We start from the raw sequence: 41,842 nt of genomic DNA, 5'->3' as shown, positions 1-41,842 counted from the left end.
ACCAGCGGAAACTCTCGACGAATTTCTCCGAGTGAGCCATACATGAAGTGTTGCGACGACCGGTTGAATCCGCCCAGTATTCCAGCGGCGCTCGCGCTCGACCGAGAGGCCGCGGCGTACTGGATGCCCCGCTTGAAGCGGGGCATGACAGGGGTGGTTGAGTCACGCCGCTATCGAATTGCGCGCCGCGTCGTAACGGCGCTGCGCGTTCAACACCTCCTTCAGGTTCTGCTCCGCCCACTCCCGCAACGGATCGACCGCGCCGGCGAGCGTCGTGCCGAGCGGCGTGATCGAATACTCCACCGTGACAGGGACGGTTGCGATCACGCGTCGCCGGATCAGCCCGTCGCGTTCAAGCGATTTGAGAACCTGGCTCAGCATCTTCTGCGAGATGCCTTCAATGGTGCGCCGTAACGCATTGAAACGCATCGGCTCGTCGCGCACGAGAAGCAGGATTAACACCGCCCATTTGTCGCCGACGCGATCGAGGATCTGGCGCGTCGGACAATCGGCCGAATAGGCGTTCGGGGTTTTTGAATTGGCGGCTTTCACGGCGGTTACTCCGGCGTAATCAGGTGACCCAAAAGTGCTCTCTTCACACTTACAACCTTTTCGCTATCTAGTCACTATTGGATACCACATTCGCGTATCGCAAGGGAGCCCTCCATGAAAATCGCCGTTATCGGCGCGTCCGGCAACGCCGGTTCGCGCATCACAGCCGAACTCGCCCGCCGCGGCCACAGCGTGACCGCCATCGCCCGCCATCCCGAAAAGATCGCCTCGCAAGCCAATGTCACGCCGACCAAGGGTGACGTCATGGACCAGGCCGGCCTTGCCCGGCTGCTCGCCGGCCACGACGCCGCGATCAGCTCGGTTCATTTTCTGGCCAGCGACCCGGTCAAGCTGATCGGGGCCGCCAAGGAATCGAAGGTGGGTCGCTACCTTGTCGTCGGCGGCGCCGGCAGCCTCGAAGTGGCCCCGGGCGTCCGGCTGGTCACCACCCCGGGCTTTCCCGTGGCATACAAGGCGGAAGCCGAGAAGGGCGCCGCCTTCCTCGACCTGCTCCGGGCCGAGAAGGAACTCAACTGGACCTTCCTGTCCCCCTCGGCCCTGTTTGTGGCAGGGGAGCGAACCGGCAAGTTCCGCCTCGGGACCGACCAGCTTTTGACCGCTGCCGACGGCAAAAGCACGATTTCCTTCGAGGACTTCGCAGTTGCACTCGCCGACGAGATCGAACGCCCGGCCCATATCCGCCAGCGCTTCACGGTCGGTTACTAAAGGACAGGCCGCCCCGATAGTTTTGCCTGTGCAAGGTCTTGGGGGCGGCCCCCCCAAGGGGGCAGTCTATATTGTCTGTCACAACCCGCCGCTATATAAGGCGCGCGCGGACGGACAATTTTCCGCCCCGCCTTGCACGTGAAGATGGGCTGACCTTGGAAAAGTTGAAGAATTATCGACCCTCCGAAAAAGAGCCTTTCATGAACGACCGCCAGCGCGACTATTTTCGCGCCAAGCTGCTGGCGTGGAAGGACGAGATCCTGAGGGAATCGAAGATCACCCTGCAGACGCTCCAGGAAGAGAACGTCAATCATCCGGATCTCGCTGATCGCGCCTCTTCCGAAACCGATCGCGCCATCGAACTGCGCGCCCGCGACCGCCAGCGCAAATTGATCTCCAAGATCGACGCCGCGCTGCAACGCATCGAGGACAACACCTACGGCTATTGCGAGGAGACCGGCGAGCCGATCTCGCTCAAGCGGCTGGAGGCCCGTCCGATTGCAACGCTGTCGGTGGAAGCGCAGGAACGTCACGAGAAGCGCGAGAAGGTTTATCGCGACGAGTAGGGCAATGCCTGATGTGTGACCGCGTGCGGTCAGCGCTGCAGGCTGCAAACGAGAAGGCCGCCGCTGATGGACAACATTCTCGCGGCCGCACAGACCATCGCTACTGCCCGCCGCAACCGCACGCCGCTGGCCTCGCTTCCCGTTGAGCTCGCGCCAGGCGATGAGGCGGAAGGCTATCGCATTCAACGCGCGGTCCACGACCTGCTGCTGCCGCAAACAGGCAGCCTGGTCGGCTACAAGATCGGCTGCACCAGCGCGGTGATGCAGCAATATCTCGACATCCCCCATCCCTGCGCCGGCGGCGTGTTTGCCAAGGGGGTCCACGACAGCGGCGCCAGGCTGCGCTTCGGCGACTATGTCCGTGTCGGCGTCGAATGCGAGATCGCGGTGCGGCTGGCGCGCAATCTTGCGCCGTCGGAAGCCCCGTTCACCGCAGAGTGGATGATGGAGGCGATCGAGGCCTATCACCCCGCGATCGAGATCGTCGACGACCGTTACGTCAAATGGGAGACGATGGGCGCACCGACGCTCGTTGCCGATGATTTCTTCGCCGCCGGCTGCGTGCTCGGCAAGGCGGTGGCGCGCACCAAGGCGCCGGACCTGCTCACGGTCAAGGGCCGCGCCATCGTCAACGGCAAGGAAGCCGGCAACGGCACCGGCGCCGACGTGCTCGGCCATCCCCACAACGCGCTGGCCTGGCTCGCCAATCATCTCGCCGAAGAGGGCAAGGGACTGCATGCCGGGCAGATCGTGCTCACGGGCAGTCTCGTAAAAACCGTGTGGCTCAATGCGGGTGATGCCGTGAAGATGGAGCTGGATGGGTTGGGGACGGTGGCGGCGACGTTCGCTTAAATTATAGGGTGGATTAGCCTTGTAGCCCGGATGAGCGAAGCGACATCCGGGCTCAGTGTCGAGTTCGTTCCCGGATATCGCTTCGCTCATCCGGGCTACGGTGCTGGATCCCGGGAAGAGTTCATGCAAGGCCAGGAGAGCGTTCCGTCGGTTCTCGAATCCGAAGCGAGAGGTGAAATCGCCGACATATATGCCGACATTCGAAAAGTTCTTGGCACCAGCGTGGTCAACCTGATCTGGCGCAACCTCGCAACCATGCCGGGCGCGCTGGAATGGACGTGGTCCACTGTCCGTCCGCTCTATCTCGGCGACGCCCCATTGCATGCCGAAGCCGTAAGGCAAACGATTGTGCTGCCGGATTGGCCCGGCTTCTCCACCGACACCTTGCTTGCCGCCGGCGTGGACGAGACCGAACGCGCGCTCATTCGTGAGGTGCTCGACAGCTATCAATATACCAACGCGCTGGCGCTCGTCGTGTTGTCCGCGCTCCTCGCGCATTACGAATCGCGGTCGGCGGATGCGGTGAAGCCTGCCGGCACCGCGCCAAAGCCGTCCGGCGCCAAAATTCCGGAGTTGCCCCCGATGGATGCGTTGGACCCGGAGGTGGCTGCGCTGGTTGAGGAATTGAACGCGTTCGGCGAAGACACCGAGCCGCAGTTGATCGCGAGCATGTACCGGCACCTGGCGTATTGGCCGGCATACCTGGCGCTGGTCCGAACCATGCTGGCACCGCTGCAGCGGGAAGGCCGGCTGAATGCGCTGACGCTTTCGAATCGCGCGCTTGGGTATGCCCATGGCGCTGTTCTCGCGTCGCAACTGAAACCTGCCACACCGCCGGATACGCTGAAGGGCGCGCTCGCTTCCTGCCGGCTGTTCGTCGAACATCCGATCGCGCGCATGACGGGGCTCTGCGCCCTGATCCGGCGCGCGACACCGGAGTGAGGCATCAGCCGTCGGAGCACTTCAGATCGGATTTATCCCAGAATGCCTTGATGGCATTGAAGGGCACGGTGAGTCGTTCCCGATTCCCCATGAGTCGCAGCAAGACCTCGAAGCGGTCGTCCTTGATGTTCAACTGCTCGAAGTCATGCTGCAGAATGATGGTCATATCGTCGGGATATTTCGATTTGAGGCCAAGGGACAGTTTCACGCCATCGGCGTGGGTGCGGAAGGTGATATTGACCGGCCGCTGCTCCGAGGCGAGCGGGAGCGTCTCGGCAATCTTGGAGCGTGCTGCCGGCTTGTTGCACGGCTCGGCGAACGCAGGCGAGAGCGGGATGAGGATCGCGAGGAGGAGTAGCATTGCCGCATAAGAGATGGTCATACCCCGCACTTGCGGGGTATCCAGTACGCCGCGACCTGTCGTGTCCATCACTGCTGTCTCTGGAATACTCGATCGCCTGCCTGCGCGGACGAATGACAACTGGCTGCTCACGTTGCCGCGGCCCGCTTCACCCAGGTTATGCTAACCGGTTCCCTCAAAAAAGAAAGAGGGCGCCAGGAAGGCCGGCCGCCGGGCACTCGCAGCCCGTGTCCATTGGTAGCAGGCACACGCCAGTCACCACGGGTACTCGGGATCACCCGACGCTCCCCCGTGCGGTGATTTTTACGGCTTAAGTCGTGCTCTCGTCGCCGACGAATTCGCCTTGCCATGGTTAATCGAAAACCTGGTCGGGCTCGAAGAGGTTTCGCCTGCGTGGCGCCAGTAACGGATACCAGGACGCCCTGATCTTGCAGCCCGCAGCTTCATTAACCAATCGTATCGGGCGGGCATGTGCAGCCGACCCGAGTCCTTGACCCAAGTCCTGCACCCAAGTCTCCTGCACCCAAATCTCCTGGACCCAAGTCTTGGCGAAGGCGTTTGAGCGCCGTTCGGGCGCTCGGCGAATACCGCCTGCGACAAACTGCACAGCCTACGCTGCCGCGCCCACCGCATCGTCCGTGACGATCGCAGCATGTCTCTCTTGCAGGGACCGGGCGCGGCACGTTTGCGTGCGTTCGCGCACCCGGCTTACGAGGGAGGCGGGAACGGCGGGGCCAGGAAGAAGTGGCCTCCGGGAAGGAACGATTCTTAATCGGGAAAATTATGCAATCGTGTCGCTAGACACGCGATAACCTTGTCAGGCTTCGGCGCAATCTTCCCCCCGAGAGGCGCTGAAGCCTGACTTCTTCAGCGGCCTTGGTGAGGAGACGCGAAAGCAGCGCTTCGCTTCTCTCGCGGCGGCAACGGTGGCTGCGTCCTCGATGCTCGCGCGCTGCGCGTTCCTCGTCAAAGTGAGGTTTGGAGACCGATAGTCCGTGCCGACGCGATTGAGCGCGCGACACAGGCAAATGACCAACGTGCCGGTGGCCCGGTTCCGCGACCGGCGCTTTTGGTCAAGCTATTGGCAGTCGCATCGCCGTCACAGGCTGATGACATACGCGCCCGTCGCCAGCAGAACGGCGACGCTTATGGCGATAATGATCAAGAAGAATTTTCCCATTGTTCCGTCTCCCGCAGACCCCAACGCAATGCAGCAGGAATAGTTCTCTGCCGATAGGCGAGCGCACCCGCGTTCGCAGAAGGCCCGCCATCGAGGCGGGCCCTTCGCAAGTCAAGGTATGACCGCGATCAGATCGCGACGCCGTAATAGTCGTTGACGGCGCGGGCCCTGGTTGGGTCGCTCCAGTTCCAGGTGTTGTCGTTGCGGTAATGCGGTGCGCCCTGGAGCTGCGCTTCCGTCACGCCGGTGACGTAGCCGCCGAGCGAGGTATCGTATTTCAGCGATTGCCAGGGCAGCGGATAATGGTCGTCGCCGATGCCGAGAAAGCCGCCGAAAGAGAGCACGGCGTAAGACACCCTGCCGCTCTTCTTGTCGATCATGACGCGCTCGATCGAGCCGATCTTGTTGTGATCGGCGCCGTAGACCGCCGTTCCCTCGACCTTGTCGCTGCCGATCAGGTTGCCGGTTTCGTTTGCTTCCAAAGACATCGGTGTTTCCTCCAATCAGAATTGAAGGACGGAAAACAAAGGGCGAGAGGAAACGTTCCTGCGGGGGAGAGCTGCGCATCGCCGCAATGAGCGGATCTAGTCGCGCCAACAGCGAAGTTCCTGTGTTACGTTTTGAACGAGCAAGAAGTTGCCGATCGCGGCGTAACGGCAACGGCCGGCGAAGAAAGCGCGACGCGGCTTCACGCGCGGATACATCGCTCGATCACCTAACAGTGACCCCCGCGATGTGAAATGCCTCACGCGACGCTTCGGAGATTGGGTGCAACGCATGTCGAACCAGCGTAGGAGGGAAACATGCGTATGCGTAAAGTATTTCTTGCCTTCGTGACATCGGCAATTGTCTTCTTCACCGGCCTTAACGCGGCCTCTGCGAAGGATTACCTTTATTGCATTCAGGGCGACGACTTTGCCGGCGGGTCGGGCGAGTGTATCTTCACGACCAACGCGCAGTGCCGGGCCGCGGCTTCGGGCCGGACGGCTTATTGCACGGAGAATCGCAACTTCAGCGCCAATGCCCAGCTCATCGACAAGAGCCGTGCGCGTCGTCGTTCGAACTGAAATCGGACGGCGCCAGTCGCATTCGTTGCTTTCGTGATGTGCCCTTCAAAAACGACCACGGCCTCCGCCAGGGGAGCTGACGGAGGCCGCGTAGAACATCTCCGTCGCGCCTAGGTTCGCAACGAGATGTGGGAGCTCGGATGAAACTCAGAACGGCAGCAGCACGTCCATCACCTGCTGGCCGTAGCGGGGTTGCTGCACGTCGGTGATCTGGCCGCGGCCGCCATACGCGATGCGGGCCTGCGCGATCTTCGAGGAATCGATGGTGTTGTCGCTCTGGATGTCCTCGGGACGGACGATGCCGGCGACGATCAGTTCGCGGATTTCGAAGTTGACGCGAATTTCCTGCTTGCCTTCGACCACGAGATTGCCGTTCGGCAGCACCTGCGTCACGACGGCGGCGACGTTGGTCTGCAACGCTTCCTGGCGGGTGACCGAACCCTTGCCATCGCTCGAGGAGGTCGAGTCCGTGGTCAGGATGCGGCCGGGCAGGATCTTGTTGGCTTGCGTGATCGTCTTGGACCCGATGAAGTCGGTAACGCCGGAATCTTCCTTGCTGGTGCGGCTGCGCTGGGTCTCGTTGGCGATATTGGCCTTGTCGGTGATGTTGACGGTCACCGTCAGGAGATCGCCGATCCGCGCCGCGCGCTGATCCTTGAAGAAGGCGCGAGAGCCGTTCCGCCACAGCGAGTTGGCATTGTAGGAAGCCTGCTCCGGCTTCGGCATCGGCATCTGCACCGGCTTGTAGCCGGGCTGCGTGGTCGGGTTTTCGATCTCCGTCAGCTTCGGCTTTTCACCGATCTGCGACAGACGGTCGATCGAGGAACAACCGCTGGCCAAGGCGGCCAGCGACAGCATGGCGCCCGTGAGAATGATGCGGTTGAGACGGATGACTGACATTTACATTACTCGGCTTTTGGAGCGACTGGCGAACTGACGGTAGCTACGGCAATGGGCGCGGGTTGTGTCGCGCCGCGCGAGGAGGTGGCATCGCTGGTCTGCGGCGGGCGGGACGTCGCCGGCGGGATCGAGACGGGACTAATCGAGACTTGGCCGCGGCCGATCACGGTGCCGGACAGCGTGCGCTTCGATTGCACGTTCATGACGTTGACGACGTCGCCTTCGGTTCCGTTGTCCAGCGCCTTGCCGCGCATGGTGAGGTGGATTCCGGGCGCCTCGTAGACCAACAAGACGTTCTGGTCGCGCTGTACCAGATCGGGCTTGACGAGATCGGCGGTGCGGATCGCCAGGCCGGCGCGGAGCTGGCGGCGGGCCTGCATGCCCACCGAGCGGTCGCGCGTGGCGGCATCAGCGCCGACTTCCGCTTTCGGACGGCGCTCGACCATCACGTCGGATGATTTCAGGATCTCATTGCGCTCGACATTGCGTGCCAGCACCGCGGCTTCGACGGTCTCGATCGCCGTGCCGGTGAAACGCAGCTTGGCCGCGGCGGCGCCGTTCTCGTTGCCGATTTCAAAGGTGACGTCGAAGCGGCCGTTGCGGTTGTCGTAGCGCACGATGGCCGCCTGTATGGCGCCGGTGAAGCCGGCGTCCAGCCTGACGTCGCTGGGGTCGCGGTCGAAGGTCAGCGACAGATTGGCGGCATCGCCGAGACCGTTGCGGCGCTCCAGCGCGCGGGCGATCTGAAGCTCGATATCCTTGCCCTCGAGCGCGCGGGCCAGACGCGTAACCGAAATTTCCTTGAGGTCGCGGGTATCGACGCCGATCACTTGATGGGCGCGAAGGGTGTTGAGTACCTGCGCGACCGGCAGCGAGCCCGTGGTGCCCAAATCCGGCGCGCGGTAGATCGCGATCTGCGCGGCGCTGCCGGCATTGTCGATGACGTCGCCGATCCGCACCAGATCGCCCGACACCTGCACGTTGGCGCGCAGCACGGGCGCTGCGATCACGTTGCGGTTCGCGAAGGTTTCCCGGGTCTGCGCGACGGCGGCCGCGCTCGATGCGGCAATCAGGGCGGCGGCCAGGAGGAGGGCGCGGGCGATCATGACCAGTCCTTTAGCGGAACATGTTGGAGGTGGATTGCAGCATCTGGTCGGCCGCGCTGACGACCTTGGCGTTCATCTCATAGGCGCGCTGGGCGGCGATCAGGTCGGAGATTTCGGTCACCACCTCGACATTGGCCTGTTCGAGATTGCCCTGCTGCATGTCGCCAAAACCATCGGTGTTGGCGATGCCATCCTGCGGCGTGCCGGAGGCCGGCGTGTCCGTGAACAGATTGTCGCCGATCGGGTTGAGGCCGGCCTTGTTGATGAAGCGCGTCAGGCCGATCTGGCCGACCAGAGTCGGTGTGGTCGAGCCCGGCAGCATTACCGTGAGCTGGCCCTGCGCGTTGATGGTGATCTGCGAGGAATTTTGCGGGATCGTGATCGTCGGCTGCACCGGATTGCCCTGCGCGGTGACGACGCGGCCCTGCGCGTCCATCATGAACGAGCCGTCGCGGGTATAGGCATAGGTGCCGTCGGGCACCTGGATCTTGAAGAAGCCTTCGCCGCGGATCGCGACGTCCAGATCGTTGCCGGTCGGCGACAGCGTGCCCTGGCTCATCAGGCGCGGCGTGCCGACGGTCTTGACGCCGCCGCCGATGTCGACGCCGACGGGCAGGATGGTGCCCTGGTCGGAAGCCTGCGCGCCGACGCGGCGCACGTGGTCGTAGATCAGGTCCTGAAACGCCGCGCGCTGTTTCTTGTAGCCGGTGGTGCGCATGTTGGCGATGTTGTTGGAGATCACCTGAACGTTGAGTTCCTGTGCCGCCATGCCGGTCGCTGCTGTGTAGAGGGCGCGCATCGATCTATTCCTTAAGCGTTATGCCGGAACGTCGGCGAGTTTCTCGACTGCGGTTCGGTGCAGGTCGTGCTGCTGCTGCAGCATCGCCGAGATTTGCGTGTAGGTGCGCGTGATCTCGATCATCCGGCTCATTTCGTGGACGGAATTGACGTTCGACTTCTCGATAAATCCCTGGCGGACCCGCGAGGTGGTGTCGGGCTGGGCGGCGACGCCCTGACCCGCGGAGTAGAGGTTGCCGCCTTCCTTCACCAGCTTCTGCGCGTCGGCAAAATTGACCAGCCGCAGCTTGCCGCGGACCGAGTCAGTGCGGCCGGTGCCCTCGAGGACAGTGATATTGCCGTCGGCTGCGATGTTGATCGCCTTGTCGGTCGGCTGGAACACGATCGGGCCGGAGTTACCCAGCACCGGATCGCCGCTCGCGGTCACGAGCTGGCCCTGATTGTTGATCTGCAGGCCGCCGTCGCGGGTGTAGCGTTCGCCGGCGGCCGTCTGCACCACCAGGAAGGCGTTGCCGTCGATCGCGACGTCGAGCGGGTTCTTGGTCTGCTCGGAGGGGCCGGGTGCGAAATCGTGGAAGGTGGCGCGGTCGTGCACGAAGGAGACGCGGCGGTCGGCGCGCACGAAATTGTCTTCATGCGCCGGCGAGCGCAGATATTCCTCGAACAGCGACCGGTCGGCCTTGAAGCCGGTCGTGTTGATGTTGGCGACGTTGTTGGCGACGACATCCAACTGCCGTTCCAGCGTCATCTGCCGCGAAAGTCCGACGAGAAGCATATTCTCCATCGGTGGTTCTCCCCTTGATCGATCCGAAGCAGGCTCTCCCAAGCCCGCGGTCCGGATCTGTCGTAAACCTTTGGGCTCTCCCAAGCCGGCAGGTCACGCCAGTTACTCAGCGAAAGCCGTGCCAAGTCGGGAAGTGCCGATTGTTTAAGGGGTTAGGCGTTTTTCGGGGCGCGGCGCAGGCGGCAGAAAGGTCTTGTTGACCATGTTTGCCCGGCAGATTTTTCCTACTTGGGCGCCAATGGAAAGGTTCCGTTAACCATTATTACCCTAGCGTTGCACCTGTAGAGAGCGCGCGTGCGCTGGCGGCTTTTGTTTCGCGTTGTGGGGGCATCGTTTACCCAGGCTGGTGGCAACCGCGTTCGTTTTCGGAATCGAAGCGGGCGGGGCAATGGCTGACAACGAGCAGGCGGAAGGCGCGGACGGCGCAGAAGCCGCGTCGTCGAAAAAGGGCAAGCTCAAGCTGATCATTGCGGTCGCCGGGTTCGTTGCCATCCTCGGCGCCGGCGCGGGCTGGTTCTTCCTGATGCGCGGCCATGGCGAGGAGAAGCACGCCGAAGCGCCGCCGAAGCCGCCGTCCTTTGTCGAAGTACCCGATATGATGGTCAACCTGGTCGGGGCTCCCGGCGAGCGGGTGCAATATCTCCGCGTCAAGGTCGTGCTCGAGATCAAGGACGAGAAGCAGGTCGAGGCGATCAAGCCGAACCTGCCGCGCGTTACCGACCTGTTCCAGACCTACCTGCGCGAATTGCGTCCCTCCGACATCAACGGTTCGGCCGGGCTGTTTCGCCTCAAGGAAGAGCTGACCAAGCGGGTCAACAACGCAGTGGCGCCGCAACAGGTGAGCGCCGTGCTGTTCAAAGAAATCGTCGTGCAGTGATGGGACGGATCTAGCATCATGGCCGGCAACCAAGACCAGATGGACCAGGACGCCATTGCCGCGCAATGGGAAGCCTCCCTGGATTCCGAGGATCCCGCGGCGGCGGCGGAAGAAGCTGCAGCCAATGAACTCTCCGAGAGCATGGCACTGCAATGGGCGGCCATGGTCGAGGATGGCGGCCGCGAGTTCGGCAACAAGAATTCCGGCGAACGGGTTCTGTCGCAGGAAGAAATCGACAATCTGCTCGGCTTCACCGTCGGCGACGTCAATCTCGACGACCATTCCGGCATTCGCGCCATCATCGATTCCGCGATGGTGTCCTACGAGCGTCTGCCGATGCTCGAAATCGTGTTCGACCGCCTGGTGCGGCTGATGACCACGAGCTTGCGCAACTTCACCTCGGACAACGTCGAAGTTTCGCTCGACCGCATCACCTCGGTTCGCTTCGGCGACTACATGAATTCAATTCCCTTGCCGGCAGTGCTCAGCGTGTTCAAGGCCGAGGAGTGGGAAAATTTCGGCCTTGCGACGGTCGATTCCAGCCTGATCTATTCGATCATCGACGTGCTGCTCGGCGGCCGGCGCGGCCAGACCTCGCTGCGCATCGAGGGCCGGCCCTATACCACGATCGAAACCAACCTGGTCAAGCGGCTGGTCGAGGTGGTGCTATCAGACGCCGAGCAGGCGTTCCGGCCGCTGTCGCCGGTGACGTTCTCGATCGACCGGCTGGAAACCAATCCGCGCTTCGCCGCGATCTCCAGGCCCGCCAACGCCGCGATCCTGGTGCGGCTGCGCATCGACATGGAGGACCGCGGCGGCAATATCGAATTGCTGCTGCCTTACGCGACCATCGAGCCGATCCGCCCGGTTCTGCTCCAGATGTTCATGGGCGAAAAGTTCGGCCGCGATCCGATCTGGGAAGGGCATTTCGCGACCGAAGTGGCGCAGGCCGAGATATCTGTCGATGCCGTGCTGTACGAAGCCGACATTCCGCTCAAGCAGCTGATGAAGCTCAAGGTCGGCGATACCTTGCCGCTGGAAATGCGCCCTGAAGCGCTGGTGCAGGTCCGCTGCGGCAACGTGCTGCTGACCGAAGGGCGCATGGGCCGGGTCGGTGACCGCGTCGCCATTCGCGTCACCAAGCAGTTGCGCAAGCCCAATACCACCTTCGCGATGTTCGAGAAGGCCGACGAACAAACCAAGTTGATGGAGGCACAATGAGTCATTCCCTTGGCGTTGTAATCGAGAGTCTGGTGGCGGTGCTGCTGATGCTCACGATCGGCTACTGCATGCTGCTCAACAAGCGGCTGCAGCGGCTGAAGGCGGACGAGCACTCGCTGAAGGCCACGATCGCGGAATTGATCACCGCGACCGAAATCGCCGAGCGGGCGATCGGCGGCCTCAAGCACACCGTGCGCGACGTCAACGAGAATCTCGGCAGCCAGCTTACGGCGGCGACGCAGATGGCGGGGCACCTGAAGAACATGCTCGCCGAAGGCGACGGCGTCATTCGCCGGCTGTCCAAGATCGCGATCGCGGCGCGGCCCTCGCAGGAAGTCGAACCCGCAGCGCCCAAGGTTTCTTCCGCCAAGGCGGTTGCCGCGGCGGCTGAAGCATTCTCCGAACGCAGAAGGGCCAGTGGCCTCGCCGCATGAAGTCGTTTCGCGACATCCGCGTCATTCCGGTCGTGCTGGTCGCGATCTTCGGCCTTGCAGTGCTGAAGATCGCGGGCCTCGTGATCGATGGCGGATACGTGTTCGACTATCAGGTCAGCCAGCCGGCCAAGCGCTCGTGGGCGCAGGACAATCTGGGTTATCCGAGCAGCGCCAAACCCGATCCTGTCGACATCACCGGTTCGGTCAAGAAGGAAGAGAAAAAGGAAGAGGCGCCGAAGCCGGCGGCTCCCGCCACCGACGCGCCGAAGCCCGACGGCGTCGTGGTGTTTCCCGACCAGAACCCGCAATCGGTTTCGGCGTCGGAGCGCGCCATTCTGGAGCGGCTGCAGGCGCGGCGCCAGGAACTGGAGCAGCGCGCGCGTGAAATCGAAATTCGCGAAAGCCTTTTGAAATCTGCCGAGAAGCGCATCGAGGGCCGCGTCGAGGAAATGAAGGCCACCGAGGCAAAGATCTCCACCGCGACGGGGCAAAAGGCGGAGCAGGACGCCGCCCGCTTCAAGGGCATCATCACGATGTACGAGGGCATGAAGCCGAAGGACGCCGCCAAGGTGTTCGACCGGCTGGAAATGTCCGTACTCTACGACATCGCCTCCCAGATCGCGCCGCGCAAGATGTCGGACATTCTGGGCCTGATGCAGCCGGAAGCAGCCGAGCGGCTGACAGTCGAACTGGCCCGCCGCGCCGGCACCGATAAATCCACGTCCACGGCCGAGCTGCCGAAGATCGAAGGCAAGATCCTGCAGCAAAAGCCCAATTGACGCAGGTTGCCAGCGCCCCCGGTAAAGGGGCGTTGGCGCCATCCGGTCAGAACCTGCGCGACCCCGACGAAACGAACGAGCGATGGGCTACGGCGAGCGCGCCGCGCTCGTTGGTTTCAAGGGCGATCTTCTGCGCCAGCATGACATCGCCCGCAACGAGGTCGCCATCCGGAACGAAGCACCATTTGCAGACGTGGTGGCCCGTGCTGCTGAGTTCCTCGATGTTCGTCTGGGTGCCATGATGTATCCGATAGCGCGTCCCGGTGTCGCTGCCGACGACGTCGAAATACCGGAATCGCTCGTAGCAGGCGCGCTGCTTCGGCGAGAGCCAGCCCTTCAACAGGGTCAGCGCTCGCGCCTCGGTTTCGAAGCGGAACGATCTGCTGCAGGAACCGGATCGCGCCACGACCAGCGAAAGTGCCGAAAGCAGCAACGTGCCAAGCAAAGCCAGGGCGAACGAGCATATCGCCAGGACGATCTGCTGGGTCACCGCCGTCAGCCACCAACGAGACGTGGATAAAACAGCGTTTCCTCCGCCGTCGGATCGAAGGAGCGGATAACCCGTTGCTCGCCGGGCCCCGATCGGACCGCTGCCGTAAATCCTGCGCCGGTCAAATCCCTGAAACGCCGCTCGGCCTTTTCGACCTCTGCGCGATCATGGATGTCGAATGTATGGCGGGTGTCACCGGTACGATCCATCACGATCTGGGTTGCCATTTTACACACTCCGAATTTGGCTGCCTGAGGCAGGTTTGGCAGGCCCGGGAGCTGGTTGATCGATTGCCGGCCCGCATCCCGGGTCCATGCTTCTCCTAAAACGGGACGGCTGATGTTGGTTCCATCCATTTTGCGATAATGTTCCGATCAGGCGCGGGCGGCAATATCGCACCTGTTGCAGCCGCGAGCCCACGGCGTCTTGCGGGACGAGGGCGCATTCCGGTCCACCCTGGCGCGGCAGCATGGGCCCGCGGACCCCCTCCAACGAAATCAATGAGTTGACGTTAACAAAACCTTAAGTCAGCCGATCCAAGATTCAAACCGGCAGGCGAGCGCGCTTCGCCGCAGAACTCATTGAGGCCGCGAGATTTCCTGGATGGGGCAAAGGGCTGCCGCTGGAACTGGGTCGCAGGGCCGCGCTTTGGCGCGGGCGGCCCGGCTGTGCCTCGGCCGGCCGCTTGCCCTTGTCCTGCTGCTGGCCGGCCTCGTTATTTCGCAGCCTTGCCGCGCCGACGATCCGGTCCGGGGGGAGGCGACTTTCACGTCCGGCGGCGGTTTCGCCCGGCTGGTGCTGAAGCTGGCCGAGGACGTCGAATCCGACGTTTCGACCGCGGGTTCGATCATCATCATTCACTTCAAGCGCCCGGTGGATATTCCTGTCGACAAATTGTCGGACGCCGTGCCCGATTATGTCGGCTCGGCGCGGCGCGATCCCGACGGCACGGCGATCCGGCTGTCGTTGTCGCGGCGGGCAACCGTCAACACCATGACGGCAGGGGAGCGGATCTTCGTCGACTTCCTGCCCGATAGCTGGACCGGTCCGCCGCCCGCGCTTCCCGCGGCGGTCGTGCGCGAACTGGCGGAGCGGGCACGGGCCGCCGAGCGGGCGCTGCGCGCGCAGATGGCGGTGGCCGCCGCGAAGAAGAAACCGCCGGTGCGTGTCCGCGCCTCGGTGCAGCCGACCTTCGTCCGCTTCGTGTTCGAGATGCCCGACGGCGTCAACGTGTCGTCGGTGCTGAACGATCAGAAGCTGACGCTGCAGTTCAACAGCGTGCTCAATTTCGACCTGGCGGATGCGAAGGTGGCGGCGCCGCCAAACATCGCCTCGATCAACCAGCGGGCCGACGTCGATTCTTGCGCAGTCGACATCGTGCTGATCGGCGAGGTCGACGTGCATTCCTTCCGCGAGGAAAAGAACTATGTGATCGACGTCGCCTTCCAGCAGGCGGAAAAGCCCGCGCTGGCCGCGCCGCATGCCGAGGCCAGGCCGGCCGCACCGGCAAAGCCCGGGCCGGCCTCGCGGATTTCGCGCGACAAGAAGGAAGCGCCGCCGCAGCAGCCGGCGGAAATCCCACCTGTTACCTCGGAGATGATTGCCGAACAGGCCAGGATCGAGATCAAGCCCGCCCAGGTGACCGAAGCGCCGGCCGTGGCCGAGGCCGCAACGCCCGCCGTCGAAAAGGCGACGCCGGCCAATGACAATGCGGCTCCCGCAGCCGAGAAGGTGGCGGCCGTACCGGAAAAAATATCGCTGCCGGCGGAAGCCGCGAAAGTGGCGCAGCCTGCCGAACAGGTCCCGGCCGCCGCCGCGGAAGCGCCGAAGGCCGTGGCACCCAGGCAGGCTCCACCTCTCGCGGAGCCGTCGAAGGAGACAGCGCCGGCGGTATCCAGTCCGCCGCCGGTAAGCGGTGCCCAAGACAAGACCCCCACCGTCGAGGCGAGGCGTGACAGCGACGGCCTGCGCGTGACGTTCTCCTTTGCTGCGCCGACTCCGGCTGCGCTGTTCCGCCGCGCCGACACGGTGTGGCTGGTGTTCGACCATGCCAAACCGATCGATATCGAACCGATCCGCGCCAAGGGCGGCGCCATCATCGGCAATGTCAGCCAGCTGCCGCTGGAAAAGGGCCAGGCCATCCGGATCCGCCTCAACCGGCCGCAGATCCCTTCGCTCGAAAGCGAAGGCCGCGCCAACGGCGCCGAGTGGACGCTGACCTTCGCCGACCGCGGCCAGACGCCACCGCTGCCGCTGATGGTGCTGCGGAATATTACCGATCCCGCGCTCGCCAATGTCGCCGTGCCGCTGGCCAATCCCGGTGCGATGCATCGGCTGGTCGATCCCGACGCCGGTGATACGCTGTTGGTCGTCACCGCGCCGCCGCCGACCCGCGGCCTCATCAAGCGGCAGGATTTCGTCGAACTATCGCTGCTGGAATCCGTTCACGGCGTGGTCGTGCACCCGAACTCCGACGATATCAGCGCCGAGGTCGGCGCCGACAAGGTGATGCTTGGACGCCCCGGCGGATTGACGCTGTCCTCCGCCGACGTCGCGGCCGAACGCGCCACCGCGGCAGTGAGGCCGCTGTTCGACGCCGACGAATGGCGCAAGAACCGGGAAGAGAAATTTCTCGCCAAACTGGATGCGTTGACCAAGGCCGCGGCCACCGCGAGGCCTGAGCAAAAGACGGAAGCCCGCCTCGATCTTGCCAATTTCTACATGTCGCGGGGGATGTATCAGGAAGCGAGGGGGGTGACCAACCTCATCCTCTCCGACACCAACCAGGGGAACGAAGATGCCGCCGTGCTGATGGTGCATGCCGTCGCCAGCATCCTGATCGGCCATCCCGAGCGGGCGCTGAAGGATCTTGCAAGTCCTGCGATCGGCAACGGCTACGATTCCCAATTGTGGAAAGGGTTCGCGTTCGCCCGTCAGGAAAAATGGGCGGACGCGCGCGAAAAGTTCAAGAACGCCGAATTCTCGATCGCCGCGCTGCCGCTGGAGCTGCAGCGCATCGTCACCACGGATGCGATGCGGGCCTCGCTCGAGGTCAAGGATTATGCCGGGGCCTCTCGGCGGCGCAGCGAACTCGAGGTGATCGGCATTCCCAACGAGATGAAGCCCGAAATCGCGGTGCTGCGCGGGCGGCTCGCCGAGGCGCTGGGGCACGACAAGGACGCGCTCGACTCCTACCGCTACGCGGCGCAGTCCCGCGACCGGCAGGCGTCGGCCGAGGCGAGGCTGCTGCAGGCCCTGCTGCGGCACAGGCGCGGCGAACTCGGCCAGGCCGAGTTGCTGCGCGAACTGGAGGCGTTGTCGGTCATCTGGCGCGGCGACACGATCGAGCTGAGGACGTTGAGCAAGCTGGCCCAGATCTACGCCGAAAGCGGGCGTTATGCCGACTCGCTCGGAGCCGCCAAGACCGCGACGAAGCTGCAGCCCAATTCCGAACTGTCGCGACAGGGCCAGGATGCGGCGTCCGCCTTGTTCACGGAGCTCTATCTCGGCTCGAAGGGCGACGACATGAAGCCGGTCGACGCCCTCGCCATGTTCTATGAGTTTCGCGAATTGACGCCGATCGGCCGGCGCGGCGACGAGATGATCCGGCGCCTCGCGGACCGGCTGGCTGCGGTCGACCTGCTCGACCAGGCCGCCGAATTGCTGCAGTATCAGGTCGACAAGCGGCTGGAGGGAGCCGCGCGCGCGCAGGTGGCCGCGCGCCTTGCCATGGTCTACCTGACCAACCGCAAGCCGGACCGGGCGATCGCGGCGCTGCGCTTGACCCGGATCGCCGATCTCTCCGGCGAACTGCGGCAGCAGCGGCTGCTCCTTGAGGCACGGGCCCAGAGCGACATCGGTCGCCATGACCTCGCGCTCGATATCATCTCCAACATTACCGGCCGCGAAGCGATCCGGCTGCGCTCCGACATCTATTGGGCGTCGCGGCAGTGGCGGGAGGCTTCCGAACAGATCGAACTGTACTACGCCGACCGCTGGCGGGATTTCAAACCGCTGGACGCCGCCGAGAAGAGCGACGTGATCCGCGCCGTGGTCGGCTATGCGCTGGCCGGGGACGCCATCGGCCTGGCCCGTTTCCGTGAGAAATACGCGCCCCTGATGACCGGCGAGGCCGACCGGTTCGCGTTCGAGACCGCGAGCAAGCCGGCCGCCTCCAACAGCGCCGAATTCGCCCTGATCGCCAAGATGGCCGCCACCGTCGACACGCTCGACGGCTTCATCCGCGAAATGAAGATCCGCTTCCCGGATGCTACCGCCCGCGCGCCGCTGTCGCCGGAAACATCCGGGAGCGAGCCCGTCCATACCGGCGCCTTGCCCGCGATATCAGGCATCCGGCGGATCGAAATGAAGAAGCAGGCCAGGTAGCGGATTTGGCCGCAGGTTCGGCCAATTTTTGACCAGTTGACGCACTACGGAGGATGTCAGCGTCTCCTTGGCGCTGCCTGTTATCGTCTCTAGCTAGCCGCCCAAAACTGGCCGTCCGATGCCGCTGACCCGGGACCGAATTATTGGACATGACAACGAACGCCTGGCGTTCAGGTTCACCATGCTGAACGACGCCGATACGGTCGAGTGCCAGATCAGCGATGCCGCGATGGACGAACTGGCCGGCACCAAAGGAACAGAAAGCATGGCCAGGCAGGCGCAATTCCTGGCGTTGCGGGATGCCGTCGAAGGCATTGCATCCGATATGTTCGACAAGGTGCCCGTCGTCAGAGGCCGCGTCATCAGGATATTCACCAAGCACATTCAGAAATCGCCGCCATCGCTGGCCGACCCGATCGCGACCGGCTCGGAGCCGGACACGGACAACCCCGTTTCGCTGCGGGTTATTGCCGAAACGAGGCCGGCAAGCGCGGCGCAATAACGCGCTGCGCTGCGATTGCCGTGAGAGCCGCCGCACAGTGGCAAACGCGTTCGGCGGAATGGGGCCATCGAGCGCGACGGGATGGGGCGTCGTTCCGTCACCCCTCGACAGATGCACGTCAAAGCGGCAACCTGCACGCAACCAGCCTGCCGGAGGATGCCGTCACAATGAGCAAGCCCGCCAAAACCGAAGCCGAACTCATTGCGATGGCGCGAGCCGAGTTGAAGGTCCATGTCGATTGTCCCGACGGCATCGTCATCTCGGTGATCCCTGACGGCGATAGCTGGGAATTCCGCGCCAAGGCCGATGACGCCACGATCGCCAAACCGGGCTATCCCGAATGCGTCGCCATGCTGGTCCAGATCGGCGACCACCTCTGCAAGCAGTATAATTTCAAGGAGTGAGGGGCAGTTGCGGGCGTCCGGCCCGGCTTGACCGCCCGAAACGTCTTCACACCGTAAAAATTCGTCCCGGGTTCAGGATGTTCTTCGGGTCGAGCGCACGCTTGAGCGTGCGCATGGTTTCGATTTCCTCTTCGGTGCGGCTCATTCTCAGATAAGGCCGCTTGAGGATGCCGATGCCGTGTTCGGCCGAGACCGAGCCGCCGAATTCGCCGGTGATGTCGTAGACGAGCTTCTCGAATTCGTCGTGCTTGTCGGGCGTATGCTCGTGATGCACGTTGACGTGCAAATTGCCGTCGCCGGCATGGCCGAACACGATGGCGAAGGCGTGCGGGTCAACGGCCCTGATGCGTGAGCCGATCGTGTCGGCATATTCCTCCATCCGGTCGATGGCGAGGCTGACATCGAAACCAACGCGGGCGGCGTAAGGGAAGGTACGGCCCAGTTCGACGCTGGAATCGCGGATGCGCCAGATCGCAGCCGCAGATGCATTCGAGGTCGAGAGCGTGGCGTCGAGGATCAGATCGTCGCCCATTGCCGTCTCGAGCAGTTTCTCGAGGTCGGCATGGATACGCTCGGGGTCGCTGCCGGAAGCCTCCAGCAGAACGTAGAACGGATGGTGGGTCGGCAGCGGCCCGGCCACGCCCTTCACGCGCTCGACGGTGAGACGGTAGTAGGCATTCCACATCACCTCGAATGCGGTCAATTCGCCGCCGAGACGTTCCCGCGCCATCCTCAGGAAAGCCGTGACCTGCCCGAACGAGGGCAGGGCGCACAGCGCCACCTGCCGCTCGGCCGGTGCGGGAAAGACGCGCAGCGCGGCGCGCGTCACGACGCCGAGGATGCCTTCGCTGCCGATGAAAAGCTGCTTGAGGTCGATGCCGGTATTGTTCTTGATGTATTTGCGCAGGCCCTTGAGCACGGTGCCGTCGGCCGTGACGACTTCGAGGCCGAGGATCAGATCGCGCGTCATGCCGTAACGGATGACGCGGTTGCCGCCGGCATTGGTCGAGATGTTGCCGCCGATGGTGCAGCTGCCGCGCGCACCGAGGTCGAGCGGAAACATCAGGCCGTCCTGCTCGACCCGCTCCTGGAGCTTCTGCAGCGGCGTGCCGGCCTGCACGATGGCGACGCCGGCGGACGCATCGACCTCTTCGACGCTGTTCATGCGCTCCATCGACAGCACGATTTCATTCGCATTCGGCAGCGCGCCGCGTACCAGCCCGGTCATGCCGCCCTGCGTCGTAACGGGGACGCCTTCGCGATGACAGAGCCGCAGCAACGCGGAGACATCCTCCGTCGTTCTCGGGCGGACGACTGCGCGCGGTTTCGGCACCGGATTGCCGGCGAGATCGTGGTGATAGCGCGCGTCGATGTCGCCGCCTGATAGCACCGTGCCCTTGTCGAGCGCGTTGCGCAGTTCGTCAATGAAGCCCTCGGACATGCCCCTGCCTCTTCTTTTTGAGAAGTTTGGCGAAGCTTTACATGCGGCATTCCCAAGATGAAACCCGGTCGAGCCGCAATCGCGACGTTTTCCGAACTGGAGAAACGCAGTCCGAAGCCGCCATCCCTCGGCCGGTGCTGTGACCGGCGATCAGTGCGGCTGTCACCGGGAGATCTTGTGCGGGGCCTTCTTGATGCGCGACTTTGGCATCGGCGGAGTGACAGTGGGGCTGATGGTGGGGCTATCCTGCCGATCGGGCTCGATCGAAGTGATCTTGTTGCAGGCGTCGCACTTGTAAACGTAGATGAGGGGGCGCAGTCCGATCCGGGGCAGCTTTCCGATCTGGGCCGTACCTACGCCGCAGATCTCACAGCGCGGCGGCAGACAGGTTTCTGAAGGCTGGGCGGGCATATCGAACTATCGCTGAAGCAACAAACGACTCAATCCGGCAATGGTGGCTGCCGATTGCATCCTAATCGTGGACAGAAAGTCCGTAAGACTACGAGGTCGTGCCGCTCATTCGCCGCAAGCATCCATTTTTCGCCACTAAATCGACCCTGCCCGGGCATGCAAGCAACACACTGCACGCTGCAAACTCACAACGCCAGCGCGTGACCACACGGAAATTCCACCGGATCGAATCCGAACGGATTCCAATTTGTAAGGCGTGCAGAAATGTCCTCCACCGACGGTCACGACACATCGATGCAAGCGGCGCTGGCGGTCGCGGAGGCTGCGGCGTCCCGTCCATCGCCCGCCGACAGATTCAATATTGATCGGGAAGGGCCAGCCAAGCGCGCCGTGAAACTTAGGGCGTTGCAGCAACGATTCCAGAAACTGAATGAGTATTGCGACGAAGCAGCCGCTGAAATTCGCGCTTCGCTCGAGCGGGCACCGCCGCGCTAGCCGTAAGAAACCGGTGCCGGGTTTCCGGGAATAAAATTTGCGGCAGATCAAAGCAGGCCGGTCGGGTAACCCTACAGTGCACTTCGTACCGAGCGGCTCTATCCGGAAAGGGCAGTTCCGGTTACGAGGCCCGGACTCCTAGGCACTCCGGGCCTCGCTGTTCTCCGGTCGAAGCGAGACATCATCAGGTTGGATGTCGCTTCGGCAACGTCCTACTTCTTGTCGATCTTCGTGATGGTCTTGGTCCCCGCCGTTTCGCTCACGGCAAAGGTGACCCTGTCGCCGGCGTGCAGGACGTTCAGCCGCGCGCCGTCCTGGATCTTGAATTCTTCGGTCGCGACTCCGGCGTTCGCGCCGGTGGTGCCATCAGGCACGTCCTTGATCGAGATGGTGCCGCTGATCCGATCTATTCTGGTCACCATTCCGGTCCGCATTTGCTGGGCAAGTGCCGACGTGCCGGCGATGCTGAGGGCCGCGGTGGCAGCCATAATCATCCCTGCGATTTTCATGGAATACTCCCGGCTGTAGGGCGTCTGCGATAAGCCGGGATTGCGGCAATAGTTCCACACCGGCGCGGGATGGCGGTTTTTTCTTCTCTACCCTTCAAACAGGGCAGGCTGGAGGCGAATCGGACCGGATTCAACCGGCACGCATTGACGTTAGAGCGATTCCGCTAGGCCGCGCCGGCCTCGGGCTCGAGTTCGGTTTCCGTCACCGTGCGGTTGCGGCCGAGCCGCTTGGCTTGATAAAGCCCGCGGTCGCAGCGCTCGATCATGGCCTCCGCCGATTCGGCGAGGCGGAATTGGGCCACCCCGATCGAAACCGTGATGCTGCCGATTTCCTTGCCCGTCGCACGACGCGTCAGACGCGCTTCGGCGATGCGGCGGCGAATGCGCTCGGCGACCGACGTACAGACCTCGAGATCGGCGCCCGGAAGCACCGCGATCAATTCCTCGCCGCCATAGCGGGCGGCCAGATCCACCTCGCGAACACCTTCCTGCAAGACCTTTGCGACCAGCCGAAGCACCTGGTCGCCGACCTGATGGCCGTAATCATCGTTGAATTTCTTGAAGTGATCGATGTCGATCAGGAAAACGCTGAGCGCCTCGTCCTTTTCCATCGCCGCGATCTGGGCGAGGCGGAGGAATTCATCCATCGAGTGCCGGTTGGCGAGCCCGGTCAGCGCATCGGTGTTGGAGCGTTGCTCGGCCGCCTTCAGCGAGTCGCGGATGCTGTCCAGTTCCTCCGAGGTGGCGGCGAAATTTGCTTCCAGCGTCGCGGCACGCGTCGTCGCCTTTGACAATTCGTCAACCAGCTTTGCAATGATCGTCCGGGGATCGCTGGTGGCAGCGGCTTCGGACGATACTTCGCCGAGCGCCTTGATGTGGGTCTGGTTGTCGGTGACGGCGGTGTTCAGGAACTGCTGAGCGGTGGCGATCAGGCCGCTCAATTGATCGGGAAGGTCGCTGAGCGGGTCGCCTCCGGACTGCGGCGCCACGTAGGTAATGTAGAGCTCGTGGTTGATGGCCGGGTCGAATTTGCGCTTGCCCGCGATCAGGATGTCGATGGTCTTTCGCAGTGCCAGCGAATTGCCCAGGGAATATTCGAACCAGACGGCGAAATTGCTCGGGGTGGCAGGAACGGACTGCTGCGCCATCAACCGCATAGCCCGGTCGGCAATCGTCGTGGCGTATTCGGCGTCCATATCGCCGATTGGCTGGCCTGCCATCGTTTGACCCGGTGATGCGCTTACTGCGAAAATCAGTTCCCTGGCATCCATTGTGCACGAAGGAACTAATCTGACCTTAAATTCCCCAGGAAAGTCCGCTGCAAATACGTAACTAATATTGACCTATTTGCCCGTGGAGCCCAGGGAACCGGCCGCTAACTGCCGCCGTAGCTTTGCACCAGACTTCCCGCCACCAGCGACCAGCCGTCGACCAGCACGAAAAAGATCAACTTGAACGGCAGCGACACCACGACCGGTGGCAGCATCATCATACCCATCGACATCAGGACCGATGCGACCACGAGATCGATGATCAGGAAGGGGAGGAACAGCAGGAAACCGATCTCGAAGGCGCGTTTCAGTTCGGAGATCATGAAGGCCGGGACCAGGATCCGCAGCGACAGGTCCTCCGGCGTTGCCGGCGGCGCCTCGCCGGAGAGATCGACGAACAGCTTCAGATCCTTTTCACGAACGTTCTTCTGCATGAAGCCACGCAGCGGCACCGAAGCCTTTTGCAGTGCTTCCTCGACCCCGATCTGGTTGGCGACCAGGGGTTTGATGCCGTCGTCATAGGACTTCTGCAAGACGGGGCCCATCACGAACGCGGTCAGGAACATCGCGAGCGCAATGATCACCGAGTTGGGTGGGGCGGTCGCGGTGCCCAATGCGGTGCGCAGCAGCGACAATACGACGACGATCCGCGTGAACGACGTCATCATGATCAGGATCGACGGCGCGATCGACAGCACCGTCAACAGCGCGATCAACTGGATCGCGCGCTCGGTGACCCCGCCGCCGCCCTGGCCGAGATTGATGCTGATGTCCTGCGCCAGCGCCGGATCGGCGAGCGATCCGGCGGCGGTCAGGATTAAAAAAAATAAAACTCTACGCGGAGAAGCCGCCGGCCTCACGAAGGATTCTTCGGACGGCCCAGCAAGGACGCCATCTCGTCTTCGAGATTTTCGAAGCCGCTCTTCTGCGGCGCGGGTGCGGGAACGGGAGGCTCGCTGCGGGAGGTCCGGGCGGGCGGCGTTTCCGGCGCAACCGGCGGCGCTACCGGTTCGGCCGGTCGGCGCAGGGCGGCTTCCAGCCGCTGCGCCATTTCGGCTAGATTCTGGTCGGCACTCGACGGCGCGGGGGCCGGAGGGGGCGGAGGCGGCGGCGCCGCGGCGCGTTCAGGCGCCCGGGCCGGCGTCTCACGAACCGCTGGAGTGTCACGGACAGGCAGCGCCTCTCGGATTGGCGGTGCCTCGCGGACTGGCGGTGCCTCACGGACTGGCGCTGCCTCACGGACTGGCGGTGCCTTAGGCAACTCGCGCTGCGGCCGTGGCATCAGTGGCTCGTTGCGGCCGAGACGCGGTGGGGCCGGTTCGGGGCGACCGCTGATCGATTCCGGCGCAAACCCCGTCAATGGATCGCCGCGACGTTCCGGCATCGGCGGCGGCGCAGGGCGACGGATTTCGTCGGCGAAGGAGGGCCGCGCGGGGCGCGGCGGCGGCTCCGGCATTTGCGGTTCAGCATGATGATCGAAGGCGTCGGTCGACCGCGATTCGGATCTTGCCGCTTCCTCGCTCCAGGCGACATCGGGCAGCGGCGCGATGCGCGGCGGCTGCTCGCCGACCGCCGGGCGCGGCGCCATTTGATCGCGGTTGGGCATCGCGCGCACGATGTTGGGTTCGACCACGATGTCGCTCGGGCCGCCGATCATCAGGAGATGCTCGACATTGTCGCGCCGTACCAGCACGAGGCGCCGGCGACCGTCCACGGCGGCGGCGTCGATCACGGCGAGCCGCGGCATCCGTCCGCGCTGGGTGTTGGCGCCGAGCCGGTTGTTGGCGTAACGGCGAACCACCCATGCGGCAACGCCGATCAGCGCCAGAACGGCGATGAATGCGAAGAGGAATGTCAGTGTCTGCATTCTTTAGTCCCCGGCCACGGGCCGTTCTCTTGATGCTGGCTTCGACGAGTGCGGTCTCAGGTCTTGCTGTCCGAGCATGTTCCCCGGGAGTACGGTTCCCGCCATCCTGACCATGCTCCGAAGCGATCCGCAGACGGCGAATCACGCCCGAGATCAGCCTTATTCCTTAATTCCCCGCGGCGAACGCCGCCGTCCGGTTAATTAATAGACCAAGAATCGCTTGAGCCAAAACGACTTCTGAGCGCCCCAAGTCGCATCGGCTGGTGCTGGTTAACGCAGTTTTCGTGGCGAAAATGCGCTCGTTTTGTCGCTGTCAGCGGGCATTGGCGGATGTCGGCGGTGGCGGAACGCAATTTTAACCAGCCGTTAACCATACACCGGGCAAATTCTGCCTACCTCGCGGCGTCAGCCAGAGGTTAACGGGGAGCCGCTCGCGATGGCCATCAACGACCTTCCGATCCTGTCGGCGCTGCGCACCAAGATGCAGTGGCACCAGGAACGCCAGCGCGTGCTCGCCGAAAACGTGTCCAACGCCAATACCCCCAATTTCAGGCCGAGCGACCTGGTCGAGCCGAAATTCGACAACAAGGGCGCGAATGTCGGCGGCGCGATGGGCTCGCTTGCCATGATGCGCACCTCATCGACCCATATCGGCGTTTCCGGCGGCACACCAAGCTTCAGGGGAGACGGCGGCGGGAACGGCTTTTTGACCAAACCGGCCGGCAATGCGGTCAATCTGGAAGACCAGATGCTGAAGGTTTCGGCCAACCAGATGGATTACGCCGCGGCGACTTCGCTCTACAGCCGCAGCCTCGGACTTCTCAAGACCGCCATCGGAAAACGCTGACGCGTAAGGGAGCCGGATCATGGCAGAAGACGGAAGCGATTTCGCCCGCTCGATGAGCATCGCGACGTCAGGCCTGCGCGCGCAGGCGGGGCGCATGCGGGTGATCTCGGAAAACATCGCCAATGCGGACTCGACCGCGCCGACTGCTGCCGGCGATCCCTATCGCCGCAAGGTGCCGACATTTTCGTCCGCGCTCGACCGCACGCTGGATGCCCGGGTGGTGACGCTCGGCAAGGTCAGGACCGACCAGTCGGCGTTTCGCGTCAAGCATGAGCCGAGCAATCCGGCGGCCGATGCCACGGGCAACGTCAAATATCCCAACGTCAATCCGCTGGTCGAAATGACCGACATGCGCGAGGCGCAGCGGTCCTATGAAGCCAACCTCAACATCATCAGCGCCACGCGCCGCATGATCCAACGCACGCTCGACATCCTCAAGGCCTGAACAGGAACCGTAGAAAATGGCTTCACCGACCGTTGCAGCAAACGCCTACGCCGCGCTTTCGCGCATCATGGAATCCGGCGGCGCCGAGAAGGGCGGCCAATCCGCCGGCGGCCCGTCCTTCAGCGCGCTGCTCAAGGACGCGGTGGGCAGCGTGCTGGATGCCGGCAAGAAATCCGACGCCCAGACCATGGCGATGAGTTCGGGCAAGGCCAATGTCATGGACGTGGTGACGGCGGTCGCTGAGACCGACGTCGCGGTTTCGACGCTGGTGTCGGTGCGCGACCGGGTGATCCAGTCCTACGAAGACATCATGAAGATGCCGATCTGACGTACGCCGTCATTGCGAGCGCAGCGAAGCAATCCATGGCGCCGCGAAAAGAAAGAATGGATTGCTTCGTCGCAAGGGCTCCTCGCAGTGACGGGGCTGATGCTTCAGGAGTGGATAGGGAACTGAAATGACCGGTGCTGAAACCCTCGACGTGGCGCGCGACGCGATCTGGACCATCGTGGTGGTGTCGTCGCCCTTGATGGTGATCGGGCTCGTGGTCGGCGTCGTGGTCTCGCTGTTCCAGGCTCTGACCCAGATCCAGGAACAGACGCTGATCTTCGTGCCGAAGATACTGGCGATCTTCGTGACATTGTTGCTGGCTTTGCCGTTCATGGCGGATTCGCTGCACAGTCACATGATGCGGATATCGTCGCGAATCATAGGCGGTTGATGCATTGTGAATGAATGCGTGTCGACATATCGCTGCTGCCGGCCCTTGCCGCCACCTTCATGCTGGTGTTCGCCCGCGTGGGAGCGATGGTGATGCTGTTGCCGGGATTTGGCGAGAGCAATATCCCGGTGCGCATCAAGCTTGGGATCGCGCTGCTCTTGACGCTGATCATCCTGCCGCTGCACCGCACTGCCTACCAGGTCGACCTGACGTCGATGGCCTCGCTCGGCGTATTAATGGTGCACGAGATCGTCATCGGCATCGTGCTCGGCGCCACCGCGCGCGTCACGCTGTCGGCGCTGTCGGTCGCAGGTTCGGTGATCGCTCAGCAACTCGGCCTCGGCTTCGTCACTGCCGTGGATCCGACCCAGGGGCAGCAGGGTCTGCTGATCGGCAATTTTCTCACCATTCTCGGCGTGACGCTGCTGTTCGCCACCGACAGCCATCATCTCGTCATCGCGGCGCTGAACGAGAGCTACCGGATTTTCTCGCCGGGCGAGTTGATGCCGAGCGGCGACGTCGCGGCGCTGGCGACGCGTGCGTTTGCCACGGCCTTCAAGATCGGCATGCAGCTTTCGGCGCCGTTTCTGGTGTTCGGCCTCGTCTTCAATATCGGCCTTGGCGTGCTGGCGCGGCTGATGCCGGCGATGCAGGTCTATTTCGTCGGCGTGCCGCTGTCGATCATGGTGGGCTTTTTGATCTTCGGCCTCGTTCTCACTGGAATGATGGCGACCTATCTCAACTACTTCATCGGCGTGATGCACGAGCTGACGCCGCTGAAATAGAGCATGATCTCCGGGCAAACGCGGAACGCGTTTGCCCGGAGATCATGCTCAAACAAAATACTAGGGTGCCGCGATGGCCGACGATACCGACGACAAAACAGAAGACCCTACGCAAAAACGTCTCGACGATGCGCTTGCCAAGGGGGACGTCGCCAAGAGCCAGGAGGTCAACACCTGGTTCATCATCGCGGGCGGCACGCTGATATTATCGACCTTCTCGGGGTCGATCGGCGGCGGCATCCTGACGCCGCTGCGCAACCTGATCGCCAATGCGGGCCAGCTTCATACCGACGGCGCGGCGCTGCTCGCGCTCGGCAACACGCTGGGCTATGCCGTGCTCAGCGCGATCGGCGTGCCGCTGTTGATGCTGGCGCTCGCCGCGATCGCCGGCAACATGATCCAGCACCGGCTGGTATGGTCGTCGGAATCGCTGAAACCGAAATTCAGCAAGGTATCGCCCGGCGCCGGACTGAAACGCATCTTCGGCAAGCAGGCGGTGGCGAATTTCGCCAAGGGCCTGTTCAAGCTGATCGCGCTCGGCACCGTCATGATGGCGGTGCTGTGGCCCGAGCGCCATCGGCTGGAGTCGTTCCTGCGGTTCGATCCTTCGGCGATCCTCGGCGTCACCACCAATCTGACATTGCAATTGATGGGCGCAGTGGTGGCGATGCTGGCCGCAGTCGCGATCGCCGATTACTTCTTCCAGTACCGGCAATGGTACCAGCGGCAGAAGATGTCGCTGCAGGAGATCAAGGACGAGTTCAAGCAGTCCGAAGGCGATCCCCACATCAAGGGCCGTATCCGGCAGTTGCGGGTGCAGCGGATGAAGAAGCGCATGATGTCCGCCGTTCCCAAGGCCAGCGTGATCATCACCAACCCGACCCACTATTCGGTGGCGCTGTCCTACGACCGCGGCATGACGGCGCCGGTCTGCGTCGCCAAGGGCGCCGACAACATCGCGCTCAAGATCCGGGAAATCGCCAGGAAGCACGACATTCCGATCGTGGAGAACGTGCCGCTGGCGCGCGCGCTTTATGCCACCGTCGATATCGACGAGGAGATTCCGGTCGAGCACTATCACGCGGTCGCCGAGATCATCGGCTACGTCATGGGCTTGAAGAGCGGGCTTGCCACCCGGAGAATGTGAAAGGAACCGCTGGAAATCGCCTTGAAATGCCTTCAATCTGTCAAATAGCCGCCTGATGGGCTTGCGCTTGCGGGGCCGATTCAGGCACTCAGGAGGGGTGCGCCAGCCGAACGCGGGGTTACCCGCGGCCGGCTGATCCTGACCGGCGCATGACCTCCTTGCCGAAGGGCAACGCCGCTTCATATGACCGTCGAAACTGACAGCCATCCGTCGACCGAGCCCTTTGCGGCCCACGAACCGGCGCGGCGGGGCGGTAGCATCATGCTGGTGCTGCTGGTGGCGGCCGGCATCGTGGCGGTGGCGGTGGCGCTGATGACCATCGGTCGCGCCCAGGCCCAGCCCTACATCCTCGGCGTGCTGGCACTGCTCGCCATGGTCGGCCTGTTCAATCTGTTCGCCTTTGCCGCCGGTATCATCCGCTTCACCGACCGCGCCGCCGACGACCCCGTGATGGGCCGCATCGCCGATCACGCCCATGACGGTTTGGCCGTGACCGATCCGAAGGGCCATGTCGTCTATTCGAACGCCGCCTATCTGGCGCTGACGGGCGCCGCGAGCCCGCAGGACGTGCGCCCTATCGAACGGGTCTTCATCGGCAACCCGGACGTCTCCGAAGCCGTATTCCGCCTGCTCAAGGCCGCCCGCGAAGGCAAGCGGCAGCAGGAGGAGGTCCGCATCGCCGGCTCTGACGGTGCACAGGGACGCTGGTTGCGGATGCGGGTTCGTCCGCTCGGCCAGAGCAAGCGCGAAGCAAAATACGCGGTGTGGTCGATCGCCGACATCACGCGGGACCGCGAGCGCCAGGAAGATGTGTTCCGGGAGCTGCAGCACGCCATCGAATATCTCGACCACGCGCCATGTGGTTTCTTCTCGGTCAGTCCGGCCGGCGACGTCATCTATGTCAACGCCACGCTGGCGAACTGGCTCGATTACGATCTTGCCGAGATCGGTTCGGGCGGGCTGAAGCTCACCGATATCGTCTCCGGCGATGGTGCTGCGCTATTGACTTCGATCGTGGCGGTGCCCGGCGAGGTCAAGACCGAGGTGTTCGACATCGACTTGCGCATGCGCGGCGGCAAGACCATGCCGGTGCGGCTCTACCACAAGCTCGCCTTCGGCGCCGACGGCTCGCCGGGTTCGTCGCGCACGCTGGTGATCAGCCGCACGCGCGACGAGCATTCCGACCCCGAACGTGCCGCCGAAGTCCGCTTCATGCGATTCTTCGACCATACGCCGATGGCGATTGCGACGGTGGACCGCGGCGGCGCCGTCGTCCGCGCCAACGCCCGCTTCGCCAAGCTGGCGCAGAGCCTCAGCCCGGACGGCGCGGCCAACAAGTCGATCTTCCGCACCGTGAACGCGCGCGATCGCAGCCTTCTGATCGCGGCGATCAACCAGGCGGCCGAAGGGCAGGGCGACATCGCGCCGGTCGAGGCCATGCTCGACGGCGCCAAGGAGCGCTGGGGGCAGTTCTTCGTCACCTCGGTCGAGGAGGACGAGCGCGACACCGAAGCCGCCATCGTCTATCTCCTCGAGACCACCGAGCGGCGCACGCTGGAAAACCAGATCAACCAGTCGCAGAAGATGGACATGGTCGGCCAGCTCGCCGGCGGCATCGCGCACGACTTCAACAACGTGCTGTCCGCCATCATGATGGCCAACGACTTCCTGCTGAACGCGCACAAGCCGACCGATCCGTCGTTCCAGGACATCATGCAGATCAAGCAGAACGCGACCCGTGCGGCGACGCTGGTGCGGCAACTGCTGGCGTTCTCGCGCCGCCAGACGCTGCGGCCGCAGGTGCTCGACCTCGGCGACGCCTTGTCCGACCTCACCATGCTGCTGCGCCGCCTGATCGGGGAGAAGGTCAAGCTCGACCTCGTGCATGGCCGCGATCTCTGGCCGGTCAAGGTCGACGTCTCGCAGTTCGAACAGGTGGTCGTCAATCTCGCGGTCAACGCGCGCGACGCCATGCCCGATGGCGGCAAGCTGACGGTGCGGACCAGCAATGTGACGGTGGATGAAGCCGCGCAGCTCACCCACAAGGGCATGCCGGCCGCCGACTACGTGCGGATCGACATTTCCGACACCGGCACCGGAATCCCGGCCGACATCGTCGACAAGATTTTCGAACCGTTCTTCTCGACCAAGGAGGTCGGCAAGGGCACCGGGCTTGGTCTCTCGACGGTGTACGGCATCGTCAAGCAGACCGGCGGCTTTGTCTATGTGGACTCCGTGCCCGGCGAGGGCACCTCGTTCCGCATCTTCCTGCCGCGGCATCGTCCCGAACTGGATGCCCAGCCCGAAACGCAGGGTGCGAATGGCGCGGCAAAGGACGCTGCGACCGAGCCGCCGAAGCCGCGGCCCGACCTGACCGGTCAGGGCACCATCCTGCTGGTCGAGGATGAGGACGGCTTGCGGTCACTGAATGCGCGCGGCCTTCGCTCGCGCGGCTACAGCGTGATCGAGGCTGCCAACGGCATCGAGGCGATGGAAGCGCTCGACGAAAAGGACGGCGCGGTCGATCTTGTCGTCTCCGACGTGGTGATGCCCGAAATGGACGGCCCGACGCTGTTGCGCGAAATGCGCAAGCGCAATCCGAATTTGAAGATCATCTTCGTCTCAGGTTATGCCGAAGAAGCCTTCGACAAGAGCCTGCCGGAGAACGAGCAATTCGCCTTCCTGCCGAAGCCGTTCGCGCTCAGCGCGCTGGTCGAGAAGGTCAAGGAAACCATGACGTCGACGTGAGCTGTGGCCGGCAGGTAATATATGGCCGGCATGCTGGCCCCGGACCTTATAGTGCTTGCGCCTGTGGAACGGCGGATGTTTTGCCGGGGCGGGTGAGGGCGGGCGCTCGCCACACCCCTTAATTGCTGCTAACCCCCTGCCAAATCGTCACATCCCCGCGACTGACGGCCGCAGCCGCGGTTCCCGATAGTGGCTTCACTTTTAGGCATCTGTGCCCATCTTAGGGGCGCTTCCCCATCCTGGGGACTGAGGAAAAACACATGAGTTTCTCGCAAGGCACGCGCGGAATTATTCGGGCACTGGCCATTATCCTGTCCGTAGCGCTCCCGTTGGCGGTCGCGATCTCGGAGGCTGACGCCCGCGTCGGCGGTGGCGGCAGTTCCGGCTCGCGCGGGTCGCGAACCTTTTCGGCGCCCCCCAGCACCACCACGGCGCCGGGCGCGGCGCAGCCCATGAACCGCACCTTCACCCAGCCGGGCACCCCCGGCGTCGGCGCGCCGGCGGCTGGCGCGGCCAACAAGGGCGGCTTCTTCAACCGGCCCGGCATGGGCATGCTCGGCGGTCTCGCCGCGGGCTTCCTCGGCGCCGGCCTGCTTGGCATGCTGTTCGGCGGCGGCTTGTTCTCCGGCCTCGGCGGCCTGTCGTCGATCATCGGCCTGCTGCTGCAGGTCGCCCTGATCGTCATCGTGGTGCGGCTGGCAATGTCGTGGTGGCAGCGCCGCCACACGCCGGCTTCCGCCTACGCGACGGGGCCTGCTCCTGCCGCCGAAGGCCCCGGCGCCCAGACCAGCTTCCGCTCCGGACTGGGTGGCTTTGGGCTGGGATCGAGCCAGCCGCCGCTGGAAATCCAGCCGGCTGACTATGAAGCGTTCGAGCGGTTGCTCGGCGAGATCCAGGCCGCATGGTCGAACGAGGACGTCGCCAAACTGCATACGCTGGCGACGCCCGAGATGGTGTCCTACTTCTCCAAGGATCTCGAGGAGAACAAGGCCCGCAACGACGTCAACAAGGTGACCGACGTCAAGCTGCTGCAGGGTGACCTTGCCGAAGCCTGGCGTGAAGGTGAAACCGATTTCGCCAGCGTGGCGATGCGGTTCTCGCTGGTCGACAAGACCTTGGAGCGCACCACCGGCCGCTTGGTCGCGGGCAGTGACACCCCGGTCGAAGTCACCGAAGTCTGGACCTTCGCCCGCCGGCGCGGTGCCGATTGGGAACTCTCGGCGATCCAGCAGACCAGCTGATCGCCCATGTATGACGAGGAAGGCGCTGCGGTTCGTTCCGCGGCGCCTTTTTCTTTGCCAGAATGCCCGCTTCATTTCGCGCCGGAATAATGGTCGCCGTGATGTGTTGATGCCAACGAACCAAAAAACAACAGGGAGAAACCAGATGAAGAGCTTCGCCAGAATCATCTCGCCGGCATGCTTTGCGCTTGCCGCCATATCGGCTCTCGCCAGCGCGCCGGCGCAGGCGCAATCCGCCGATACCAGTTTCTTCCTGACCAGCAACGGCATCGGCAATGGCGGCAATCTCGGCGGGCTCGCCGGCGCCGACAATCACTGCCAGACATTGGCGCAGGCGGCCGGAGCCGGCGGCAAGACCTGGCGCGCCTATCTCTCGACGCAGGCCGCCGACGGCGCGCCGGCCGTCAATGCGCGCGATCGCATCGGCAAGGGGCCGTGGAAGAATGCCAAGGGCGCGGTGGTCGCCAAGGACGTCGCCGATCTCCACAGCGCCAGCAACAACCTCACCAAGCAGACCGCGCTCTCCGAAAAGGGTGAGGTCATCAGCGGTGCCGGCGACACGCCGAACCGCCACGATGTGCTGACGGGATCGCAGGCGGACGGCACTGCGTTTGCGGCCGGCGAAGACCGCACCTGCAAGAACTGGACGAGCAGCACGCAAGGCGCCGCGATGGTCGGCCATTTCGACCGCAAGGGTCTGCGTGATGACGAGCCGTCAAAGTCCTGGAACACGTCGCATCCCTCGCGCGGTCCAGATGGCGGCTGCTCGCAGGCCGACCTGAAGAGCACCGGCGGCGATGGGCTGATGTATTGCTTCGCGGCGAACTGAGTTCACGAGCGTCATTGCGAGGAGCGGGAAGTCGTAGCCCGGGTGAAGCGAAGCGGAACCCGGGTTCTCCTCCGTGCGGTCCCGGATTGCGCTTCGCTTCATCCGGGCCACGAATCCCTGCAAGCCGCGGCTTGCGCTAACGGCCGCCCGCTAGGCGGCTTTTTTCTTTGCGCGCTTCTTTGTCGTTTTCCGCGGTGTCTTGCTGGCGCTCTTCTTGGCCCTCTTCGAAACCTTGCCCTTGGCGAGATGGGCACCGACGGCTTTCGACGAATGCCCGACGGCGGCAACGGCAGCCTTCAATCTGGCGGGCGTGACCTTGAACTTCTTCGACCAGTAGCTCACTTCGTAAGGCTGGTTCACCGCGATCCGTGCCCGGTCGGCCGCCTTGTGCTTCTGCAGCTTGATGTAGGCTTCGACGTTCTTCGCGGAGCGTCCCGCTTTCTTGACGGCGGCTTTCAGCTTGGCCGGCGTGATCTTGAATTTCTTCGACCAGTAGCCGACCTCGTAAGGCTCGCTCAACGCGATCAGCCCACGATCGGTCCCGCCGCGCTTCTTCTTGTTGTCCGCCATCCTTAATTCTCCTGCATGTTGAGAAAATCGACGCTTCAAACGGGAACAGCCTAACACGCCGGCTCGCATTCGGACAGATTCAACCCCTGCGGAGATCGGCGCGGCGCGCTCGCGGCGCGACGGTCGCGCGGACGTCGCGTTTGGCGTGACGAACGAGCCGCGGGATGATTTGTTATATCGATCAACCCGGCAGCGGAGGTACCATCGATGCGTTACGAGCTCTATTACTGGCCAATGATTCAGGGCCGCGGCGAATATGTCCGCCTCGCGCTGGAAGAGGCGGGCGCCCGCTACGCCGACATCGCGCGCCGCGGCAACGGCATGGCCGCGATGACGCGCATGATGGAAGCGGGGAAGGGAACGCCGCCATTCGCGCCGCCGTTCCTCAAAGACGGAAAGCTCGTGATCGGGCAGACCGCCAACATCCTGCTCTATCTGGGATCGCGCCACGGGCTGGCGCCGAAGTCGGAGGCCGGCAAACTCTGGGTGCACCAGTTGCAACTCACGATCGCAGATCTGGTGCTGGAAGTTCACGACACCCATCACCCGCTCGGCCCCTCGCTCTATTACGAAGAGCAGAAAGCGCCGGCGAAAAAACGCACCGAAGAGTTCTGGAAGGCGCGCGTGCCGAAATATCTCGGCTATTTCGAGGATCTGCTGGCGGCCAATGGCGGGACTTACGTTACCGGCCGCCGCCTCACCTACGTCGACCTGTCGCTGTTCCAGATCGTCGAGGGACTTCGCTATGCATTTCCGAAACGCATGAAGGCGTTCGAGCGCGAAATTCCCGGTCTCGTCGAATTGCGCGACCGCGTTGCGGCGCGCCCGAACATCAAAACCTATTTGGCCAGCGACCGGCGGATCGCATTCAACGAGGAGGGGATCTTCCGGAGGTACAAGGCGCTGGATGCGTGACGTGCGGCTCAACTCTCTGCCCCGTCATGGCCGGGCAGAAGCGCGTCTTCGCGCTAGATGTCCCGGCCATCCACGTCTTTGACGACGGGAGCAAGCAAGTCATGGATGCCCGGGCCAAGCCCGGGGCATGACGGGCGCGTGAGGGCTCACTTGCTCCTTCCGTCGATCGGCGTCATCTTCAGCTTCGACAACTCGATGCCGTCGATGCAGCTCACATTCACCGCCACCACGTCGCTGCCGTCGGGCTTCTTGCCGCGCGCGAATACGTCGACGCCGCAATCGACGCAGAGCTGGTGGTGGATCGCGTGCTTGTTGAAGAGGTATTCCTTCAGGTTTTCCTCCCCGGCGCGGAGCTGAAAACTCTTCGGGTCGAGGAAGGTGAAATGCAGCCCCTTCTTGGTGCAGATCGAGCAGTTGCAGTCGGTGACCATCGCGAGGTCGGTGGTGCACTCGAAGCGCACCTGGCCGCAATGGCAGCCGCCGGTATAGGTCTTGCTATCGGGCATCGCAGTCCGCCTTGTCTCTCACCAAAGTCCGGGCACCAGACGATAGCGCACGCGCGCGGCGTAGTCAGCATAATCAGGCAGTCCTTCGAACAGCGCGCGCTCCTCAATGCGGGCGCGTATCGCGAACAGAATGGCGAACACCGGCGCGATCGCCACGCCCCACCATGATCCCGGCAGCAGCGGGACACCTACGAAGAACAGCATGATGCCGCTGTACATGGGATGGCGGACGAAGGCATAGGGGCCACTCGTGACGACGCGATGGTGGCGCACGGCCTGCACCTTCACGACAGGCGCGGCAAAGGAATTTTCGCGGAACACCCACATGATGAAGGCGGTCGAGAGCAGATACATCGCAAGCCCGAGCGCCTGCAGCACGAGCGGAACGTCGGATGCTTGCACGCGCCGGTCCAGCCCGATCGCGGCCAGCCAGATCAGCGCCACGGCGACGAACGTCAGCATGAATTTCTTGTCGGCGGCCGGCTGGTCGGCCTGAAACGTCGGCCGCATGCGCTCGGCGAGCAGGGCGGGATCGGTCTTCGCGAGCCACAATCCGCAGGCAGGGCCGAGGATCGCGCTGGTGACCAGGAACACCCACGCCGCCGGCCAGTGCAGCGTACCGGCCGCCGCGAACAGCAAGGCGCCGAGCGCGATGACGAAGATGGTATTTTGCAGCAAAAGTTTTGCGATCATGCCCGGGTTCCGTTCCCCGTGGCGGCATGATCGTGTGATTCTTCGGCAAACTTGCGGCATTGGCATTGGTCTGCCGCGGGTGGCAGCCTGCCGTCAGGCCAACTGGTCGATCCGCGTTCCCTGACCCGGCGGCAGGGCAGCGACCAGCGTCGGCTTCGGCGTGCGCGTGCCGTCGGCGGCAGCGCCGTTCTGGACGTCGGGGGTCTTGTCGGGAGCCTTGAACACGGGGACTTCAGGCGGTTTGACCACTACCGTTGCGGCGACAGCAGAGACATTCATCGGAAGCATCCTTTTGGTTGCCTCCGACACTGGCCGGGTTGAAACGAACGATTGGTGAATTCAGCGCGGCAATCCCGCGCCGACGTCGTCAATCCCGTCCAAATAGTGAACGGACGGCTCGCGGAATCGTTAGAATGCGACGGATCGGGAGCGGCCTACTCGTCCTTGCCGCGGGTCACCACGATCGAAGCATCGGTCTTGGTGCGCGAGCATTCCATGTTGAGGCGGCGGAAGCGCATGGAAACCTTGTCGCCGCGCAGGATGCCCATGCGCTTGATGCAGCGCGAGGAGCCGGTCGCAACGTCGGGCTTCGGAATCGTGAAAATGATGGCGCCGGCCGAGGCGATCAGTTCGAAGAATTGCGGCTTCGGCTTGCGGTCCGCCTTGGCGTAGAGCTCGTTGGAATAATTGCGGCCGCGGCAGCCGAGCGACAGCTCCTTTGCCGCTGGATGCGTCAGGTAGATCATGTTGCCGGTATTGACGCTGACCTTGAGGCCGTCGATCTGGTTCTTCAATTCCTTGGCGATATCGTCGCAGCGGTCGGCCCGCGCCGGCGATACGCCGACCGCGGCAACCAGCGCCAGCGTGGCGGCAAGCAAGGCCGGTCGGAAAAATTGTGGTCCCAAAGCCATTGTGAATGCCCCTTTGCGCCATTGAACCCCGCGCGCGGATTTCCTGCAAGGGCCGCGCGCGGAAGTCAACTTGCTTGTCAGAAACCGTAGAGGAGGACGCTGATCCCGAAGGCGATCACGGCCAGCACGTCGAACAGCGTGGGCATGCTGACCAGCAGGGTGGCAAGCCCCAGCCGCTCTTTGCGTGCGGCGAGCGCGATGGCGCAGGCGCCCATCAGCGGAAATGCAATGATCTGGACCGGGGTCTGCAAGGCGGAGAGGCCGCCGAAATCGAGGCCGTGCCGCACCACCGATGGCATGTAGTTCAGCCAGTTCATCAGCACCAGCGCGCCCAGCGCCATGATCGCGTAACGCAGCCGGCCGACGGTGGCAAACCCCAGTGCCGCCAGTGCCAGCACCGGATGGCTCGCAATGTGCGCCTTGATGATCGCGCCACCGAGCCCGGGGCCGGGAATTTCCGACATGTCGCCGAACAACATCGGCGCATGCGAAAGCCCCTCGAACGCTTCGATGGCGGCGATGATGATCAGAAGCAGATATAGCCCGAGCAGACGCGGCGCGCGGACGGGGGCAGAGGCTGCGTCAGGCAATGTGGTGGCGGAGTTCATTACAGTCGCAATCGGTCAGGGACAATCGGAAATCTCGGGTTTGTCTGAAGAGCGCCCGGAACGGTTCAATCGCCGATTGGCGGCCGTACTGGCCGGCTTCGGCCGCATCTGGCGGGCAAGCAAACCTTCCTTTTGGTCGAAAAATGCTTAGAACGGGTCTACTGCCGCGGCGCCGTTCTGGCCGCCGCCGGCTCCAACCCGAGATATCGACATGAACGCCCCGACCGCCTTTCCCGACCAGAAGCCCGTTCCGCCCTACAAGCATACGCCGCTGTTTCCGCTGGGGCCGGACACCACGCCCTACAGGAAGATCACGGCCGAGGGCGTGCGGGTCGAGAAGGTGCTTGGCAAGGACATGCTGGTGGTGTCGCGCGAGGCGCTGCGGGCGCTGTCGGAGGCGGCCTTCGGCGACATCAATCACTACCTGCGCCCGGGCCACCTGAAGCAGTTGCGCTCAATCCTGGAAGACAAGGAAGCCAGCGACAACGACAAGTTCGTCGCCTTCGACTTCCTGAAGAACGCCAACATCGCTGCCGGCGGCGTGTTGCCGATGTGCCAGGATACCGGCACTGCGATCATCATGGGCAAGAAGGGCTGCAACGTCATCACCGATGGCGACGACGAGGCGGCGCTCTCGGAAGGCGCGCGCGACGCCTATCTGCGCCGTAACTTGCGCTATTCGCAGGTGGCGCCGTTGTCGATGTATGAGGAAAAGAACACCGCCAACAACATGCCGGCGCAATGCGAGATCTATGCCGAGGGCGATGACGCTTACAAGTTCATGTTCATGGCCAAGGGCGGCGGTTCCGCCAACAAGAGCTTTCTGTTCCAGGCGACGCCGTCGGTGCTGACCAGGGATCGCCTGCTGGCGTTTTTGAAGGAGAAGGTGCTGACGCTCGGCACCGCGGCGTGCCCGCCCTATCACCTTGCCATTGTGATCGGCGGCACTTCAGCCGAGCTCTGCATGAAGACGGTGAAGCTGGCGTCCGCGCGCTATCTCGATGCGCTGCCGACCCAGGGCTCGGCGGACGGTAATGCGTTCCGCGACCTCGAGATGGAGCAGGAAATTCTCAAGATGACGCAATCGCTCGGCGTCGGCGCGCAGTTCGGCGGAAAATATTTCTGCCACGACGTGCGCGTGATCCGGATGCCGCGCCATGGTGCATCGCTGCCGATCGGGCTCGGCGTGTCTTGCTCGGCGGACCGCCAGGTGCTCGGCAAGATTACAAAAGACGGAGTCTATCTCGAGGAGCTCGAGCATAACCCGGCGCAATATCTGCCGGCAGTCGAACAGTCGCTCGGCGGCGAGGTCGTGAAGATCGACCTCAACAAGCCGATGAAGGAGATTTTGGCGACGCTGTCGCAATATCCGATCAAGACGCGGGTCTCGATGACCGGCACCATGATCGTGGCCCGCGATTCCGCCCACGCCAAATTGCGCGAGCGGCTGGAGAAGGGCGAGCCGCTGCCGGACTACTTCAAGAACCATCCGGTGTATTACGCCGGTCCCGCCAAGACGCCCGACGGCTACGCCTCCGGCGCGTTCGGCCCGACCACCGCGGGCCGCATGGATTCCTTCGTCGACCAGTTCCAGGCGGCGGGCGGGTCGATGGTGATGGTCGCCAAGGGCAACCGCGCGGTCGCGGTGCGCGAGGCCTGCAAGAAGCACGGCGGCTTCTATCTCGGCTCGATCGGCGGCGCTGCGGCAAACCTCGCCGAGCACTGCATCAAGAAGGTCGAGGTCGTCGAATATCCCGAACTCGGCATGGAAGCGATCTGGCGCATCGAGGTGGTGGACTTCCCGGCCTTCATCATCATCGACGACAAGGGCAACGACTTCTTCAAGGAATTGAATCTGGGGTGAGGGCGCTCGGCCTCGACGGGTTCAGCAAGGGCTGGGTCGTCGTACTTCTAGACGGCCACCTCAACAGGATCAGCTTCTGTCGCGACATAGCCGAGGCGCTGTCGGTCGGCTTTGATCGCGCTGCGATCGATATCCCCATCGGCATGACCGATGACGGCGAGCGGGCCTGCGACCTCCTTGCCCGCGACAAGTTACGACCGCACACCTCGCGCGTTTTCACGGGCGCGCGGCGCTGGATTTGGCAAGACTTCAGAGATCCCGATGAAGCGAACAAGGAATGCGAGCAACGCGGCCAAAAGCGCGTCTCACGCCAGCTTTGGCATCTCGGTCCCAAGATCATGCAGGTTGACGCGTTCCTGCGTGCGCATCGCTCGCTGGACGTCCGCGAGGTTCATCCGGAGCTGGTCTTTCTACGGTTGAACGCAAACAGGCCCTTGCCGTCGAAGAAGTCCGAGGAAGGAGATTTCCTTCGCCGGACGTTGCTCAAGCGAAGCGGATTTCGCGATATCGATCAATGGCTCACCAAAATGCGGATCGGGACCGGTGCAAAACGTGACGACGTCCTGGACGCGTGTGCCGTGGCGATTGCCGCGCACGAACCTGTAGGCAGCGTCGGATTACCACCGCCAGACAAGTACGGGCTGCCGATGCAGATTTGGTTCTAGCGGCGTTCGTTAGCCCCGTGCGGGCGACCACCACATCAGCTACAATTTGTCACCTGGTTGGAGCACAGGCTTCGCCACCAGCCGCGTACGCCGTCATGGCTTTCCACCAGACCCCAATGGCCGCTGCAGGCGAGCAGGCGTTTCGGGCCGCCGTCGGTGTCGAGCGTGCCGCCGAGCTTGCGCTGCGCGGGCGTCCATTTCGCATCGGCAAAGGGTGCCTGGAATAGTCCGCCCATGCGGGTGGCGCCATTGGCATAGTTCGCGCCGACCTTGTTGGCCGCGACCCAGCCGCGCCCCGAATAGGGCTTTGGCGCGTTGCGCGGATATTTCTTTTCGTCCTCATATTCCTTGCCCGGCGGGGTCGCGCCCTCGATCAGGAACCAGCCGTCCTTGAAGCCGATGATGCGAAATTCGGTCAGCCAGCCGCCTTCCGGCGTGTTCTCGCTGCCGCCCATCTTGAGCCGGTAGGGTGGCGGCAGCGTGCCGAGCACGCGCGCCTTCACCGATGGTTCGGCGCGCACGTTAAGACCCTTGGGGTCACGATCCCAAGACCAGGCGCGGAGACTGCAGGGTTCGGTACCCTCGGGGAGTTTCGCGCGATCGGCCGCGAGTTCTGCGTCCATTTTTTCGAATTGGCGTTCCTCGCCATCCGGGTCGGTCATCGTGGTGTCGCGATTGCCGCGGATTGGATCGACACGCGGTTGCAATTCTGCCGCTGCGGCGCGCAGGCCGCCGTCGCCTCGTGTCAGCTTGACGACAAGCGCCTGTCGCGGTGCGAATACGCTTGCCGGAGATTTTGGATCACTCGCATTCGCCGGATAGACGGCGAGATAGCCGGTCATCGCGGCTTCATCGGTGCGATAGGCATCGCCCCCGATATAGCCGGCCGGTACGAAGGCGAGCGCACTTCTGCGCCACGCCGGTTCAGGCTCCGGCGCTTGCGCGATCGCCGCACCCGCCAGCGAGACGAGGGCGGCGATCGAAAACAGAACCAGCTTGCGCATGGATGAGAGAACGAGAAGGCGTTGCGGCCTCCTCGCCATTGGGGTTACGCCCGCGATCCCGTGAAGGGGAAGCTGCCCATCGGGCCGATGCCCGCTTCGCCGGACATGCTGTCGCCGGAGACTTTGCCGGAGAAGGCGAGCGTGAGCGGCATCGGGTTGGTGATGGAGATTTTCCAGGCGACGTCGTCGCCGTTGACGGTGCCGTCAAAAATTTCGCCGGAATTGCCGTCGGCGCCCTGCGTGCCCGTCAGCGTGCCGCCCGCGCTATTCAACGAAAGCGTCGTCTTGCGTTCGCCCATCGGCGTGCTGAGGGTAATGTTCCAGTTTCCGTCCACGGCCATCTTTGTCTCCCGACATTTCTTCCCGGCAAACCGGAATGGCTTGCGAGATCCGCCAAACTCGATCGGCGGTATAGCCCATCTCG

47 protein-coding genes are annotated in these 41,842 nt (G+C 63.5%); 25 read left to right on the top strand and 22 right to left on the bottom strand.

The features are described from left to right. Window positions 1–162: 162 nt before the first annotated feature. Entirely contained in the window at window positions 163–552 is a 390-nt protein-coding gene (locus JQ624_RS25470; RefSeq protein ID WP_212421654.1) for a helix-turn-helix domain-containing protein, read from the bottom strand. Window positions 553–666: 114 nt separating this feature from the next. On the opposite strand from JQ624_RS25470, the gene JQ624_RS25465 reads away from it, so the two are divergent. From JQ624_RS25465 to JQ624_RS25450, 4 genes are all read left to right on the top strand, one after another. Beyond that, complete coding sequence (locus tag JQ624_RS25465; protein WP_212421653.1) at window positions 667–1,278, top strand: NAD(P)-dependent oxidoreductase; 612 nt, start codon at window positions 667–669, stop codon at window positions 1,276–1,278. Window positions 1,279–1,478: 200 nt separating this feature from the next. Then, entirely contained in the window at window positions 1,479–1,844 is a 366-nt protein-coding gene (gene dksA / locus JQ624_RS25460; RefSeq protein ID WP_092509290.1) for an RNA polymerase-binding protein DksA, read from the top strand. Between the two features lie 66 nt (window positions 1,845–1,910). Then, window positions 1,911–2,696 (top strand): 2-keto-4-pentenoate hydratase, encoded by a 786-nt coding sequence (locus tag JQ624_RS25455; protein WP_212421652.1) that lies wholly within the window; start codon window positions 1,911–1,913, stop codon window positions 2,694–2,696. A gap of 123 nt (window positions 2,697–2,819) precedes the next feature. Next, on the top strand, window positions 2,820–3,638 hold the full coding sequence (locus JQ624_RS25450) for a hypothetical protein (RefSeq protein WP_212421651.1): 819 nt from the start codon (window positions 2,820–2,822) through the stop codon (window positions 3,636–3,638). Between the two features lie 4 nt (window positions 3,639–3,642). On the opposite strand, the gene JQ624_RS25445 is transcribed toward JQ624_RS25450, so the two are convergent. Further along, window positions 3,643–4,068 (bottom strand): ClpXP protease specificity-enhancing factor SspB, encoded by a 426-nt coding sequence (locus JQ624_RS25445; protein ID WP_249130069.1) that lies wholly within the window; start codon window positions 4,066–4,068, stop codon window positions 3,643–3,645. A gap of 1,239 nt (window positions 4,069–5,307) precedes the next feature. Further along, window positions 5,308–5,667: a PRC-barrel domain-containing protein gene (locus tag JQ624_RS25440; protein WP_212421649.1), complete on the bottom strand. Its 360-nt coding sequence runs from the start codon at window positions 5,665–5,667 to the stop codon at window positions 5,308–5,310. 315 nt (window positions 5,668–5,982) lie between these two features. Between JQ624_RS25440 and JQ624_RS25435 the strand changes: the two genes are divergently transcribed. Further along, window positions 5,983–6,246, top strand: coding sequence for a DUF3551 domain-containing protein (locus JQ624_RS25435; RefSeq protein ID WP_212421648.1), 264 nt, complete (start codon window positions 5,983–5,985; stop codon window positions 6,244–6,246). Between the two features lie 147 nt (window positions 6,247–6,393). On the opposite strand, the gene flgH is transcribed toward JQ624_RS25435, so the two are convergent. Genes flgH through flgF form a run of 4 tightly spaced genes read right to left on the bottom strand, consistent with a single transcriptional unit; the run spans window position 6,394 to window position 9,834 of the window. Next, on the bottom strand, window positions 6,394–7,146 hold the full coding sequence (flgH, locus tag JQ624_RS25430; RefSeq protein WP_212421647.1) for a flagellar basal body L-ring protein FlgH: 753 nt from the start codon (window positions 7,144–7,146) through the stop codon (window positions 6,394–6,396). A gap of 5 nt (window positions 7,147–7,151) precedes the next feature. Next, on the bottom strand, window positions 7,152–8,252 hold the full coding sequence (gene flgA / locus JQ624_RS25425; RefSeq protein ID WP_212421646.1) for a flagellar basal body P-ring formation chaperone FlgA: 1,101 nt from the start codon (window positions 8,250–8,252) through the stop codon (window positions 7,152–7,154). A 10-nt stretch (window positions 8,253–8,262) separates the two neighbouring features. Next, complete coding sequence (gene flgG / locus JQ624_RS25420) at window positions 8,263–9,051, bottom strand: flagellar basal-body rod protein FlgG (RefSeq protein ID WP_212421645.1); 789 nt, start codon at window positions 9,049–9,051, stop codon at window positions 8,263–8,265. Between the two features lie 18 nt (window positions 9,052–9,069). Then, window positions 9,070–9,834, bottom strand: coding sequence for a flagellar basal-body rod protein FlgF (gene flgF, locus JQ624_RS25415; RefSeq protein WP_212421644.1), 765 nt, complete (start codon window positions 9,832–9,834; stop codon window positions 9,070–9,072). A 388-nt stretch (window positions 9,835–10,222) separates the two neighbouring features. Here flgF and fliL point away from each other — a divergent pair, with 388 nt between their 5' ends. From fliL to JQ624_RS25395, 4 genes are read left to right on the top strand one after another with little or no spacing between them, the layout of a single operon-like run. After that, window positions 10,223–10,711 carry a flagellar basal body-associated protein FliL gene (gene fliL / locus JQ624_RS25410; protein WP_212421643.1) on the top strand — a complete coding sequence of 163 codons (489 nt, stop codon included), beginning with the start codon at window positions 10,223–10,225 and terminating at the stop codon, window positions 10,709–10,711. Window positions 10,712–10,729: 18 nt separating this feature from the next. Next, window positions 10,730–11,932: a flagellar motor switch protein FliM gene (gene fliM / locus JQ624_RS25405; RefSeq protein WP_212421642.1), complete on the top strand. Its 1,203-nt coding sequence runs from the start codon at window positions 10,730–10,732 to the stop codon at window positions 11,930–11,932. Beyond that, window positions 11,929–12,366 (top strand): DUF6468 domain-containing protein, encoded by a 438-nt coding sequence (locus tag JQ624_RS25400; protein ID WP_212421641.1) that lies wholly within the window; start codon window positions 11,929–11,931, stop codon window positions 12,364–12,366. The genes fliM and JQ624_RS25400 overlap by 4 nt, the downstream gene beginning before the upstream one ends. Further along, window positions 12,363–13,145, top strand: a complete 783-nt coding sequence (locus JQ624_RS25395) for a MotE family protein (RefSeq protein WP_212421640.1) — start codon at window positions 12,363–12,365, stop codon at window positions 13,143–13,145. Before JQ624_RS25400 ends, JQ624_RS25395 begins: the two co-directional genes overlap by 4 nt. 46 nt (window positions 13,146–13,191) lie before the next feature. Here the strand turns inward: JQ624_RS25395 and JQ624_RS25390 are convergent, their stop codons facing one another. After that, a complete protein-coding gene (locus JQ624_RS25390) occupies window positions 13,192–13,635 on the bottom strand; it encodes a hypothetical protein (protein WP_409334371.1) in 444 nt (147 codons plus the stop codon). Window positions 13,636–13,640: 5 nt separating this feature from the next. Continuing rightward, window positions 13,641–13,862, bottom strand: a complete 222-nt coding sequence (locus JQ624_RS25385) for a hypothetical protein (protein WP_057840383.1) — start codon at window positions 13,860–13,862, stop codon at window positions 13,641–13,643. A gap of 376 nt (window positions 13,863–14,238) precedes the next feature. On the opposite strand from JQ624_RS25385, the gene JQ624_RS25380 reads away from it, so the two are divergent. From JQ624_RS25380 to JQ624_RS25370, 3 genes are all read left to right on the top strand, one after another. Further along, window positions 14,239–18,021 (top strand): tetratricopeptide repeat protein, encoded by a 3,783-nt coding sequence (locus JQ624_RS25380; RefSeq protein ID WP_212421639.1) that lies wholly within the window; start codon window positions 14,239–14,241, stop codon window positions 18,019–18,021. Between the two features lie 118 nt (window positions 18,022–18,139). After that, on the top strand, window positions 18,140–18,523 hold the full coding sequence (locus JQ624_RS25375) for a DUF1488 family protein (protein WP_212421638.1): 384 nt from the start codon (window positions 18,140–18,142) through the stop codon (window positions 18,521–18,523). A gap of 167 nt (window positions 18,524–18,690) precedes the next feature. Further along, window positions 18,691–18,927, top strand: a complete 237-nt coding sequence (locus JQ624_RS25370) for a hypothetical protein (protein WP_212421637.1) — start codon at window positions 18,691–18,693, stop codon at window positions 18,925–18,927. Between the two features lie 46 nt (window positions 18,928–18,973). Here the strand turns inward: JQ624_RS25370 and JQ624_RS25365 are convergent, their stop codons facing one another. Beyond that, window positions 18,974–20,368 (bottom strand): FAD-binding oxidoreductase, encoded by a 1,395-nt coding sequence (locus tag JQ624_RS25365; RefSeq protein ID WP_212421636.1) that lies wholly within the window; start codon window positions 20,366–20,368, stop codon window positions 18,974–18,976. Between the two features lie 675 nt (window positions 20,369–21,043). Here JQ624_RS25365 and JQ624_RS25360 point away from each other — a divergent pair. Beyond that, a complete protein-coding gene (locus JQ624_RS25360; protein WP_212421635.1) occupies window positions 21,044–21,274 on the top strand; it encodes a hypothetical protein in 231 nt (76 codons plus the stop codon). A gap of 212 nt (window positions 21,275–21,486) precedes the next feature. Here JQ624_RS25360 and JQ624_RS25355 read toward each other — a convergent pair whose 3' ends face one another. The 4 genes from JQ624_RS25355 to JQ624_RS25340 all read right to left on the bottom strand — a co-directional run bounded on the left by JQ624_RS25355 (window position 21,487) and on the right by JQ624_RS25340 (window position 24,921). Further along, window positions 21,487–21,783 carry a copper-binding protein gene (locus JQ624_RS25355; protein ID WP_212421634.1) on the bottom strand — a complete coding sequence of 99 codons (297 nt, stop codon included), beginning with the start codon at window positions 21,781–21,783 and terminating at the stop codon, window positions 21,487–21,489. Between the two features lie 164 nt (window positions 21,784–21,947). Continuing rightward, window positions 21,948–22,931, bottom strand: a complete 984-nt coding sequence (locus JQ624_RS25350; protein WP_212421665.1) for a GGDEF domain-containing protein — start codon at window positions 22,929–22,931, stop codon at window positions 21,948–21,950. A gap of 227 nt (window positions 22,932–23,158) precedes the next feature. Beyond that, window positions 23,159–23,914: a flagellar type III secretion system pore protein FliP gene (fliP, locus tag JQ624_RS25345; RefSeq protein WP_212421633.1), complete on the bottom strand. Its 756-nt coding sequence runs from the start codon at window positions 23,912–23,914 to the stop codon at window positions 23,159–23,161. Next, window positions 23,911–24,921, bottom strand: a complete 1,011-nt coding sequence (locus tag JQ624_RS25340) for a flagellar biosynthetic protein FliO (RefSeq protein WP_212421632.1) — start codon at window positions 24,919–24,921, stop codon at window positions 23,911–23,913. Before JQ624_RS25340 ends, fliP begins: the two co-directional genes overlap by 4 nt. 436 nt (window positions 24,922–25,357) lie before the next feature. Here JQ624_RS25340 and flgB point away from each other — a divergent pair, with 436 nt between their 5' ends. The 9 genes from flgB to JQ624_RS25295 all read left to right on the top strand — a co-directional run bounded on the left by flgB (window position 25,358) and on the right by JQ624_RS25295 (window position 33,682). Then, window positions 25,358–25,768, top strand: a complete 411-nt coding sequence (flgB, locus tag JQ624_RS25335; RefSeq protein ID WP_212421631.1) for a flagellar basal body rod protein FlgB — start codon at window positions 25,358–25,360, stop codon at window positions 25,766–25,768. A gap of 19 nt (window positions 25,769–25,787) precedes the next feature. After that, window positions 25,788–26,213, top strand: a complete 426-nt coding sequence (gene flgC / locus JQ624_RS25330; RefSeq protein ID WP_212421630.1) for a flagellar basal body rod protein FlgC — start codon at window positions 25,788–25,790, stop codon at window positions 26,211–26,213. Between the two features lie 16 nt (window positions 26,214–26,229). After that, complete coding sequence (gene fliE, locus JQ624_RS25325; RefSeq protein ID WP_212421629.1) at window positions 26,230–26,541, top strand: flagellar hook-basal body complex protein FliE; 312 nt, start codon at window positions 26,230–26,232, stop codon at window positions 26,539–26,541. A gap of 127 nt (window positions 26,542–26,668) precedes the next feature. Then, window positions 26,669–26,932, top strand: coding sequence for a flagellar biosynthesis protein FliQ (gene fliQ / locus JQ624_RS25320; protein WP_025588824.1), 264 nt, complete (start codon window positions 26,669–26,671; stop codon window positions 26,930–26,932). Between the two features lie 14 nt (window positions 26,933–26,946). Further along, complete coding sequence (gene fliR, locus JQ624_RS25315) at window positions 26,947–27,717, top strand: flagellar biosynthetic protein FliR (protein ID WP_212421628.1); 771 nt, start codon at window positions 26,947–26,949, stop codon at window positions 27,715–27,717. A gap of 73 nt (window positions 27,718–27,790) precedes the next feature. Continuing rightward, the gene (gene flhB / locus JQ624_RS25310) at window positions 27,791–28,864 is read left to right on the top strand and encodes a flagellar biosynthesis protein FlhB (protein ID WP_212421627.1); all 1,074 of its coding nucleotides are present in this window, start codon (window positions 27,791–27,793) and stop codon (window positions 28,862–28,864) included. Between the two features lie 183 nt (window positions 28,865–29,047). Beyond that, window positions 29,048–31,612: a cell cycle histidine kinase CckA gene (gene cckA, locus JQ624_RS25305; protein WP_212421626.1), complete on the top strand. Its 2,565-nt coding sequence runs from the start codon at window positions 29,048–29,050 to the stop codon at window positions 31,610–31,612. Window positions 31,613–31,872: 260 nt separating this feature from the next. Beyond that, window positions 31,873–32,853, top strand: coding sequence for a Tim44-like domain-containing protein (locus JQ624_RS25300; RefSeq protein ID WP_212421625.1), 981 nt, complete (start codon window positions 31,873–31,875; stop codon window positions 32,851–32,853). 145 nt (window positions 32,854–32,998) lie between these two features. Next, entirely contained in the window at window positions 32,999–33,682 is a 684-nt protein-coding gene (locus tag JQ624_RS25295) for a lectin (RefSeq protein WP_212421624.1), read from the top strand. 150 nt (window positions 33,683–33,832) lie between these two features. Here the strand turns inward: JQ624_RS25295 and JQ624_RS25290 are convergent, their stop codons facing one another. Beyond that, the gene (locus tag JQ624_RS25290; RefSeq protein ID WP_212421623.1) at window positions 33,833–34,252 is read right to left on the bottom strand and encodes a DUF3606 domain-containing protein; all 420 of its coding nucleotides are present in this window, start codon (window positions 34,250–34,252) and stop codon (window positions 33,833–33,835) included. Window positions 34,253–34,459: 207 nt separating this feature from the next. Between JQ624_RS25290 and JQ624_RS25285 the strand changes: the two genes are divergently transcribed. Next, complete coding sequence (locus tag JQ624_RS25285) at window positions 34,460–35,167, top strand: glutathione S-transferase (protein ID WP_212421622.1); 708 nt, start codon at window positions 34,460–34,462, stop codon at window positions 35,165–35,167. Window positions 35,168–35,313: 146 nt separating this feature from the next. Here the strand turns inward: JQ624_RS25285 and JQ624_RS25280 are convergent, their stop codons facing one another. From JQ624_RS25280 to JQ624_RS25260, 5 genes are all read right to left on the bottom strand, one after another. Next, window positions 35,314–35,673, bottom strand: a complete 360-nt coding sequence (locus JQ624_RS25280) for a GFA family protein (protein ID WP_212421621.1) — start codon at window positions 35,671–35,673, stop codon at window positions 35,314–35,316. Window positions 35,674–35,691: 18 nt separating this feature from the next. Further along, entirely contained in the window at window positions 35,692–36,366 is a 675-nt protein-coding gene (locus JQ624_RS25275; protein ID WP_212421620.1) for an isoprenylcysteine carboxylmethyltransferase family protein, read from the bottom strand. A 93-nt stretch (window positions 36,367–36,459) separates the two neighbouring features. Next, the gene (locus JQ624_RS25270; protein WP_212421619.1) at window positions 36,460–36,645 is read right to left on the bottom strand and encodes a hypothetical protein; all 186 of its coding nucleotides are present in this window, start codon (window positions 36,643–36,645) and stop codon (window positions 36,460–36,462) included. 155 nt (window positions 36,646–36,800) lie between these two features. Next, window positions 36,801–37,277, bottom strand: coding sequence for a hypothetical protein (locus JQ624_RS25265; protein WP_249130058.1), 477 nt, complete (start codon window positions 37,275–37,277; stop codon window positions 36,801–36,803). A 77-nt stretch (window positions 37,278–37,354) separates the two neighbouring features. Then, the gene (locus tag JQ624_RS25260; protein ID WP_212421618.1) at window positions 37,355–37,885 is read right to left on the bottom strand and encodes a hypothetical protein; all 531 of its coding nucleotides are present in this window, start codon (window positions 37,883–37,885) and stop codon (window positions 37,355–37,357) included. A 211-nt stretch (window positions 37,886–38,096) separates the two neighbouring features. Here JQ624_RS25260 and JQ624_RS25255 point away from each other — a divergent pair, with 211 nt between their 5' ends. Further along, on the top strand, window positions 38,097–39,749 hold the full coding sequence (locus tag JQ624_RS25255) for a fumarate hydratase (RefSeq protein WP_212421617.1): 1,653 nt from the start codon (window positions 38,097–38,099) through the stop codon (window positions 39,747–39,749). Next, entirely contained in the window at window positions 39,746–40,414 is a 669-nt protein-coding gene (locus tag JQ624_RS25250) for a DUF429 domain-containing protein (protein ID WP_212421616.1), read from the top strand. The genes JQ624_RS25255 and JQ624_RS25250 overlap by 4 nt, the downstream gene beginning before the upstream one ends. 35 nt (window positions 40,415–40,449) lie before the next feature. On the opposite strand, the gene JQ624_RS25245 is transcribed toward JQ624_RS25250, so the two are convergent. Together JQ624_RS25245 and JQ624_RS25240 are read right to left on the bottom strand one after the other, a co-directional pair. After that, entirely contained in the window at window positions 40,450–41,418 is a 969-nt protein-coding gene (locus JQ624_RS25245; RefSeq protein ID WP_212421615.1) for an SH3 domain-containing protein, read from the bottom strand. A gap of 44 nt (window positions 41,419–41,462) precedes the next feature. Next, window positions 41,463–41,759 (bottom strand): hypothetical protein, encoded by a 297-nt coding sequence (locus JQ624_RS25240; protein ID WP_212421614.1) that lies wholly within the window; start codon window positions 41,757–41,759, stop codon window positions 41,463–41,465. Window positions 41,760–41,842: the final 83 nt, after the last annotated feature.

This window comes from Bradyrhizobium sp. AUGA SZCCT0283, assembly GCF_018130385.1.
In the GTDB taxonomy this organism is placed as follows: Bacteria; Pseudomonadota; Alphaproteobacteria; order Rhizobiales; family Xanthobacteraceae; genus Bradyrhizobium.
This window is presented reverse-complemented; position numbering and strand designations above follow the sequence as displayed.

Excerpts from the sequence above, each read along its gene's own strand:
- fliQ (WP_025588824.1), top strand. The coding sequence starts at position 26,669 with ATGACCGGTGCTGAAACCCTCGACGTGGCGCGCGACGCGATCTGGACC.
- JQ624_RS25365 (WP_212421636.1), bottom strand. The coding sequence starts at position 20,368 with ATGTCCGAGGGCTTCATTGACGAACTGCGCAACGCGCTCGACAAGGGC.
- JQ624_RS25395 (WP_212421640.1), top strand. The coding sequence starts at position 12,363 with ATGAAGTCGTTTCGCGACATCCGCGTCATTCCGGTCGTGCTGGTCGCG.
- flgC (WP_212421630.1), top strand. The coding sequence starts at position 25,788 with ATGGCAGAAGACGGAAGCGATTTCGCCCGCTCGATGAGCATCGCGACG.
- JQ624_RS25240 (WP_212421614.1), bottom strand. The coding sequence starts at position 41,759 with ATGGCCGTGGACGGAAACTGGAACATTACCCTCAGCACGCCGATGGGC.
- flgG (WP_212421645.1), bottom strand. The coding sequence starts at position 9,051 with ATGCGCGCCCTCTACACAGCAGCGACCGGCATGGCGGCACAGGAACTC.
- flhB (WP_212421627.1), top strand. The coding sequence starts at position 27,791 with ATGGCCGACGATACCGACGACAAAACAGAAGACCCTACGCAAAAACGT.
- JQ624_RS25285 (WP_212421622.1), top strand. The coding sequence starts at position 34,460 with ATGCGTTACGAGCTCTATTACTGGCCAATGATTCAGGGCCGCGGCGAA.
- JQ624_RS25375 (WP_212421638.1), top strand. The coding sequence starts at position 18,140 with ATGCCGCTGACCCGGGACCGAATTATTGGACATGACAACGAACGCCTG.
- JQ624_RS25255 (WP_212421617.1), top strand. The coding sequence starts at position 38,097 with ATGAACGCCCCGACCGCCTTTCCCGACCAGAAGCCCGTTCCGCCCTAC.
- JQ624_RS25260 (WP_212421618.1), bottom strand. The coding sequence starts at position 37,885 with ATGAACTCCGCCACCACATTGCCTGACGCAGCCTCTGCCCCCGTCCGC.
- JQ624_RS25445 (WP_249130069.1), bottom strand. The coding sequence starts at position 4,068 with ATGGACACGACAGGTCGCGGCGTACTGGATACCCCGCAAGTGCGGGGT.
- flgB (WP_212421631.1), top strand. The coding sequence starts at position 25,358 with ATGGCCATCAACGACCTTCCGATCCTGTCGGCGCTGCGCACCAAGATG.
- JQ624_RS25435 (WP_212421648.1), top strand. The coding sequence starts at position 5,983 with ATGCGTATGCGTAAAGTATTTCTTGCCTTCGTGACATCGGCAATTGTC.
- JQ624_RS25450 (WP_212421651.1), top strand. The coding sequence starts at position 2,820 with ATGCAAGGCCAGGAGAGCGTTCCGTCGGTTCTCGAATCCGAAGCGAGA.
- JQ624_RS25385 (WP_057840383.1), bottom strand. The coding sequence starts at position 13,862 with ATGGCAACCCAGATCGTGATGGATCGTACCGGTGACACCCGCCATACA.
- JQ624_RS25300 (WP_212421625.1), top strand. The coding sequence starts at position 31,873 with ATGAGTTTCTCGCAAGGCACGCGCGGAATTATTCGGGCACTGGCCATT.
- flgH (WP_212421647.1), bottom strand. The coding sequence starts at position 7,146 with ATGTCAGTCATCCGTCTCAACCGCATCATTCTCACGGGCGCCATGCTG.
- JQ624_RS25245 (WP_212421615.1), bottom strand. The coding sequence starts at position 41,418 with ATGCGCAAGCTGGTTCTGTTTTCGATCGCCGCCCTCGTCTCGCTGGCG.
- JQ624_RS25360 (WP_212421635.1), top strand. The coding sequence starts at position 21,044 with ATGTCCTCCACCGACGGTCACGACACATCGATGCAAGCGGCGCTGGCG.
- JQ624_RS25350 (WP_212421665.1), bottom strand. The coding sequence starts at position 22,931 with ATGGCGCAGCAGTCCGTTCCTGCCACCCCGAGCAATTTCGCCGTCTGG.
- JQ624_RS25380 (WP_212421639.1), top strand. The coding sequence starts at position 14,239 with ATGGGGCAAAGGGCTGCCGCTGGAACTGGGTCGCAGGGCCGCGCTTTG.
- fliR (WP_212421628.1), top strand. The coding sequence starts at position 26,947 with ATGCGTGTCGACATATCGCTGCTGCCGGCCCTTGCCGCCACCTTCATG.
- JQ624_RS25270 (WP_212421619.1), bottom strand. The coding sequence starts at position 36,645 with ATGAATGTCTCTGCTGTCGCCGCAACGGTAGTGGTCAAACCGCCTGAA.
- JQ624_RS25340 (WP_212421632.1), bottom strand. The coding sequence starts at position 24,921 with ATGCAGACACTGACATTCCTCTTCGCATTCATCGCCGTTCTGGCGCTG.
- JQ624_RS25355 (WP_212421634.1), bottom strand. The coding sequence starts at position 21,783 with ATGAAAATCGCAGGGATGATTATGGCTGCCACCGCGGCCCTCAGCATC.
- dksA (WP_092509290.1), top strand. The coding sequence starts at position 1,479 with ATGAACGACCGCCAGCGCGACTATTTTCGCGCCAAGCTGCTGGCGTGG.
- fliL (WP_212421643.1), top strand. The coding sequence starts at position 10,223 with ATGGCTGACAACGAGCAGGCGGAAGGCGCGGACGGCGCAGAAGCCGCG.
- flgF (WP_212421644.1), bottom strand. The coding sequence starts at position 9,834 with ATGGAGAATATGCTTCTCGTCGGACTTTCGCGGCAGATGACGCTGGAA.
- fliM (WP_212421642.1), top strand. The coding sequence starts at position 10,730 with ATGGCCGGCAACCAAGACCAGATGGACCAGGACGCCATTGCCGCGCAA.
- JQ624_RS25265 (WP_249130058.1), bottom strand. The coding sequence starts at position 37,277 with ATGGCTTTGGGACCACAATTTTTCCGACCGGCCTTGCTTGCCGCCACG.
- JQ624_RS25275 (WP_212421620.1), bottom strand. The coding sequence starts at position 36,366 with ATGATCGCAAAACTTTTGCTGCAAAATACCATCTTCGTCATCGCGCTC.
- JQ624_RS25440 (WP_212421649.1), bottom strand. The coding sequence starts at position 5,667 with ATGTCTTTGGAAGCAAACGAAACCGGCAACCTGATCGGCAGCGACAAG.
- cckA (WP_212421626.1), top strand. The coding sequence starts at position 29,048 with ATGACCGTCGAAACTGACAGCCATCCGTCGACCGAGCCCTTTGCGGCC.
- JQ624_RS25400 (WP_212421641.1), top strand. The coding sequence starts at position 11,929 with ATGAGTCATTCCCTTGGCGTTGTAATCGAGAGTCTGGTGGCGGTGCTG.
- JQ624_RS25280 (WP_212421621.1), bottom strand. The coding sequence starts at position 35,673 with ATGCCCGATAGCAAGACCTATACCGGCGGCTGCCATTGCGGCCAGGTG.
- JQ624_RS25455 (WP_212421652.1), top strand. The coding sequence starts at position 1,911 with ATGGACAACATTCTCGCGGCCGCACAGACCATCGCTACTGCCCGCCGC.
- JQ624_RS25290 (WP_212421623.1), bottom strand. The coding sequence starts at position 34,252 with ATGGCGGACAACAAGAAGAAGCGCGGCGGGACCGATCGTGGGCTGATC.
- JQ624_RS25370 (WP_212421637.1), top strand. The coding sequence starts at position 18,691 with ATGAGCAAGCCCGCCAAAACCGAAGCCGAACTCATTGCGATGGCGCGA.
- JQ624_RS25295 (WP_212421624.1), top strand. The coding sequence starts at position 32,999 with ATGAAGAGCTTCGCCAGAATCATCTCGCCGGCATGCTTTGCGCTTGCC.
- flgA (WP_212421646.1), bottom strand. The coding sequence starts at position 8,252 with ATGATCGCCCGCGCCCTCCTCCTGGCCGCCGCCCTGATTGCCGCATCG.
- JQ624_RS25465 (WP_212421653.1), top strand. The coding sequence starts at position 667 with ATGAAAATCGCCGTTATCGGCGCGTCCGGCAACGCCGGTTCGCGCATC.
- fliE (WP_212421629.1), top strand. The coding sequence starts at position 26,230 with ATGGCTTCACCGACCGTTGCAGCAAACGCCTACGCCGCGCTTTCGCGC.